Annotated in this window: 47 protein-coding genes (1 of these 47 only partly in view); 35 read left to right on the top strand and 12 right to left on the bottom strand. The window is 55.8% G+C overall.

Features of this window, described 5'->3' with window-relative positions; translation table 11 throughout:
- Nucleotides 1-559 precede the first annotated feature (559 nt).
- The 23 genes from rpmH (at nucleotide 560) to ACYU03_RS25980 (ending at nucleotide 22,602) form a co-directional block, all read left to right on the top strand.
- The gene (gene rpmH / locus ACYU03_RS26090; protein WP_003253163.1) at nucleotides 560-694 is read left to right on the top strand and encodes a 50S ribosomal protein L34; all 135 of its coding nucleotides are present in this window, start codon (nucleotides 560-562) and stop codon (nucleotides 692-694) included.
- 13 nt (nucleotides 695-707) lie between these two features.
- Nucleotides 708-1,112 carry a ribonuclease P protein component gene (rnpA, locus tag ACYU03_RS26085; protein ID WP_461887477.1) on the top strand — a complete coding sequence of 135 codons (405 nt, stop codon included), beginning with the start codon at nucleotides 708-710 and terminating at the stop codon, nucleotides 1,110-1,112.
- The gene (yidD, locus tag ACYU03_RS26080; RefSeq protein WP_082422780.1) at nucleotides 1,105-1,350 is read left to right on the top strand and encodes a membrane protein insertion efficiency factor YidD; all 246 of its coding nucleotides are present in this window, start codon (nucleotides 1,105-1,107) and stop codon (nucleotides 1,348-1,350) included. The genes rnpA and yidD overlap by 8 nt, the downstream gene beginning before the upstream one ends.
- A gap of 2 nt (nucleotides 1,351-1,352) precedes the next feature.
- Nucleotides 1,353-3,035: a membrane protein insertase YidC gene (gene yidC / locus ACYU03_RS26075; protein WP_461887476.1), complete on the top strand. Its 1,683-nt coding sequence runs from the start codon at nucleotides 1,353-1,355 to the stop codon at nucleotides 3,033-3,035.
- Between the two features lie 85 nt (nucleotides 3,036-3,120).
- Entirely contained in the window at nucleotides 3,121-4,491 is a 1,371-nt protein-coding gene (gene mnmE / locus ACYU03_RS26070) for a tRNA uridine-5-carboxymethylaminomethyl(34) synthesis GTPase MnmE (protein ID WP_461887475.1), read from the top strand.
- A gap of 575 nt (nucleotides 4,492-5,066) precedes the next feature.
- Nucleotides 5,067-6,959, top strand: coding sequence for a tRNA uridine-5-carboxymethylaminomethyl(34) synthesis enzyme MnmG (gene mnmG, locus ACYU03_RS26065; protein ID WP_461887474.1), 1,893 nt, complete (start codon nucleotides 5,067-5,069; stop codon nucleotides 6,957-6,959).
- Nucleotides 6,956-7,606: a 16S rRNA (guanine(527)-N(7))-methyltransferase RsmG gene (gene rsmG / locus ACYU03_RS26060; protein ID WP_461887473.1), complete on the top strand. Its 651-nt coding sequence runs from the start codon at nucleotides 6,956-6,958 to the stop codon at nucleotides 7,604-7,606. The genes mnmG and rsmG overlap by 4 nt, the downstream gene beginning before the upstream one ends.
- An 18-nt stretch (nucleotides 7,607-7,624) precedes the next feature.
- Nucleotides 7,625-8,416, top strand: coding sequence for a ParA family protein (locus tag ACYU03_RS26055; RefSeq protein ID WP_461887472.1), 792 nt, complete (start codon nucleotides 7,625-7,627; stop codon nucleotides 8,414-8,416).
- A gap of 9 nt (nucleotides 8,417-8,425) precedes the next feature.
- Complete coding sequence (locus tag ACYU03_RS26050; RefSeq protein WP_461887471.1) at nucleotides 8,426-9,298, top strand: ParB/RepB/Spo0J family partition protein; 873 nt, start codon at nucleotides 8,426-8,428, stop codon at nucleotides 9,296-9,298.
- A 149-nt stretch (nucleotides 9,299-9,447) separates the two neighbouring features.
- Nucleotides 9,448-9,855, top strand: a complete 408-nt coding sequence (locus tag ACYU03_RS26045; protein WP_461887470.1) for a F0F1 ATP synthase subunit I — start codon at nucleotides 9,448-9,450, stop codon at nucleotides 9,853-9,855.
- Nucleotides 9,856-9,871: 16 nt separating this feature from the next.
- On the top strand, nucleotides 9,872-10,741 hold the full coding sequence (gene atpB, locus ACYU03_RS26040; protein ID WP_461887469.1) for a F0F1 ATP synthase subunit A: 870 nt from the start codon (nucleotides 9,872-9,874) through the stop codon (nucleotides 10,739-10,741).
- Between the two features lie 142 nt (nucleotides 10,742-10,883).
- Entirely contained in the window at nucleotides 10,884-11,141 is a 258-nt protein-coding gene (gene atpE / locus ACYU03_RS26035) for a F0F1 ATP synthase subunit C (protein ID WP_003097235.1), read from the top strand.
- Between the two features lie 57 nt (nucleotides 11,142-11,198).
- Nucleotides 11,199-11,669: a F0F1 ATP synthase subunit B gene (locus ACYU03_RS26030; RefSeq protein WP_461887468.1), complete on the top strand. Its 471-nt coding sequence runs from the start codon at nucleotides 11,199-11,201 to the stop codon at nucleotides 11,667-11,669.
- Nucleotides 11,670-11,681: 12 nt separating this feature from the next.
- Nucleotides 11,682-12,218, top strand: a complete 537-nt coding sequence (locus ACYU03_RS26025; protein WP_461887467.1) for a F0F1 ATP synthase subunit delta — start codon at nucleotides 11,682-11,684, stop codon at nucleotides 12,216-12,218.
- 21 nt (nucleotides 12,219-12,239) lie between these two features.
- The gene (gene atpA, locus ACYU03_RS26020) at nucleotides 12,240-13,784 is read left to right on the top strand and encodes a F0F1 ATP synthase subunit alpha (protein ID WP_461887466.1); all 1,545 of its coding nucleotides are present in this window, start codon (nucleotides 12,240-12,242) and stop codon (nucleotides 13,782-13,784) included.
- Nucleotides 13,785-13,833: 49 nt separating this feature from the next.
- On the top strand, nucleotides 13,834-14,694 hold the full coding sequence (gene atpG / locus ACYU03_RS26015) for a F0F1 ATP synthase subunit gamma (protein ID WP_461887465.1): 861 nt from the start codon (nucleotides 13,834-13,836) through the stop codon (nucleotides 14,692-14,694).
- A 27-nt stretch (nucleotides 14,695-14,721) separates the two neighbouring features.
- Nucleotides 14,722-16,098 (top strand): F0F1 ATP synthase subunit beta, encoded by a 1,377-nt coding sequence (atpD, locus tag ACYU03_RS26010; protein ID WP_461887464.1) that lies wholly within the window; start codon nucleotides 14,722-14,724, stop codon nucleotides 16,096-16,098.
- Between the two features lie 44 nt (nucleotides 16,099-16,142).
- On the top strand, nucleotides 16,143-16,568 hold the full coding sequence (locus ACYU03_RS26005; RefSeq protein ID WP_461887463.1) for a F0F1 ATP synthase subunit epsilon: 426 nt from the start codon (nucleotides 16,143-16,145) through the stop codon (nucleotides 16,566-16,568).
- Between the two features lie 115 nt (nucleotides 16,569-16,683).
- Nucleotides 16,684-18,051, top strand: a complete 1,368-nt coding sequence (gene glmU, locus ACYU03_RS26000) for a bifunctional UDP-N-acetylglucosamine diphosphorylase/glucosamine-1-phosphate N-acetyltransferase GlmU (protein WP_461887462.1) — start codon at nucleotides 16,684-16,686, stop codon at nucleotides 18,049-18,051.
- 181 nt (nucleotides 18,052-18,232) lie between these two features.
- Nucleotides 18,233-19,000, top strand: a complete 768-nt coding sequence (locus ACYU03_RS25995) for a DeoR/GlpR family DNA-binding transcription regulator (protein ID WP_461887461.1) — start codon at nucleotides 18,233-18,235, stop codon at nucleotides 18,998-19,000.
- Nucleotides 19,001-19,012: 12 nt separating this feature from the next.
- The gene (glmS, locus tag ACYU03_RS25990) at nucleotides 19,013-20,848 is read left to right on the top strand and encodes a glutamine--fructose-6-phosphate transaminase (isomerizing) (RefSeq protein WP_461887460.1); all 1,836 of its coding nucleotides are present in this window, start codon (nucleotides 19,013-19,015) and stop codon (nucleotides 20,846-20,848) included.
- Between the two features lie 159 nt (nucleotides 20,849-21,007).
- Nucleotides 21,008-22,138 (top strand): TniQ family protein, encoded by a 1,131-nt coding sequence (locus tag ACYU03_RS25985; protein WP_461887459.1) that lies wholly within the window; start codon nucleotides 21,008-21,010, stop codon nucleotides 22,136-22,138.
- 71 nt (nucleotides 22,139-22,209) lie between these two features.
- Nucleotides 22,210-22,602: an antitoxin Xre-like helix-turn-helix domain-containing protein gene (locus ACYU03_RS25980; protein ID WP_461887458.1), complete on the top strand. Its 393-nt coding sequence runs from the start codon at nucleotides 22,210-22,212 to the stop codon at nucleotides 22,600-22,602.
- Here the strand turns inward: ACYU03_RS25980 and ACYU03_RS25975 are convergent.
- The gene (locus tag ACYU03_RS25975) at nucleotides 22,580-24,280 is read right to left on the bottom strand and encodes a TnsD family Tn7-like transposition protein (RefSeq protein WP_461887457.1); all 1,701 of its coding nucleotides are present in this window, start codon (nucleotides 24,278-24,280) and stop codon (nucleotides 22,580-22,582) included. The genes ACYU03_RS25980 and ACYU03_RS25975 overlap by 23 nt on opposite strands.
- Before the next feature lie 576 nt (nucleotides 24,281-24,856).
- Here ACYU03_RS25975 and ACYU03_RS25970 point away from each other — a divergent pair.
- From ACYU03_RS25970 to ACYU03_RS25960, 3 genes are all read left to right on the top strand, one after another.
- A complete protein-coding gene (locus tag ACYU03_RS25970; protein WP_461887456.1) occupies nucleotides 24,857-25,819 on the top strand; it encodes a PDDEXK family nuclease in 963 nt (320 codons plus the stop codon).
- On the top strand, nucleotides 25,816-27,816 hold the full coding sequence (locus ACYU03_RS25965; protein WP_461887455.1) for a transposase: 2,001 nt from the start codon (nucleotides 25,816-25,818) through the stop codon (nucleotides 27,814-27,816). The genes ACYU03_RS25970 and ACYU03_RS25965 overlap by 4 nt, the downstream gene beginning before the upstream one ends.
- Nucleotides 27,817-27,956: 140 nt before the next feature.
- Nucleotides 27,957-29,147 carry an AAA family ATPase gene (locus ACYU03_RS25960; RefSeq protein WP_461887454.1) on the top strand — a complete coding sequence of 397 codons (1,191 nt, stop codon included), beginning with the start codon at nucleotides 27,957-27,959 and terminating at the stop codon, nucleotides 29,145-29,147.
- A 237-nt stretch (nucleotides 29,148-29,384) separates the two neighbouring features.
- On the opposite strand, the gene ACYU03_RS25955 is transcribed toward ACYU03_RS25960, so the two are convergent.
- Together ACYU03_RS25955 and ACYU03_RS25950 are read right to left on the bottom strand one after the other, a co-directional pair.
- On the bottom strand, nucleotides 29,385-30,026 hold the full coding sequence (locus ACYU03_RS25955; RefSeq protein WP_461887453.1) for a hypothetical protein: 642 nt from the start codon (nucleotides 30,024-30,026) through the stop codon (nucleotides 29,385-29,387).
- 8 nt (nucleotides 30,027-30,034) lie between these two features.
- Nucleotides 30,035-31,048, bottom strand: a complete 1,014-nt coding sequence (locus tag ACYU03_RS25950) for a M78 family metallopeptidase domain-containing protein (RefSeq protein ID WP_461887452.1) — start codon at nucleotides 31,046-31,048, stop codon at nucleotides 30,035-30,037.
- Between the two features lie 463 nt (nucleotides 31,049-31,511).
- Between ACYU03_RS25950 and ACYU03_RS25945 the strand changes: the two genes are divergently transcribed.
- Entirely contained in the window at nucleotides 31,512-32,267 is a 756-nt protein-coding gene (locus tag ACYU03_RS25945) for a hypothetical protein (RefSeq protein ID WP_461887451.1), read from the top strand.
- Here ACYU03_RS25945 and ACYU03_RS25940 read toward each other — a convergent pair.
- The 3 genes from ACYU03_RS25940 to ACYU03_RS25930 are packed head-to-tail and all read right to left on the bottom strand — an operon-like array spanning nucleotide 32,253 to nucleotide 34,276.
- Nucleotides 32,253-32,852, bottom strand: coding sequence for an AAA family ATPase (locus tag ACYU03_RS25940; protein WP_461887450.1), 600 nt, complete (start codon nucleotides 32,850-32,852; stop codon nucleotides 32,253-32,255). The genes ACYU03_RS25945 and ACYU03_RS25940 overlap by 15 nt on opposite strands.
- Before the next feature lie 16 nt (nucleotides 32,853-32,868).
- On the bottom strand, nucleotides 32,869-33,444 hold the full coding sequence (locus ACYU03_RS25935; RefSeq protein ID WP_461887449.1) for a hypothetical protein: 576 nt from the start codon (nucleotides 33,442-33,444) through the stop codon (nucleotides 32,869-32,871).
- On the bottom strand, nucleotides 33,437-34,276 hold the full coding sequence (locus ACYU03_RS25930) for a bis-aminopropyl spermidine synthase family protein (RefSeq protein ID WP_461887447.1): 840 nt from the start codon (nucleotides 34,274-34,276) through the stop codon (nucleotides 33,437-33,439). The genes ACYU03_RS25935 and ACYU03_RS25930 overlap by 8 nt, the downstream gene beginning before the upstream one ends.
- A gap of 303 nt (nucleotides 34,277-34,579) precedes the next feature.
- Here ACYU03_RS25930 and ACYU03_RS25925 point away from each other — a divergent pair, with 303 nt between their 5' ends.
- Nucleotides 34,580-35,386 (top strand): hypothetical protein, encoded by an 807-nt coding sequence (locus tag ACYU03_RS25925; protein ID WP_461887445.1) that lies wholly within the window; start codon nucleotides 34,580-34,582, stop codon nucleotides 35,384-35,386.
- Between the two features lie 40 nt (nucleotides 35,387-35,426).
- On the opposite strand, the gene ACYU03_RS25920 is transcribed toward ACYU03_RS25925, so the two are convergent.
- The gene (locus ACYU03_RS25920) at nucleotides 35,427-36,626 is read right to left on the bottom strand and encodes an XRE family transcriptional regulator (RefSeq protein ID WP_461887444.1); all 1,200 of its coding nucleotides are present in this window, start codon (nucleotides 36,624-36,626) and stop codon (nucleotides 35,427-35,429) included.
- On the bottom strand, nucleotides 36,623-37,258 hold the full coding sequence (locus tag ACYU03_RS25915) for a hypothetical protein (protein ID WP_461887443.1): 636 nt from the start codon (nucleotides 37,256-37,258) through the stop codon (nucleotides 36,623-36,625). Before ACYU03_RS25915 ends, ACYU03_RS25920 begins: the two co-directional genes overlap by 4 nt.
- Before the next feature lie 877 nt (nucleotides 37,259-38,135).
- Here ACYU03_RS25915 and ACYU03_RS25910 point away from each other — a divergent pair.
- Complete coding sequence (locus ACYU03_RS25910; RefSeq protein ID WP_461887442.1) at nucleotides 38,136-38,789, top strand: RES family NAD+ phosphorylase; 654 nt, start codon at nucleotides 38,136-38,138, stop codon at nucleotides 38,787-38,789.
- A 123-nt stretch (nucleotides 38,790-38,912) separates the two neighbouring features.
- Here the strand turns inward: ACYU03_RS25910 and ACYU03_RS25905 are convergent, their stop codons facing one another.
- Together ACYU03_RS25905 and ACYU03_RS25900 are read right to left on the bottom strand one after the other, a co-directional pair.
- Entirely contained in the window at nucleotides 38,913-39,896 is a 984-nt protein-coding gene (locus ACYU03_RS25905; RefSeq protein WP_461887441.1) for an IS5 family transposase, read from the bottom strand.
- A 115-nt stretch (nucleotides 39,897-40,011) separates the two neighbouring features.
- Complete coding sequence (locus ACYU03_RS25900) at nucleotides 40,012-40,620, bottom strand: MerR family transcriptional regulator (RefSeq protein ID WP_461887440.1); 609 nt, start codon at nucleotides 40,618-40,620, stop codon at nucleotides 40,012-40,014.
- Nucleotides 40,621-40,838: 218 nt separating this feature from the next.
- Here ACYU03_RS25900 and ACYU03_RS25895 point away from each other — a divergent pair, with 218 nt between their 5' ends.
- The 6 genes from ACYU03_RS25895 (at nucleotide 40,839) to ACYU03_RS25870 (ending at nucleotide 44,267) form a co-directional block, all read left to right on the top strand.
- A complete protein-coding gene (locus ACYU03_RS25895) occupies nucleotides 40,839-41,642 on the top strand; it encodes a GNAT family N-acetyltransferase (protein WP_461887439.1) in 804 nt (267 codons plus the stop codon).
- A 212-nt stretch (nucleotides 41,643-41,854) separates the two neighbouring features.
- On the top strand, nucleotides 41,855-42,772 hold the full coding sequence (locus tag ACYU03_RS25890; protein ID WP_461887438.1) for a TniQ family protein: 918 nt from the start codon (nucleotides 41,855-41,857) through the stop codon (nucleotides 42,770-42,772).
- Nucleotides 42,773-42,982: 210 nt separating this feature from the next.
- Complete coding sequence (locus ACYU03_RS25885) at nucleotides 42,983-43,300, top strand: hypothetical protein (protein ID WP_461887437.1); 318 nt, start codon at nucleotides 42,983-42,985, stop codon at nucleotides 43,298-43,300.
- The gene (locus ACYU03_RS25880) at nucleotides 43,279-43,467 is read left to right on the top strand and encodes an antitoxin Xre/MbcA/ParS toxin-binding domain-containing protein (RefSeq protein WP_461891552.1); all 189 of its coding nucleotides are present in this window, start codon (nucleotides 43,279-43,281) and stop codon (nucleotides 43,465-43,467) included. Before ACYU03_RS25885 ends, ACYU03_RS25880 begins: the two co-directional genes overlap by 22 nt.
- A 143-nt stretch (nucleotides 43,468-43,610) precedes the next feature.
- Nucleotides 43,611-43,943, top strand: coding sequence for a DUF2790 domain-containing protein (locus ACYU03_RS25875; protein WP_461887436.1), 333 nt, complete (start codon nucleotides 43,611-43,613; stop codon nucleotides 43,941-43,943).
- A gap of 135 nt (nucleotides 43,944-44,078) precedes the next feature.
- A complete protein-coding gene (locus ACYU03_RS25870) occupies nucleotides 44,079-44,267 on the top strand; it encodes an AbrB/MazE/SpoVT family DNA-binding domain-containing protein (protein WP_461887435.1) in 189 nt (62 codons plus the stop codon).
- Between the two features lie 105 nt (nucleotides 44,268-44,372).
- Here the strand turns inward: ACYU03_RS25870 and ACYU03_RS25865 are convergent, their stop codons facing one another.
- Both ACYU03_RS25865 and ACYU03_RS25860 read right to left on the bottom strand, forming a co-directional pair.
- Complete coding sequence (locus ACYU03_RS25865) at nucleotides 44,373-44,828, bottom strand: DUF411 domain-containing protein (RefSeq protein ID WP_461887434.1); 456 nt, start codon at nucleotides 44,826-44,828, stop codon at nucleotides 44,373-44,375.
- Nucleotides 44,818-45,044: the 3' end of a c-type cytochrome gene (locus ACYU03_RS25860; protein ID WP_461887433.1), read on the bottom strand. 556 nt of this gene lie beyond the right edge of the window; the window shows 227 of its 783 coding nt (coding positions 557-783); its start codon lies beyond the right edge, outside the window; its stop codon occupies nucleotides 44,818-44,820. The genes ACYU03_RS25865 and ACYU03_RS25860 overlap by 11 nt, the downstream gene beginning before the upstream one ends.

Here is a 45,044-nt window from a genome sequence, read left to right as displayed (position 1 = left end):
GTGAGGCAAAAACAAGCCGCCATTGTACCGAGCAGGCGCTCAGTTATCCACATGCGGGTGTGACATGAACAATGTCAAATCAGCAAATTAGCGTCCGAAAAGCCATGGCTGGCATGTGAATAAGCTCTGTGGATAACCACCCCTGAGGTCTTTGCACAACCCGCCCTCGAAATCGGTGGATAACCTGCCTGTGGATAACGTGGCTTTTGCTCCACAGCTTTTCCGACGGTCCAGCACAGGTGGAGCACGCGTTACCGACAGAGTTATGATTCTCTGTACATGGCATACTTAAAGGCCTAAAGGCACTTATCCACAGAAAGTTATCCACTTAAGATCTATAGGTTCTTCAAAAAAGCTTTATATAACCTCTCTCTCTTTTTTTATGTTGAAGTACTGCGTGCCGCCTGGACAACCCGTTCCCCTCTGGTCCGATCCCGATGCCCTTCTATAAGGAAACGCTGGTTGGAAATTGACCTATGGGCTTGCTTTCTCTAGAATCGCCGATCTCTTAAAACGGGGGCCATTCCGGCCCGTTGTCGACGAACCCAGGTAACACGCCATGAAACGTACTTTCCAACCAAGCACCATCAAGCGCGCGCGCACTCACGGTTTCCGTGCCCGCATGGCCACCAAGAACGGCCGTGCTGTTCTGTCGCGTCGCCGTGCCAAAGGCCGTAAGCGTCTGGCCATTTGATTTTTCGGTATAGGTGGTGAGTCAGGACTTCAGTCGGGACAAGCGTCTGCTTACACCCCGGCACTTCAAAGCGGTCTTCGACTCCCCAACCGGCAAGGTTCCAGGGAAATGCCTGCTTATCCTTGCCCGCGAGAACGGTCTCGATCACCCACGCCTTGGGCTGGTGATCGGCAAGAAGAGCGTCAAGCTCGCCGTTCAACGCAATCGCCTGAAACGCCTGATGCGCGATTCCTTTCGCCTTAACCAGCAAATGCTTGTTGGCTGGGATATCGTGATCGTCGCGCGCAAGGGGTTGGGCGAGATAGAAAACCCAGAATTGCACCAACACTTTGGCAAGCTCTGGAAGCGCCTTGCACGCAGCCGGCCCTCTCCAGCGGTTAACGCCGATTCCGTAGGGGTAGACAGTCACGATGCGTAAACTGGCCCTCGTTCCGATCCAGTTTTACCGTTACGCCATTAGTCCACTGATGGCTAGTCACTGTCGTTTCTACCCCAGTTGCTCCTGTTACGCTTATGAAGCCATCGAAACGCATGGCCTTCTGCGTGGCGGGTGGCTAACCGTTCGTCGCCTGGGACGTTGTCATCCGTGGAACGACGGCGGTTTCGATCCGGTTCCGCCAGCTCCTTCCTCCCGAACTTCTTCGATAGCCGAGTAATCATGGATATTAAACGCACGATCCTGATCGTCGCCCTGGCAATCGTGTCCTACGTCATGGTCCTCAAGTGGAACCAGGACTATGGCCAGGCTGCCCTGCCGACTCAGAATACTGCTGCCAGCAATGTTGCCCCGGCACTGCCGGATACCCCGCAGGCCGGCAATACCGGTGCAAGTGCCGATGTGCCGAGCGCCAATGCTGAATCCAGCCCAGCCGAACTGGCCCCGGTTGTGGTCAGCAAGGACCTGATCCGGATCAAGACCGACGTCCTGGACCTGGCTATCGACCCTGTGGGCGGTGACATCGTCCAACTGAACCTGCCCCTGTACCCACGGCGCCAGGATCATCCGGATATTCCGTTCCAGCTGTTCGACAACGGTAACGAGCGTGTCTACCTGGCCCAGAGCGGTCTGACCGGCGTCAATGGCCCGGATGCCCGCTCCACCGGCCGCCCGCTGTACGCTGCAGAGCAGAAAAGTTATCAACTGGCTGATGGCCAGGAGCAGTTGGTCGTCGACCTGAAGTTCAGCGAGAACGGCGTCAACTACATCAAGCGCTTCAGTTTCAAGCGCGGTGAGTACGACCTGACTGTCAGCTACTTGATCGACAACCAGAGCGGTCAAGCTTGGACCGGCAACCTGTTTGCCCAGCTCAAGCGTGACGCTAGCTCCGATCCGTCTTCGAGCACTGCGACCGGCACTGCCACCTACCTGGGCGCCGCCCTGTGGACAAGTGCCGAGCCGTACAAGAAAGTGTCGATGAAGGACATCGACAAAGGCAGTCTGAAAGAAAATGTTTCCGGCGGCTGGGTAGCCTGGCTGCAGCACTACTTCGTGACCGCCTGGATCCCGAATAAGTCGGACAACAATCTCGTCCAGACCCGCAAGGACAGCCAGGGCAACTACATCATCGGCTACACCGGCCCGGCACTGAACGTCCCGGCTGGCGGCCAGGCCGAAACCAGCGCCATGCTGTATGCCGGCCCGAAGATCCAAGCCAAGCTCAAAGAGTTGTCCCCAGGCCTGGAGCTGACCGTCGACTACGGCATCCTCTGGTTCATTGCCCAGCCGATCTTCTGGCTGCTGCAACATATCCACAACCTGCTGGGTAACTGGGGCTGGTCGATCATTGTCCTGACCATGTTGATCAAGGGCCTGTTCTTCCCGCTCTCGGCCGCCAGCTACCGTTCGATGGCGCGCATGCGTGCAGTGGCTCCGAAACTGGCTTCGTTGAAAGAACAGTTCGGTGATGATCGCCAGAAGATGTCCCAGGCGATGATGGAGCTGTACAAGAAAGAGAAGATCAATCCGCTGGGCGGCTGCCTGCCGATCCTGGTGCAGATGCCGGTGTTCCTGGCCCTGTACTGGGTATTGCTGGAAAGCGTCGAGATGCGCCAGGCTCCGTGGATGTTCTGGATTACCGACCTGTCGATCAAGGATCCGTTCTTCATCCTTCCGATCATCATGGGCGCGACCATGTTCATCCAGCAGAGGCTGAACCCGACGCCACCGGATCCGATGCAGGCCAAGGTGATGAAAATGATGCCGATCATCTTCACCTTCTTCTTCCTGTGGTTCCCGGCGGGTCTCGTACTGTACTGGGTTGTGAACAACTGCTTGTCCATCGCTCAGCAGTGGTACATCACCCGCGGTATCGAAGCAGCTACCAAAAAAGCTGCCGCTTGATAGGCTGATCCTAGCCGGTGAATAAAAACGCCCCTCAGTGGGGCGTTTTTGCTATCTGTCGTTTTTGTCGTAGAGGCTTCCCAGCATGAATACTGTGCGTGAAACCATAGCCGCCATTGCCACCGCCCAGGGACGAGGAGGCGTCGGTATCGTGCGCTTGTCTGGCCCGCTGGCCAGCCAGGCCGGGCTGGCTATCACTGGGCGCGCGCTTACGCCCAGGCATGCCCATTACGGCCCTTTCAAGGCCGAGGACGGCCTGGTGCTGGATGAAGGCATCGCCTTGTTCTTCCCGGGCCCTAACTCGTTCACCGGTGAAGATGTGCTCGAACTGCAGGGCCACGGTGGTCCGGTGGTCATGGATATGCTCCTGCAGCGCTGCCTGCAACTGGGCTGCCGGCTGGCGCGTCCAGGTGAGTTCAGTGAACGTGCCTTCCTCAACGATAAGCTCGACCTGACGCAAGCCGAGGCGATTGCAGACCTGATCGAGGCCAGCTCGGCCCAGGCGGCGCGCAATGCATTGCGCTCGCTGCAGGGGGCGTTTTCCCGCCGTGTGGATAACCTCACCGAGGCGCTGATCGCTCTGCGGATCTACGTCGAGGCGGCCATCGACTTCCCTGAAGAAGAGATCGACTTCCTGGCGGACGGGCATGTTCTCAACATGCTAGATGCCGTGCGCAGCGGCTTGTCCACAGTACAACGCGAAGCCGGGCAGGGTGCTTTGCTGCGCGATGGCATGACCGTGGTGATCGCGGGCCGCCCGAATGCTGGCAAGTCCAGCCTGCTCAATGTACTTGCCGGCCGGGAAGCGGCCATTGTCACCGATATCGCCGGCACGACCCGGGATATCCTGCGCGAACATATCCACATCGATGGCATGCCCCTGCACGTAGTGGACACTGCAGGACTGCGTGACACCGACGACCATGTGGAAAAGATCGGCGTGGAGAGGGCACTCAAGGCCATTGGCGAAGCGGACCGCGTATTGCTGGTGGTCGACTCGACTGCTCCTGAAGCCAGCGATCCTTTTGCCTTGTGGCCAGAGTTCCTGGACCTGCGACCTGACCCGGCCAAGGTTACGCTGATTCGCAACAAGGCTGACCTCAGTGGTGAGACCGTTGCTCTGGAGCAGAGCGATGATGGCCATGTCACCATCACGTTGAGTGCAAAAGACGCTGACACGGGACTGGAGCTCCTTCGTGAGCACCTCAAGGCCTGTATGGGCTACGAGCAAACTGCTGAGAGCAGCTTCAGTGCGCGCCGGCGCCACCTAGAGGCCTTACGTCAGGCCAGTGCCCATCTGGAGCACGGACGCGCTCAGTTGACCTTGGCAGGGGCCGGCGAGCTGCTGGCCGAGGATCTGCGCCAGGCACAACAGGCGTTGGGGGAAATCACAGGGGCCTTCAGCTCTGACGACCTTCTCGGGCGGATCTTCTCCAGCTTCTGCATCGGTAAATAGCCCCTCCAGTCCGTTGGCGCTTGCTGAAGCGTCAGCGGCACGTCCTTCCCTGGCCGCGTCCGATCGGCCTTTGCCACATCCATCCACAGGCACACCTGCGGCCTGAATTCTTGGCGCGGCTCTAGCGCGAACGAAAATTCTCCACCTATCTCATTGGCTATCAGTGGGCTTTCGACTGGCTATTCACCGGCTAAGCCCTGTGGAAAAGTCGCCTTCAGCTCAGTTGATAACAGGGCCTCAAGGTTGGAGATAAAATCGCCTGTGGGTAACATGGCATTTAATCCACAGGTTTAAAGGCGTTATCCAGAACCCACAAGGGCAGTAGAACACAGGGTTTTGAATCTCTGTACATAGCGCAGTCAAAGGGCTGTGTGATGTTATCCACAGAATAGTGGGTGCATAAGAATAAACATAAAAATAAAGCTTTTATAAGATTTCTCTCTCTTGATTTCTATTACGGCCATTCATCCACAGCCTGGTCAAATTTTGCGCAAAAGGTTCCTTTAGGGGGGAGGAAGTCCCTATACTTGTCTGCTTACCTTTCTCTAATTCGCAAAACAGGCACGAGGTGCGTGGTGGATTTCCCTTCCCGTTTTGAAGTGATCGTCATCGGCGGCGGCCATGCCGGTACCGAGGCTGCGCTTGCGTCTGCACGCATGGGTGTGAAAACCCTGTTGCTGACCCATAACGTGGAAACCCTCGGTCACATGAGTTGCAACCCGGCCATTGGTGGTATCGGCAAGAGCCACTTGGTCAAGGAAATTGATGCGCTCGGCGGCGCGATGGCGCTGGCCACTGACAAGAGCGGCATCCAGTTCCGGGTTTTGAACAACCGCAAGGGCCCAGCCGTACGGGCTACCCGTGCCCAGGCGGACCGCGCCATCTACAAGGCAGTGGTACGAGAGATCCTGGAAAACCAGCCGAACCTGTGGATATTCCAGCAGTCCTGTGATGACCTGATTGTCGAGCAGGACCAGGTGCGCGGTGTGGTGACCCAGATGGGGCTGCGTTTCTTTGCCGACTCCGTGGTGTTGACCACCGGCACCTTCCTTGGCGGACTTATCCACATCGGTCTGCAGAATTACTCTGGCGGTCGCGCCGGTGATCCGCCCGCGATCGCCCTGGCGCACCGCCTTCGCGAATTGCCTCTGCGCGTCGGCCGACTGAAAACCGGTACCCCACCACGTATCGACGGCCGCTCTGTGGATTTCTCGGTCATGACCGAACAACCAGGCGATACGCCGATCCCGGTGATGTCGTTCATGGGCTCCGTCGAGATGCATCCGCGCCAAGTCAGTTGCTGGATTACCCACACCAATGCGCGCACTCACGAGATCATCGCCTCGAACCTCGACCGTTCGCCGATGTACTCCGGTGTGATCGAAGGCATCGGCCCGCGTTACTGCCCGTCGATCGAAGACAAGATCCATCGCTTTGCCGACAAGCAGAGCCACCAGGTGTTCATCGAACCGGAAGGCTTGAACACCCACGAGCTGTACCCCAACGGTATCTCCACCTCGCTGCCGTTCGACGTGCAATTGGAGATCGTCCGTTCGATCAGCGGTATGGAGAACGCCCATATCGTGCGTCCAGGCTATGCCATCGAATATGACTACTTCGATCCGCGTGACCTGAAGTACAGCCTGGAGACCAAGGTCATTGGCGGCTTGTTCTTCGCCGGCCAGATCAACGGCACCACCGGTTACGAGGAAGCCGGTGCCCAGGGGCTACTCGCCGGGACCAACGCGGCACTGCGTGCGCAAGGTCGTGATAGCTGGTGCCCGCGCCGTGACGAGGCCTATATCGGTGTTCTGGTCGACGACCTGATTACCTTGGGTACCCAAGAGCCGTACCGCATGTTCACATCGCGCGCCGAGTACCGGCTGATTCTGCGTGAAGACAATGCGGACCTGCGCCTGACCGAGAAAGGCCGCGAGCTTGGTTTGATCGATGACCAGCGTTGGGAAGCCTTCTGCGCCAAGCGCGAAGGCATCGAACGTGAAGAACAGCGGTTGAAATCCACCTGGGTCCGTCCAGATACCCCGCAAGGCCAGGCCATCAGCGAAAAATTCGGTACCCCGCTGAGCCATGAATACAACCTTCTCAGCCTGTTGACCCGCCCGGAAGTCGACTACGCCGGCTTGGTTGAGGTGACCGGTGGCGAAGTCGCGGACCCGCAAGTGGCTGAGCAGGTCGAGATCAAGACCAAATACGCCGGTTACATCGACCGGCAGCAGGAAGAAATCGCCCGGCTGCGCGCCAGTGAAGACACCCGCCTGCCCGCTGATATCGACTACAGCGTGATCGCTGGCCTGTCCAAGGAAATCCAGAGCAAGCTTGGCCAGACCCGTCCGGAAACCCTGGGTCAGGCTTCGCGTATCCCCGGCGTGACCCCGGCGGCGATTTCCCTGTTGTTGATTCACCTGAAAAAACGCGGCGCAGGCCGCGAGTTGGAGCAAAGCGCTTGAGTTCCTTGGTCACCCCGCAACATGCCGAAGAGTTGTCCACAGGCGCGCGCCAGCTCGGTGTCGAGCTGAGCGAGCGGCAACATGAACAACTGCTGGCCTACCTGGCCCTGTTGATCAAATGGAACAAGGCATACAACCTCACTGCTGTGCGCGATCCGGACGAGATGGTGTCGCGGCACCTGCTCGACAGCCTCAGCATCATGCCGTTTATCCACAGCGAGAGCCCGCGCTGGCTGGATGTCGGCAGCGGCGGTGGTATGCCCGGCATTCCATTGGCTATCCTGCATCCGAACAAGCAGGTCACGGTGCTGGACAGCAACGGCAAGAAAACTCGCTTCCTGACCCAGGTGAAACTGGAGCTCAAGCTGGACAACCTTGAGGTTATCCACAAGCGGGTCGAAGAGTTTCAGCCGGCCCAACCGTTCACCGGAATCATTTCCCGTGCCTTCAGCAGCATGGAGAACTTCACCAACTGGACGCGGCATCTGGGAGACACCCAGACGGAGTGGCTGGCAATGAAAGGTCTGCATCCAGCTGACGAACTGGTAGCATTGCCGCAAGACTTCACAGTGGAGAGCGAGCAGGCCTTGACCGTTCCGGGTTGCCAAGGCCAGCGCCATCTGCTGATACTGCGCCGCACGGCATGACTGGGAACACACGCAACAATGGCTAAGGTATTCGCAATCGCGAACCAGAAAGGTGGTGTGGGCAAGACCACCACCTGTATCAATCTCGCCGCATCGCTGGTTGCGACCAAGCGACGCGTGCTGCTGATCGATCTCGATCCACAGGGCAACGCCACTATGGGCAGTGGTGTGGATAAACACGTCCTGGAACATTCGGTCTATGACCTGTTGATCGGTGAATGCGACCTGACCCAGGCCATGCACTTCTCCGAGCACGGCGGCTACCAACTGCTGCCGGCCAACCGCGACCTGACTGCCGCGGAAGTGGTGCTGCTGGAAATGCAGATGAAAGAGAGCCGCCTACGCACCGCGCTGGCGCCGATCCGCGACAACTACGACTACATCCTTATCGATTGCCCACCTTCGCTGTCGATGCTGACCCTCAATGCCCTGGTCGCTGCCGATGGCGTAATTATCCCCATGCAGTGCGAGTACTACGCACTGGAAGGTTTGAGCGACCTTGTGGATAACATCAAGCGCATCGCTGCGCGGCTCAATCCGGAGCTGAAGATCGAAGGTCTGCTGCGGACCATGTACGACCCTCGCCTGAGCCTGAACAACGATGTATCCGCACAGCTCAAGGAACATTTCGGCAACCAGCTGTACGACACGGTGATTCCGCGCAATATCCGTCTGGCTGAGGCGCCAAGCTTCGGTATGCCTGCCTTGGCCTACGACAAGCAATCGCGTGGCGCATTGGCCTATCTTGCCCTGGCCGGGGAACTGGTGCGCCGTCAACGCCGTCAATCACGCACTGCACAAACAACTTAAGGAATCCGCATGGCCGTTAAGAAACGGGGTCTCGGACGTGGGTTGGATGCACTGCTCAGTGGTCCTACCGTCAGCACGCTCCAAGAGCAGGCTGTCAGGGCCGACCAGAAGGAACTGCAACACCTGCCGGTCGAGCTCATCGAGCGCGGCAAGTACCAGCCGCGCCGCGACATGGACCCGCAAGCCCTGGAAGAACTCGCCCACTCGATCCGCAGCCAGGGTGTGATGCAACCGATCGTGGTTCGTCCGATCGGCGAAAACCGCTACGAGATCATCGCTGGCGAGCGGCGCTGGCGCGCGACCCAGCAGGCCGGCCTGGACACCATCCCGGCAATGGTCCGTGAAGTGCCGGACGAGGCCGCCATCGCCATGGCGCTGATCGAAAACATCCAGCGCGAGGATCTCAATCCCCTGGAGGAGGCCCTGGCGCTTCAGCGCCTGCAGCAGGAGTTCGAATTGACCCAGCAGCAGGTGGCCGATGCCGTCGGCAAGTCGCGGGTTACCGTGGCCAACCTGCTGCGCCTGATCTCGCTGCCGGAGGAGATCAAGACCATGCTTGCCCATGGCGACCTGGAGATGGGCCACGCCCGCGCCTTGCTCGGGCTGGCGGAAGAACAGCAGGTCGAGGGGGCGCGTCATGTTGTCGCACGTGGTCTGACCGTGCGCCAGACTGAGGCATTGGTGCGCCAATGGCTCAATGGCAAACCTGATCCGGTCGAACCAGCCAAACCTGATCCGGATATCACCCGCCTTGAACAGCGTCTCGCAGAGCGCCTGGGCTCGTCGGTACAGATACGTCATGGCAACAAAGGCAAAGGACAATTGGTTATTCGCTACAACTCGCTCGATGAGTTGCAAGGCGTCCTTGCTCACATTCGCTGAAACAATTCCCGTTGTAGCGCGCAGTCGGAAATCACTACCCAATAGTTGAATAGGGGTTAAAGCACCCCTATACTCTGCGCGCATTTTGTCGGCACAAATTATGCCAAGTCGTTGCTGACTTGAGGGTCGACTTTCGAGGAGCAGTTGTGATGGAAACCCGCACGCCAAACCGCTTGCCTTTCCATCGCTGGGCGGTTTTTCCGGTACTGCTGGCTCAATGTATCGTGTTTCTGCTGGCAACTTTGGTGTTGTGGCAGTGGCAAGGCGCGGTCAGCGGATATTCAGGCCTCTGTGGAGGGTTGATTGCCTGGCTGCCCAATGTGTATTTCGCCTGGAAGGCTTTTCGCTATAGCGGGGCCAGGGCAGCGCAGGCCATCGTCAAGTCGTTTTACGCAGGCGAGGCAGGCAAATTGATTTTGACGGCAGTGCTGTTCGCACTGACCTTCGCAGGAGTGAAGCCACTGGCGCCGTTAGCAGTCTTCGGCGTCTTCCTGCTGACCCTACTGGTCAGCTGGTTCGCGCCCCTGCTGATGAATACAAGACTTTCGAGACCTTAGGGCGTTTGAGGCAACCATGGCAGCAGAAACCGCTTCGGGCTATATCCAGCACCACTTGCAGAACCTGACCTACGGTCAACTACCAGACGGCACATGGGGCTTTGCCCACTCTGCCGCAGAAGCCAAAGAAATGGGCTTCTGGGCGTTCCACGTGGACACCCTGGGTTGGTCCTTCGCATTGGGTCTGATCTTCATCTTCCTGTTCCGCATGGCGGCGAAGAAGGCGACCTCCGGTCAGCCTGGCGGCCTGCAGAACTTCGTAGAGGTGCTGGTCGAGTTCGTCAACGGTAGCGTCAAGGACTCCTTCCACGGCCGCAGCGCGGTCATTGCCCCGTTGGCCCTGACCATCTTCGTCTGGGTGTTCCTGATGAACGCCGTCGACCTGGTTCCGGTCGACTGGATTCCTCAGCTGGCCATCCTGATCTCTGGCGATCCGCACATTCCGTTCCGTGCCGTATCGACCACCGACCCGAACGCGACCCTGGCCATGGCCTTCTGCGTGTTCGCGTTGATCATCTTCTACAGCATCAAGGTCAAGGGGCTGGGCGGCTTCCTCGGTGAACTGACCCTGCACCCGTTCGGCAGCAAGAACATCTTCGTTCAGATCCTGCTGATCCCGGTGAACTTCCTGCTCGAATTCGTCACCCTGATCGCCAAACCGATCTCGTTGGCCCTGCGTCTGTTCGGCAACATGTACGCCGGCGAACTGGTGTTCATCCTGATCGCGGTGATGTTCGGTGCCGGCCTGCTCTGGCTCAGCGGCCTGGGCGTGGTGCTGCAGTGGGCGTGGGCTGTGTTCCACATCCTGATCATCACCCTGCAAGCATTCATCTTCATGATGCTCACCATCGTCTACCTGTCGATGGCTCACGAAGATAACCATTAAGACCGCCTGGCGTGTCTGATAGCCTTCCCGCCGGTCTTGGGGGAGGGCTGAAAAAGTCCGCAAGGGCAGTTGTACAAAACGATTTGTTTTACCGCTTCAAACTAAAAACCTAACCAATACGACGTAAAAGTCGGGAGGAAAGATGGAAACTGTAGTTGGTCTTACCGCTATCGCTGTTGCTCTGCTGATCGGTCTGGGTGCTCTGGGCACCGCCATTGGTTTCGGCCTGCTGGGCGGCAAGTTCCTGGAAGGTGCTGCTCGCCAGCCAGAAATGGTTCCAATGCTGCAAGTGAAGATGTTCATCGTTGCCGGTCTGCTCGACGCCGTAACCATGATCGGTGTTGGTATCGCTCTGTTCTTCACCTTCGCGAACCCCTTCGTTGGTCAGATCGCTGGCTAATCACTCGATCATTCGAGTTGATTGGTGTGATGGACAAAGAACGAGCGAGGTGTTGGCGTGAATATTAATGCAACCCTGATTGGCCAGTCCGTTGCGTTCTTAATCTTTGTGCTGTTCTGCATGAAGTTCGTGTGGCCTCCGGTCATCACGGCTTTGCAAGAACGCCAGAAAAAGATCGCGGATGGACTGGACGCTGCCAACCGAGCAGCTCGCGACCTGGAGCTGGCCCAAGATAAAGCGGGTCAGCAACTGCGTGAAGCGAAGGCCCAGGCAGCCGAAATCATTGAGCAAGCAAAGAAACGCGGTGCTCAGATCGTCGAGGAAGCCCGTGACCAGGCCCGCGTCGAAGCTGACCGTGTGAAGGCTCAGGCTCAGGCCGAGATCGAACAGGAACTGAACGGCGTCAAAGACGCGCTGCGCGCCCAAGTGGGTAGCCTGGCCGTCAACGGTGCTGAAAAGATCCTTGGCGCCACAATCGATCAAAACGCGCATGCGGAGCTGGTTAACAAACTGGCCGCTGAAATTTAAGCGAGGGCGATCATGGCAGAACTGACCACGTTGGCCCGACCTTACGCTAAGGCTGCCTTTGAGCATGCCCAGGCCCATCAGCAGCTGGCCAATTGGTCAGCCATGCTCGGCCTGGCTGCTGCGGTGTCGAAAGACGACACCATGCAGCGCCTGCTCAAGGCCCCGCGACTGACGAGCGCAGAAAAGGCCGCCGCTTTCATTGAAGTGTGCGGTGACAAGTTCGATGCACAGGCACAGAATTTCATTCATGTTGCCGCGGAAAATGGCCGTCTCCTGCTGTTGCCGGAGATTTCGGCTTTGTTCGACCTGTACAAGGCCGAGCAGGAAAAGTCCGTGGACGTGGAAGTCACCAGTGCTTTTGCGTTGAACCAAGAACAGCAAGACAAACTCGCCAAGGTTCTCAGTGCACGGCTCAGCCGGGAAGTGCGCCTGCATGCGTCGGAGGATGCCAGCCTGATCGGCGGCGTCGTGATCCGCGCCGGCGACCTGGTAATCGATGGCTCCGTTCGCGGCAAGATCGCGAAACTGGCCGAAGCATTGAAATCTTGAGTTTGAAGGGGCAGCAGAGCAATGCAGCAACTCAATCCTTCCGAAATTAGTGAAATCATCAAGGGCCGCATCGACAATCTCGATGTCGCCTCTCAAGCCCGCAACGAAGGTACCGTCGTCAGCGTTTCTGACGGTATCGTGCGGATCCACGGTCTGGCCGACGTCATGTACGGCGAAATGATCGAGTTTCCGGGTGGCGTGTACGGTATGGCCCTCAACCTGGAGCAAGACTCCGTTGGTGCGGTAGTACTGGGCGCATACGACACCCTCGCCGAAGGCATGAGCGCCAAGTGCACTGGCCGCATCCTCGAAGTTCCGGTTGGTAAGGAACTGCTGGGTCGCGTTGTCGACGCACTGGGTAACCCAATCGACGGCAAAGGCCCACTGGGCAACACCGAGACCGACGCGGTCGAGAAAGTTGCTCCGGGAGTGATCTGGCGTAAGTCGGTAGACCAGCCTGTACAGACTGGCTACAAGTCCGTCGACGCCATGATCCCGGTCGGCCGTGGCCAGCGTGAGCTGATCATTGGTGACCGTCAGATCGGTAAGACCGCCATGGCGGTTGACGCCATCATCAACCAGAAAGACAGCGGTATTTTCTGTGTTTATGTAGCCGTCGGCCAAAAGCGTTCCACCGTTGCCAACATCGTTCGCAAGCTGGAAGAAAACGGCGCCCTGGCCAACACCATCGTGGTGGTTGCCAGTGCTTCGGAATCCGCCGCTCTGCAATTCCTGGCGCCATACGCCGGTTGCACCATGGGCGAGTTCTTCCGTGACCGCGGTGAAGACGCGCTGATCGTATACGATGACCTGTCCAAGCAGGCCGTTGCTTATCGTCAGATCTCCCTGCTGCTGCGCCGTCCACCAGGACGTGAAGCGTACCCAGGCGACGTGTTCTATCTCCACTCCCGTCTGCTGGAGCGTGCATCGCGCGTTTCCGAAGAGTACGTCGAGAAGTTCACCAACGGCGCTGTAACTGGCAAAACCGGTTCCCTGACCGCGCTGCCGATCATCGAAACCCAGGCTGGCGACGTTTCCGCGTTCGTTCCGACCAACGTGATTTCCATCACCGACGGTCAGATCTTCCTGGAATCGGCCATGTTCAACTCGGGCATCCGCCCAGCAGTGAACGCCGGTGTTTCGGTATCCCGCGTAGGTGGTGCCGCTCAGACCAAGATCATCAAGAAGCTCTCTGGTGGTATCCGTACCGCCCTGGCTCAGTACCGTGAACTGGCTGCATTCGCCCAGTTCGCTTCTGACCTGGACGAAGCCACCCGCAAGCAGCTCGAGCACGGTCAACGTGTTACCGAGCTGATGAAGCAGAAGCAATACGCTCCAATGTCCATCGCGGACATGGCGCTGTCGCTGTATGCCGCTGAGCGTGGGTTCCTGACCGACGTTGAAATCGCCAAGGTCGGTAGCTTCGAACAAGCGCTGATCGCCTACTTCAATCGTGATCACGCCGAACTGATGGCCAAGATCAACGTGAAGGGTGACTTCAACGACGAAATCGACGCTGGCATCAAAGCCGGTATCGAGAAGTTCAAGGCCACCCAAACCTGGTAAGCCGCGGTGGGGGTTTCTGGCCCCCGCTTGCTAACCTGATAGGTGATACATGGCAGGCGCAAAAGAGATTCGCAGTAAGATTGCGAGCATCAAAAGCACGCAAAAAATTACCAGCGCCATGGAAAAAGTGGCGGTCAGCAAGATGCGCAAGGCTCAAATGCGCATGGCTGCTAGCCGTCCTTATGCGGAGCGTATCCGCCAGGTGATCGGTCATCTGGCCAACGCCAACCCGGAATACCGCCACCCGTTCATGATCGAGCGTGATGTAAAGCGCGTCGGTTATGTCGTAGTGAGCAGTGACCGTGGTCTGTGCGGTGGCTTGAACACCAACCTGTTCAAGGCCCTGGTCAAGGACATGAATGCCAACCGCGAGCAGGGTATCGAAATCGACCTGTGCGTAGTCGGCAGCAAGGGTGCGGCGTTTTTCCGCAGCTTCGGCGGTAACGTCGTTGCAGCGATCAGCCACCTGGGCGAAGAGCCGTCGATCAATGATCTGATCGGCAGCGTCAAGGTCATGCTGGACGCTTACCTGGACGGTCGTATCGACCGCCTGTCCGTGGTGTCGAACAAGTTCATCAATACCATGACGCAACAACCGACGGTCGAGCAGTTGGTACCGTTGGTGGCAACCCCGGATCAAGAACTCAAGCACCACTGGGACTACCTCTACGAACCTGACGCCAAGGAGCTGCTGGACGGCTTGATGGTGCGTTACGTGGAGTCGCAGGTCTACCAGGCGGTGGTCGAGAACAACGCGGCCGAACAGGCTGCCCGGATGATCGCCATGAAGAATGCCACAGACAACGCCGGTGACCTGATCAGCGACCTCCAGCTGATCTACAACAAGGCGCGTCAGGCTGCGATCACCCAGGAGATCTCGGAAATCGTCGGCGGCGCTGCCGCGGTTTAACGGTTCAAATATTCAGAGGATCCAGCTATGAGTAGCGGACGTATCGTTCAGATCATCGGCGCCGTCATCGACGTGGAATTCCCACGCGACGCCGTGCCGAGTGTTTATAACGCGCTGAAAGTTCAAGGCGCGGAAACCACCCTGGAAGTTCAGCAGCAGCTGGGCGACGGCGTGGTTCGTACTATTGCGATGGGCTCGACCGAAGGCTTGAAGCGCGGTCTGGACGTTTCCGACACGGGCGCAGCCATTTCCGTACCAGTCGGTAAAGCGACCCTGGGCCGTATCATGGACGTCCTCGGTAACCCGATCGACGAAGCCGGCCCAATCGGTGAAGAAGAGCGCTGGGGTATCCACCGCGACGCTCCTTCCTTCGCTGACCAGGCAGGCGGCAACGACCTGCTGGAAACCGGCATCAAGGTTATCGACCTGGTTTGCCCGTTCGCCAAGGGTGGTAAGGTTGGTCTGTTCGGTGGTGCCGGTGTCGGTAAGACCGTAAACATGATGGAACTGATCCGTAACATCGCCATCGAGCACAGCGGTTATTCCGTGTTCGCCGGTGTGGGTGAGCGTACTCGTGAGGGTAACGACTTCTACCACGAGATGAAGGATTCCAACGTTCTGGACAAGGTTGCCCTGGTCTACGGTCAGATGAACGAGCCACCAGGAAACCGTCTGCGCGTAGCGCTGACCGGTCTGACCATGGCTGAGAAGTTCCGTGACGAAGGTAACGACGTTCTGCTGTTCGTCGACAACATCTACCGTTACACCCTGGCCGGTACCGAAGTATCCGCACTGCTGGGCCGTATGCCTTCGGCAGTAGGTTACCAGCCGACCCTGGCTGAAGAGATGGGCGTTCTGCAAGAGCGCATCACCTCCACCAAGGAAGGTTCGATCACCTCGATCCAGGCCGTATACGTACCTGCGGACGACTTGACCGACCCGTCGCCAGCGACCACCTTCGCCCACTTGGACGCCACTGTCGTACTGTCCCGTGACATCGCCTCCCTGGGTATCTACCCAGCGGTCGACCCACTGGACTCGACTTCCCGTCAGCTGGACCCGAACGTGATCGGCGTCGAGCACTACGAGACCGCTCGTGGCGTTCAGTACGTGCTGCAGCGTTACAAAGAGCTGAAGGACATCATTGCGATCCTCGGTATGGACGAACTGTCCGAAACCGACAAGCAACTGGTTGCCCGTGCTCGTAAGATCCAGCGCTTCCTGTCCCAGCCGTTCTTCGTGGCCGAAGTCTTCACTGGCTCGCCAGGCAAGTACGTTTCGCTGAAAGACACTATCGCTGGCTTCAGCGGCATCCTCAAGGGTGATTACGACCACCTGCCAGAGCAGGCGTTCTACATGGTCGGCAGCATCGACGAAGCGATCGAGAAAGCCAAGAAACTGTAATCCAGGCGCCCCGCAAGGGGCGCTAACCAGGTTGAGGCAAGCAGATGGCTATGACAGTCCATTGCGATATCGTCAGTGCGGAAGGGGAAATTTTCTCCGGTCTGGTCGAGATGGTAGTTGCGCACGGTAACCTGGGTGATCTTGGCATCGCCCCAGGCCACGCGCCGCTGATCACCAATCTCAAGCCGGGTCCGATCACGCTGACCAAGCAGGGTGGCGACCGTGAGGTGTTCTACATCTCCGGTGGTTTCCTCGAAGTGCAGCCGAACATGGTCAAGGTGCTTGCCGATACCGTGCAACGTGCTGCAGACCTGGACGAGGCTTCCGCTCAGGATGCCGTCAAGGCCGCCGAGAAGGCCCTGCATGAAAAAGGCGCGGATTTCGACTACAGTGCCGCGTCCGCACGCCTGGCCGAGGCCGCAGCCCAGCTGCGCACCGTCCAGCAGATCCGCAAGAAGTACGGCGGCTGATACCGTTCGCTTCAGGCAGATTGAGAAAAGGGGTAGCCATCGGCTACCCTTTTTCTTTTTTCGTCATTCATCTTCCGGTCATTTTCGCTGACCGCCCAGGATTGGTAGCCAGTCAATGTCACTCGATATCGTTATTCTCGCCGCAGGCCAAGGGACTCGCATGCGTTCCGCGCTGCCCAAGGTCCTGCACCCCGTTGCTGGCAACTCCATGCTTGGCCACGTTATTCATACTGCGCGTCAGTTGCAGCCCCAGGGTATCCACGTGGTCATAGGCCACGGCGCTGAGCTGGTGCGCGAGCGTCTGGCCGCTGATGATCTGAATTTCGTGCTCCAGGATAAACAACTCGGCACCGGCCATGCCGTAGCCCAGGCGCTGCCAGCCTTGAGTGCCGATACCGTACTGATCCTCTACGGTGATGTGCCACTGATCGAAGTAGAGACCTTGCAACGGTTGCTGGCCAAGGTCAGCGCCGAGCAACTGGGGCTGCTCACCGTCAACCTTGATGATCCAACCGGCTACGGACGCATAGTTCGCGATGAAAAGGGCCAGGTGGCGGCGATCGTCGAGCACAAAGACGCTAGCGAAGCACAGAAAGCCATCAAGGAAGGCAATACCGGTATTCTCGCGGTGCCAGCAGCGCGTCTTGCCGACTGGCTTGGCCGCCTGTCCAACGACAATGCGCAGGGCGAGTACTACCTGACCGACGTGATTGCGATGGCGGTGGGCGACGGTCTGGTGGTTGCCACCGAACAGCCGCAGGACCCGATGGAAGTGCAGGGTGCCAACGACCGTCGCCAACTGGCTGAGCTCGAGCGCCACTACCAGCTGCGTGAGGGGCGTCGCTTGATGGCCCAAGGCGTGACCCTGCGAGATCCGGCGCGTTTCGATGTGCGTGGCGAGGTGAGGGTTGGTCGCGATGTACTGATCGATATCAACGTCATTCTCGAGGGCACGGTGATCATCGAGGACGATGTACAGATTGGACCGAATTGCGTCATCAAGAACAGCACCTTGCGCAAGGGGGTGGTGGTCAAGGCCAATAGCCACCTGGAAGGCGCGGTGCTGGGTGAAGGCAGCGATGCGGGCCCATTCGCCCGCCTGCGTCCTGGCAGCGTACTGGAAGCCCGCGCCCATGTGGGTAACTTTGTCGAACTGAAGAACGCCCACCTCGGCGAGGGTGCCAAGGCCGGACATCTGACATACCTGGGCGATGCTGAAGTCGGTGCCCGCACCAATATTGGCGCTGGCACCATTACCTGCAACTATGACGGTGCCAACAAGTTCAAGACCGTACTGGGCGAGGATGTCTTCATCGGCTCCAACAACTCGTTGGTCGCGCCTGTGGAAATCCAGGCGGGCGCGACCACTGCGGCGGGTTCGACCATTACCCAGGCTGTCGAGGTCAAGCAGCTGGCTGTTGCGCGTGCCCGCCAACGCAACATCGACGGTTGGAAGCGGCCAGAGAAGCTGAAGAAGCAATAAGCTATCCACAGCCGAACCTAAAAAGCCGACTTATGTGAATAAGTCGGCTTTTTCTTTGCGCCGCTGCCAAGCCCTGTGGATCAAGTTATCCACATTCGAGATTTGTCTGTTCAGCTTGACGAGATGCGTACTTTAGGTTTTGATTGCAATCATTATCTTTCGAATCGAAACTTAAAGCGCCATGTCGAAACGTAACACTCCACAACGCCGCCATAACATCCTGGCTCTGCTCAATGAACAGGGCGAGGTGAGTGTCGACGCATTGGCCAAGCGTTTCGAAACCTCGGAAGTGACCATCCGCAAGGATCTCGCTGCGCTGGAAGCCAATGGCTTGTTGCTGCGCCGCTATGGTGGGGCGGTGACCATGCCGCAGGAGCTGATCAGCGACCCGGCTCAACCAGTGTCCCTCTACAAACAGGCGATCGCGCGGGCGGCGGTAGGCCGCATCCGCGAGCATGCCCGGATTATCATCGACAGTGGCAGCACCACTGCGGCAATGATTCCCGAGCTGGGGCATCAGCCAGGCCTGGTGGTCATGACCAATTCGCTGAATGTCGCCCGCGCCCTGAGCGAACTGGAGCACGAACCGGTGCTGCTGATGACGGGAGGCACCTGGGACCCGCATTCGGAGTCGTTCCAGGGTCAGGTCGCCGAGCAGGTACTACGCTCTTACGATTTCGACCAACTCTTCATCGGTGCCGACGGCATCGACCTGGAGCGCGGTACGACGACCTTCAACGAACTGCTCGGCCTGAGCCGGGTCATGGCGGAAGCGGCCCGTGAGGTGATCGTGATGGTCGAGTCCGACAAGGTCGGGCGAAAGATCCCGAACGTCGAGCTGCCTTGGAGCAGCGTGAACACCCTGATTACAGATGAACGCTTGCCTGCCGAGGTACGCGAACACATTCAAGCCCGCGGCATCAACTTGATCTGCGCCGCTATCAGCTAGGAGCAACTCTCTATGTGTGGAATCGTCGGTGCCGTTGCTGAGCGCAATATCACAACTATCCTCATCGAAGGCCTCAAGCGCCTGGAATACCGCGGTTACGACAGCGCCGGCCTGGCGGTCTATACCCAGCAGGGCCAATTGGAACGCCGCCGCCGCATTGGCAAAGTCAGCGAGCTGGAAGCAGCGGTCGCGGCCGAACCCCTCGCTGGCCAGCTGGGCATCGCTCACACCCGTTGGGCAACCCATGGCGCGCCGACTGAGGGCAATGCCCACCCGCACTTCTCGGGCCACGACGTCGCGGTGGTGCACAACGGCATCATCGAGAACCACGAAGCCCTGCGTGAAGAGCTCAAGGACCTGGGTTACGTGTTCGAGTCGGAGACCGACACCGAGGTCATCGTCCACCTGATCCACCATACCCTGAAAACCGTGCCGAACCTGGCCGATGCCCTGAAGGCGACGGTCAAGCAACTGCATGGCGCCTACGGCCTAGCGGTGATCAGCGCGAAACAACCGGACCGCCTGGTGGCGGCGCGCAGCGGCAGCCCATTGGTGATCGGTCTTGGCCATGGCGAGAATTTCCTGGCCTCCGACCAACTGGCGCTGCGCCAGGTCACCGACCGCTTCATGTACCTGGAAGAGGGCGATATCGCTGAGATCCGCCGTGACCAAGTGACCATCTGGGACCAGGCTGGCCAGCAGGTACAGCGTGAGGCGGTGCAGTACCACGAAGGCGCAGAAGCTGCCGACAAGGGCACTTACCGCCACTTCATGCTCAAGGAAATCCACGAGCAGCCCACCGTGGTGCAGCGCACTCTGGAAGGCCGCCTGGGCAAGGATCATGTCATGGTTCAGGCCTTCGGCCCGCAGGCTGCCGAGCTGTTCGCCAAGGTCCGTAATGTGCAGATTGTTGCCTGTGGTACCAGCTACCATGCAGGCATGGTAGCCCGGTACTGGCTGGAAGGCTTGGCAGGCATCCCTTGCCAGGTGGAAGTGGCCAGCGAATTCCGTTACCGCAAAGTGGTGGTGCAACCCGATACCCTGTTCGTCTCTATCTCCCAGTCCGGCGAGACCGCCGATACCCTGGCCGCCTTGCGCAATGCCAAGGAGCTGGGCTTCCTGGGCAGCCTGGCGATCTGCAACGTGGGCATCAGCTCGCTGGTACGCGAATCCGACCTGACCTTGCTGACCTTGGCCGGCCCGGAAATCGGTGTAGCCTCGACCAAGGCCTTCACCACCCAGCTGGTTTCGTTGATGCTGCTGACCCTGGCCTTGGGCCAAGTACGTGGCACCCTCGAGGCCGGTGTCGAAGCCGAGTTGGTCGAGGAACTGCGCCGCTTGCCGGCTCGTTTGGGCGAGGCGTTGGCGATGGACTCGATTGTCGAGAAGACGGCCGAGCTGTTCGCCGACAAGCACCACACCTTGTTCCTGGGCCGTGGGGCACAGTTCCCGGTGGCCATGGAGGGGGCGCTCAAGCTCAAGGAAATATCCTACATCCACGCCGAAGCCTACCCGGCGGGCGAGCTCAAGCATGGCCCGCTGGCGCTGGTCGACAGCGACATGCCGGTGGTCACCGTGGCGCCGAACAATGAACTGTTGGAGAAGCTCAAGTCCAACCTACAGGAAGTCCGCGCCCGCGGCGGTGAGCTGGTGGTGTTCGCTGACAAGCAAGCGGGCATGAGCAACGGTGAAGGCACCCATGTGATCAATATGCCGCACATTGTCGATGCCCTGGCGCCGATCCTCTACACCATCCCGCTGCAACTGCTGTCGTACTACGTGGCCGTACTCAAGGGCACCGACGTCGACCAGCCGCGTAACCTGGCGAAATCGGTGACTGTGGAATAAGTCGTAGATTTTGGGAATTAAACTGGTTTCTGAGAATTAAAACTGTCGCACCGCAATAAAAACTGTCGCTGACGGAGGGAGCCTTAACCGGCTCCCTTCTTCGTTGCGCACCTCCTTTCAGCTGTTGCGCTCACCGCAACCCTGTGTCGACGCTCATCCATGCCTCTCCAAATCCAACCCGATGAATCGCTCGCCTCGTACGTCAGACGTAACCTGCACCTCAACTGGCGTGCGGGCAACATGGGGATCTTCGACAAGCTCGCGACGCGACATGTGCTCAAAACGATTGAGGTAAAGGGCCTTGCAGAGGCACTTGGATGGCCTGGATGCTACGGCTTCAACCGGCTGCTTCAAGGCCATACGATGATGGCTGCGACGCATGTCTTCAAAGGTCACTGGGACCACTCGTACTCAGGCCAGCAGTATGTCTCCGAGGGCGAGCGGTTCAGCGAGTGGGAAGCGGCATTCTGTCCAGAGTGCGTCCGGGAAGATCTTGAGTCACTGGGTTTTTCCTACTGGCGCCGCTACGGTGCTCCATACGTAAACGTCTGCCACAAGCACAATGTGGTCTTGCAAAGTCGTTGTCCGTATTGCACCCGGCCATTCACGCGCATGGGACATGACCTGGATGTAATGTGGAAGAAATGCGGTGACCGGCATCTAGCATCAGCGTCTTCAGAGGTGAATGAAGATCCAGCAGCATTGCGCCGTGCCGTGCTCTATCACCACCTCTGCACCTCGCCTCAACACATTCCAGATGACGGTGCAGTTCGCATAGCTCTCAGGAGAGCCGGTGCTCTTCTTGAGGACCTGCAGGGAGAGTCAGCAGTTCAAGTGCAGTCAGCCTATGAGGAACTGACTGCACTGACGCACGTTCTCGAGTCGGCACGGTTGAAAACTAGTGCCCCCGTTGTTGCCGGCATCAATGCTCAGATAAGTGCCGCGCTCGTGAGGGTTTATGAACGCTGTGATGGATTTGCCCACGACATGAGTTCGATCATAGGCGCTGCACGACCAATTGAGTCGCTGTGGAGCAGCTACCGCGCGGGAGGCGTTGAGTCGGCGAACTTCGTCGAGGAGAGGTATGAACACGGGGTGGGCATCTGGTCTTGCCCACAGTCCAGCCCACTATCCGCAGAAGACCAGAGCCATGACGGCATCTACAGGCGCCGGCAGAAGATCTACCCGTGCTGCAACCTCGAGCATACCAAGAGCAAGGGCTACCAGTTGAACCCTGTAACGGTAATGGCTCTTCCTGGAGTTCCCCTGGTGAGGACTCGTAGGCTGTAGCGTGTGCCCCATCGCTTACACGCCGAGTGCGGCAGATGTAGACTGAGCTGAGTAGGGTATCGGAGAGAACGATGAGCGACCAGCTACTTACTCAAGAGCAAGCGTCGGTGGGCCTGAAGGCTGCGCTCCGAATCATCAGCGCCTGGCAGGCCTCGCCTGATCAGGCCTGCAAAATACTTCGGATTTCTCCGTCGACGTTGCGCAGGGCTGCAGCTGATCCAGGTGCAGTGCGGAGGCTAGACCAAGACCAGCAGCAACGAATTGGGCTAGTGCTTGGCATGCACGCGTCACTTCGCGAGGTGTTCACCAACCAGGCGAATGTCACAAGCTTCCCCCGTTTGCAGAACGGCAATGCCTTTTTTGAAGGGCGTTCGCCGCTAGAAGTCATGGCCCAAGGCGACATGATTTCTCTGTACGAGACGTTCAAGCGGATCGATCAGCTCAAGTATCATGCTCACGGGTAAGCGGTGCCTCAGCAGTGACGCCTGAGGATGGAGAACCAGAGAATCTCTGCTCTGGCAGCTCTTCACATACATCACCGACCTTTTTACATTGCTTGCCGGTGAGTTGGCGCACAAGAAGTTTAGTGAGTGGGTAATGTTTGTCATGTTGTAAGGCCTGCGCTAAGCCAGGAAACCGTAGGTTCAAATCTACCTTGCTGATCCAAACCTCAGTGCCGGTATTGAATGAAGCCTTGATAGCTTCGGACATTTGACGGTCACGCTCTAACCAATCCACCTTAGAGTTATTCCCATACCGCTCTTTTGGAATCGTATCAATCAGACCCTGAAGCCACTGAAGGTCATTACGATATAGCCAGGCATAAATATGAGGGATCTTTGAGCGAATTCGTTTTACCCCCGCGTCGGGTAAGCGCTCTGTTGTAGAAAGCCAAGTCATTCTATATTTAATGAGCAAAGAGAGTTTCCTTTGGTTTTCCCAACTCTCACGAATAGCAGGTTCGCTGCTAATTAACTTATTGACTGTAGAAATGCTGATGTTGAAGTCAGAGCAAATCGATTTTTTGTCCGCGCCATCCGCGAGTCTTTCTAGTATCGATAACCGGATGGGGTCTTTCAGAATTTTCGGTCTGCGGAATTTTAGAGTGCCTCGAGTAGGTGGCTTTTTTTGAAGGACGCCGTTTTTTATTCTGGACTCAATCGGTAGCGAGGGGACTGAGTCTGAGCACTCCGCTTTCGCTTGCTGATCATACATAGAGACGAACAGGTCCAATGACCCGAAGAGCCATGAAATCAGGATCAAGTGCTTGAGGGGATGGCAGTAGCCTCGTGGTGAACGGGTAAGCTGTCCAAGCAGAGCCGCTGCACCGGCGCCTGTCGTCGGCAGCGATGTCAGAGGAGGATGACGCTGTAGGAGTGTCGTGTAGCGTGCGAATGACTCGCCACAGCCTGCTTGGTCCTGCTCGTGATCTGCTCGCCGGGATAGGGCATACCGATAAGTCCGGCTGACAGTATCGGGATTGAAACTCTTTCCAAATCCGTAATTTGCAAGCTGCAATATCCCTTGTCCCAAGCCTTCGAGGGATTGTATTTCATGGTCTGTAAGCTCGAGGCTACTCTCGGGAGCCAAGACGTCTTCATCCGGCAGTAACCACTGAAATCGGCCGGACCACTGACGGTTTTTAGTGCTTTCTCGGAGAGGTAAATGATGTATAGGGCAAAGTACAATTCCAGGATACTGATGAGTCAGATGCCAGTAGGCAACTCCGCAAGCCGAGCGATCTGAAATCATGCAGGCACTGCAGGCCTTAAGTGGATGCTCAGCACCGAAGCGGCCAGTGAGTAGCCCCAATCGGTATTTCAGCGATCCTAATCTTGGGCTTCTGAGAGCCTCGATTACCTCTTCCACGTGCGCTCGGGACTGGAAGGGAAAGAAGAGCGGCAAGATTGTGTGATCAAGAATGATTGAAGTTGCATCCCCCCATGTTGCCTTGATCTCCCCTTGTAATGCATCAAGATTGAATGGGAAATCATGAGCAACGCCAGCCTTATCACCATCGAACAACCACGCTGTTGTAGAAGCTGATTTGATATTTCCTTGAAAGATATGCTGGCGGCTGCAGATACTAAAAAACGTCTCATCTGAAAGCCAACGCAGTACACAGCCGTATTCATTAAGCATGACTTCAACTCGGAAGCTAGATAGAAATCATACTAGATGAGTGCTTTGCGTTAGAAGGCAAATAAGTGAATAGAAAGTATGTTTTAAATTCTTAAATGTAATTAGCACCACTCATGTGGCGCGAATCGCTATTAGTCGAGAGGAAGGAGCGAAATTTTTCTATTGTCATCAGACAATTAGAAGCAGTAGCATAGGAAGGTTAATCGAGTCGGAATCAGAAGTCCGGCCGGAATATCCTAGAGAAAGTTCTATTAAACAGAACTTAGAGAGGTTGGTCTATGAGATCTGACTAGTTGTAGCTCTGTAGTGCGAGCTATTGAAGCCAGATGGACAAAAGCCCAAGTGCGACCTTGGGCCCCTGTGGATAAAGCAAATTTCACCGTTTGCCAGCCCATTGTCCATCCCTTGCATGCGGGACGTCAAGTCCTGCAGGGCTTCGTTCATCCACAAGATGCTGAGCTTTATCCACAGCTCGAATCTTGTCGCCTGCCCGCTAGGCAAGGGCTTGCCGTACAGCTGAGTACTTATCCCCAGCTGCAAGACGGCAGTTTTAGCCGAGACGAATGGAATGCTTAAATGAACATGCAGCAAAAATACGAGCTCATCATGTATCGGCAAGGACGATTTCACTGGGGGGGCCCCTACACCCCGTCCACGCTGGCGGTCCCCAGGGAAGCGCCGAAGAACTCTCGTATTACTCAACTCAACAGCCGGAAGCTCGGCCGAGCTGTTCACGCGCTCTCGAGCCCCGAACGAGTCTTCACCCAACTCGCTCTGTACCACCCCGGCTTGATCGATATCCACGAGCAGAAAATGCTATGGCCGTATGATTTCGCTCATCCGCTCAAGGGACACCCACTAGCCAAAGGCACCTTTCCCCCACCCCTCCGCGGAACCACGACGATCGCAAAAGAGATGGGCTTCAAGCATGCTGAGGTGACGGTACACATGCATGACGGCGTTTCGCGCAGGATGCCATTTCCCTACCAAGGTGATTTGCTGCTCTACCTGCTCCGAGCGGATGGAACGCCTTATGCGGTGAACTGGAGCATCAAAGACCGCGATGCCGCCTTTGCAGAGCGTCGCTTGTCTGAAGCTAAAACACCTGTCCAGCAGAGGCTCGATCAGGAATACGCTCTTCAGCGTGCTGAGCTCGAGAGCACCTACTATTCCAGTGCCGGTATCAGAACGCTGCAGCTCTCGCTGGACACCATCACCAAGGTCGTGCAGGCAAACCTGGATCTGATCTTCCCTATGCACGGCTTGCTGCTAAAACATCCGCCGGCCTTGCTTGGGGATTTCAGCGCAGATGTGGCGGAAACTGTGCGGCTCGGCAATCCCGTTGCATACGTAGCCTTGGAGTACGGCGCCCGCTGGGGAGCTCCTGACCAATTTATCGCGCGTATTTATCAGGACATCTGGGAGCGGCGCCTGATCGTCAATTTCCTCAAGCCCTTCCTCATCGATCATCCCCTCGACACGGATGGCGGCGACCTGCTGGACGTATATAGCTCACTCTTTCAGGAGCATGCCTCGTGATCACTGGAGCACGACTGATCGCACCTGGTGGATACCTCAGTCTTTCGAAGGGAGTCACCTATTACCTTCTGAAAAATGATGCTGACAATAATCGAGCAAGGATGATCCACTTTTTTGATAACGGGAAAGAACTCTCAGCCTCCCTGATCACGCTTACCAGTATCGATTTTGAAGAGGGCCTCGAGGCAGGGCTGATTGAAGAATTGGGAGAGGTAGAGATGTACCCTCCTTGGCTAGGCCCCATTGAGGGTTTGGCCATATATGATCTCGAACGTCGACGTTCTTCTATCAAAGAGTCCTATGAGGTAAAGGTGAACCGGCGGTTTTTTGCGATTGCCGAGTTAGTGCAACGTCATCATGAAATTTTGGCCAGCGAAAACCCCGATGCCATTATCAATGCGCACGCCAAGCAAAAAAAGCCTCAACAAAATGCATCACGGCTACGCCTCTGGTTTTATACGTACATCATTTTTGGCAGAAACAAGTGGGCATTGATGCCTCCACTTCACAGAATTGGTACTTGGGATAGGCTTGCTCAAAATCGAAAGCGTAAAGTTGGCCGAGCCGGTAAGCACCAGGGCTACGCATCCAATGCGGATATGGTGAAAAAAATTATTGCTGGGTATATAGCCTATAGATCGCCTTACAAAACCAAGGCGAGAATATATAGTGAAATTCTTACAAAGGACTTCGGTTGCGTTGCGGTTAAGAGTGGTGATACTAAGAAGTTTATTCACCCCAAGGGACTTCCATTTCCATCCGAGTCTCAGATTCGATACCGTATTGAAAAGCACTTTACTGAGAATTCTAGGTCAGTTGGGGTGCGTGGGAAACACTCTACACGGGCAAAGTCGGGCGATATCGGAAGTTTTTCTGAGCGTGTACAGAACGTCAATCAGGTTGTTGAGTTCGACGGTTACTATGTTTCTGAGAAATTAACCGGCGTTACAGAAGGTAGTGCTGTGGACGGATTTTGTGTCGTTCGAGCTGTTTGTGTTTTATCCGGTGCAATTGTCGGCATCGGGTTTGCTGAAGGTAAGGAAACCTTGGCCGCTTACCGCATGTGCCTGTTCTCGATGGCCTTGAGGAAGGATAAATTTTGCGAGTTGTTCGGTTGCCCAATTACTAAAGATGAGTGGCCCTGTGAGGGTGTCACAGGTAGTATTATTTTTGATCGAGGTCCTGGCTCGACATTCGATGTTGAAGCGGGAATTAATTGGTTGGGAACCTTTGAGACAACTCCAGTCTTTTCGGGCCAATCGAAGGCCTCAATTGAGTCTTCTCACCCCCGTGATAAGCAGATTTTGGCACAGCCGGGCTATTTTCAAAGTGCGTTGAATTTCGTTCAGATGTCTAAGAGAGAAATCATCCAGGTCTTGAAAGATAACAGCACATCTAACGCGAGTGGGCGCATGGACGAAAGGATGTACGTTGCGGGCGTGACGCCATCGCCGCTGGGGATCTGGAATTATTGGAGCCGTCGAGGACGTGACTCGTCGGTTGGAATGCAATTTGATACTGCGGTCAGAACCTTTTTGGATAAACATCCGGCCTCCATTCGTCAAGACGCCGTCTATTTTTACGGGCGCAAATATAAATCGCCAGAGCTAGTCGCCACCGGTGTTTTCGACAGAGTGGCTAAAACCAGTGTGATACCTGCCCAGGTATATGTTCTTACCATGTGCGTACGGCACATCTGGATTGAGGTTGATGGTCGCTTGTATGAACTTGACATGGTCAAGTCTATCCGCACTCTAGAGGGTGACTCCGACATCTCTCTATGGGAATTACAAGCTGTTAATAAACTACAGCGTGATAGTGTAAATGCATTTTTAGCGCAGGGTGTAGCTGCACAGTCGTACTATAACGATAGGGTTTGGGAAGTAACCGGTGAGGACGGGGGAGCAGGAGTACGCAGAACCGGGCGGGCTCCAAAAAATGCTGCAGTCAAGCGTGATACTGCTGACTACAAAAAATTTATGGGTAAATCGAAATGAACGGGCTACTTCACGAGCGCTTCAGTTCTTCATTGGACCCCATTGCTATCCGGGACAGGATAACCGTGAGGCCGGCACCGGTCTTGTCATTGACTGAGTATCAACCTCAAATAGGTGCCACGATTCTGGAAAAGGCGCTCATGGAAATTTTCCTACCTAACCAATTTTCAATCCAGTTCATCCAAGAGATGGTCGGTAGAGCAAAGTTGCACTTTGATGAAATATTTGCTAGCGAGGTTGAGTATGTGTCTAGAATTTACACTCCGCCTGAAGCTGATGTTTATCCTATATGCCTAACTGGACTAGCAGGAGTTGGAAAAAGTCGCACGATTGCTGCGCTTCGAAAAGTAATGCCTGAACCTATGGAGTTTTATTCGTCCCATTTCGATGGGTATATAAAATTGGCGTCTCACTGGTATGCCAGCGCGAAAGAAAAAGTCAGTGGAAAAAGCCTGCTGATGGACTATCTATTTGGTAAATCCGAACCTCCGAGCGGAAGTCGACAAAAGTTCCTAACAGAGGCTAGAAGGCGAGCCGCCAGAGATGGTGTCGCACTCGCAATTCTCGACGAAACTCAGTTTTTTAATACGGGCGTAGGTACTGCGAAAATTACAGAAATTCTTGTAACGATGGCTTCGATTGGGCCGCCGTCGTTATATGCAGGTAATTACAGTTTAGTGCATAAATTACTGGGGCGTAATAGTGAAGACAAACAGCGATTGCTCTCTCAACCTCGCATCATGTTGCCAGATCCGCCTGGTAGTGAGCAATGGGCTGACTATGTTCAAGAGTGCGTAAGGGTTAGCAATGGCTGTATCCGGCCGGGGGCTGGTGACTTTGCAGGGGATCTGTATCGCTACACCTTCGGAATTAAAAGACTTGCAGTACAGTTATTGTGCCTGGCATATATAGAGTGCCGTAACGATGGTCGAAACTGGATTGAACAGCCGGATCTCGCGCACGCTTATCGTTCGGCCGCATATACAAGCAATGCTAAAGATGTGGAAGATTTGCACACCGATTCATTGGGAAGCGGACAGTCTTCTATTCGACTTGACCTGAAATGCCCATTTGACCTGCCAGCTGCATATAAGAGCAACGTGGTAAAATTCACCAAAGATGAGCGACACCAGCGCATGGTCGCGAGGGTTTTCGACTCGGCGTTGACCAAGGCCGAACGGTTAGCGCAGCAGCAAATTGAAGTGCCGGCCGCTCGCACTCCAAGAAAGTCTACCCGAAAACCGGTGGTTGAAAAACTTAGTGAGCAAGAAACGAGTAAGGCATTTTTTGAGTACATCGATTTCACAGGTAGGCCTAAGAAGCCGGGTTGATAGGGCCGGATCCTCCTTGGGATTGCAATAGATGCAACACCAGAGCTGCTTCAGCTGCGGCTGTCGAGCCTTTGTTTTTGAGGTTTTTTGCTAGTTAGGTATGCCCGATCACCTCGACCTACAGTTGCATCGTCCCTGCTGTGCTGCGGCCGGCAGGGCCCATCCAAGGATCATGAAGCGCCGCGTTTACTGATCAATCAGTACACCTTGAGAACCTGAAAGCTGTCTGGTGGCTACTCAGTCAAAAGGTGGGCCGTTATTAATCATATCTCCCAGCAATTTGCGAATGTGCCCGACATATGAATTCAGTCCTGCCTGCACGGTTTCCTCGGTTGCAGCGGTCGATACGCCAAAGACCATTGATAGGGCCTTATCAACAGCAGGATTGGAGCGGATCGCGTGTTGTGTGCCTGAGTGGTCAAGCTCAACGAAACCCTGGATCAGCCCTTCAAGCGTAATGATCTTGCACCTCAAACTTGGCGCTATCGCTTCGAGATGGTGCTCGCTTAGTCCAATTAGCGCGCGCTTGTCGCCAGTCAACACGACGCACTCAGCATCCGCAGCGGCGGCGGCAAAGAGCAGTGCTTCGCCGGCATCGATCCCAGGCACGGCGTTCAGTTGTTCCAAGACACCCAGATCAACCTCAGAAGCTGAAATCTTATGCGCCAAGCCCAGCAGCGTTGAGATCTGGGCGGCAGCTTCCTCGCTTTTACACAGCTTGAGCGGGTTCTGCTTAGGCAGCAGCTTGTAACGAGCGGAGTCCAGAACCAACACCTGGATCGTCTCACTTCGAGTAAAAAGCTTTGGAAGATGCTCCAGCATTCCATACTGGGCCAGCTTCAGGATCACGTCGTTATCGATGAACAATTTCAGCGCCATGCGAAATCCTATTCGGCTGGAGCCACACGGTAGAGGAGATCGATGGTGTCGTCAGGGAGAACATCCGGCCTAATACAACGCCAGAGCAGATCGTTGACGACGATGCCGGCTGGTTTTTCACCCGCCTGTAGAAGTTTGATTGCCGCCATTCCTAGCGCCCAGGCATCATTGTGCTTGGCAAAATTCAGTACCACATGACCGGGATCCACACGGTTTGCCTTGCCATATTGCATGGCCGCATCTGCAAGCCCCAATGCGGACATGTTGCCTGTGCCATTGCCGTAGGTTGCATTTGCTCGACCGTTTAGCAGGGCGATCGCATACTGATCTGCCGCTTGTTCATCTACATCGGGATCGTCCAGTGCATACGACTGCTCCCCCAAAGTCTCGTCGATTAAAATCTCATCTGGGTCGATATGGCCTAAAGCGCAGTGCCCGATCTCATGAGCGATGATGAAGGATTGCCAGGCCCACGACTTGCTTTTTTTGGACAAGATAATGACAGGTCGCCCTTCGAACATGGTGACCATGCCATCCATCTTGGGTAGCCCTTCGCACACCTCGTCCAGATAGATAACAGGTACGCCATGACGCCAACATGCTTGCAGCAGGTTCCGCAGGCCTAACCAATTCCCACCTTCTGTTCCAAGAATCTCATTCCGGAATTGCAACGGGTCTTGTGGAAAGGGGATGTATTCGTAGGGGGTTGCGTAGGCAATGGACTCCGCAGCAAACATCGCCAGGGAGGTCGCCGCGCTAAGGTTCTTCGATTTGTTGGGAATTGAGCGTTTGTACTTGGTATCACGGCGCCGCAGTTCTTCCAGCCCAGGACTGTCGGAGAACAAGGGAGCGACGCGTAGCCCCAGTCGCTTGGCCAGGATTGATGCGACTTCAAGAGTCGCTCCCTCATCCTGCAGCATCTCGCTGGTCACCCAGTCGGGTAGCAGAGAACTCTGGAATTCACGGGGATAGCCGGCTGACTCCAGCGCCCCGAAGATTCGATCAATTTGAGTGGCCGGCATTGCGACCTCCTTGAGCAGAAAGCGGGACGGATTGACCGACAGAGTTCGCTGCAAGCCCCTTCAGGCTCCGGACCACCTTAATCAACGCCCGGGCATGAGCATCCGAGCCATCCCATACGGATATTATTGCATCCTTCAGTTCAGTCTCCAATGAACCATGCCCTAAGGGTGCGGCCAATTCATTAACCCCGTAGAAGGTGCACAGCTTATTGAATTGCTCGCTGTACCTTAGCCTGGGTTTGTGGCCACTGCGGAGCCTCCATACAGTTGGCTGAGAAACCCCGCTCTGCCTCGATATTTCAGCATCGCTACGGGAATCCGCCTTGATGGATTCTATGATTTGGTTATAGGCGTGCTGGATTTTGGTGCTATTCATGATATTCACTATAGGCTATTCACCTACACAAATGAATAGATTTCTGGTACGCTTATCCTTGTTATGTGACCCTTGGACCCATACCTCATGATCCCTTCCACTTTCTGCTGGACCAAAATGGGCGTCGAATCAGGCGAAGGCCTGGACCTTATCGTGCGTCGCAAGGAGTGGGAGCGTCAGCTCGGGGACGGCCTTTTCTTCTGGGGCATTGGCCAGTCGCTTGGCGACAATGCTCGTGATGCTGCGGCATCCATTGATGGTGAAATGCAGGTTCTGTTCTCGCCGATGTTTAGCAAGCCGAAGGACATTGACGTTCGCCCTGAAGACATCTTTGTCTGGAACAGTTGGGTCGATGGGCGAGGTAACGTCGTGCCTCTCCCTAAACACGTCTTGATCACCAGCCGAGCAGATCTTCCCTCAGGACGGCGGAAATCGAGCCACTACGCCCTGGTTTGCAGGTCGGAGCAGCGGCTGGGCGGTGGAACAGAGATAGAGGTGACTGCAGCCCACCTTCGGAATTTCTCCAGTGATAAGCCGCTAGGTGCTTCGCAGGTGACTGCTGTCGTAAAAAATGCGAACTTCGCGCTCAGCGGAAATGCTGCCAGAAAATATGCAGTGAGCTTCACCGCCACCATGGAGGCCCCATATGCTGTACAGCTCAGTGACCCCTCGCTTTTAACCCCTAAGGATTTGGAGCGTATCAGCGACGTCTCGGCCCGCGGTGATTTGAAGGAGTGGAGTTCCCTCGTGTCGCGCCTTCGCGGCCAGTCCCAGCCCGCCCTTACTGTGCCAGTCACCCTCGATCTGTTCGGCTTTGAGTCTGACTTGTCAGTGGCCGTCTGAATGCAGCAGCTTGGAAACCATGAGGAAATTCTGCAGTACCTCCGCACCTGATTTCCCTGCGTCCAGAAAGTACAGCTCTGCTCCCGTCTCGAACGCATACAGCGAGGCAATTTCGCATTGAAGGGTGACATGCCGGTCCAGCTCACTTGCCTTCGGCAACGGTCGACCCGCAGGATTTGCCTTGATTCGGTCGGAAAGTGCCTGCCCATCCGCATAGAGGCACACAATTACGTCTGGCGCGAGGTCATGCAACTGCGCTTTTGCAAATGGAGTCACCCTGAAACCGAATGTTTCGATCGTAACCGGGTGAGAGTCGACGACGAGATTGCCGCCTTCTTTTTTGAGCGCTGCCGCAACCGCAATCAACTCCCTGTCGACTCGGTCGACATCTTGGCGCGTTATCAGGGCTGCCGACTTCTCTCGCATATCGTCTTGTGTGACTTGGCCTACACGCTCGGAGACGACGCGAGTCAGCTCTCTGCTGTAGGTAAATACGCGGACTTGGCTGGGCAAGCTGGCCAACCCCTCCGTGAGCGTCGATTTTCCGGTAGCTGGTGCTCCGGTCAAATAGATAAGCCGTCCCATCCCTGGGTCTCCTCAATCAGTCCCTGAGGAACACCGCATAAGGGGGTTTGACGCGGGCAACCAAACCAATCTGCTTAATGATCTGCTGCTCAGGAGGTGGTGGAATGTGGGGCTCGTTATAGATCAGGCAGCCTTTATCGTTCTGCCCTTTCAAATAATCGCCTGCAATTCGCCCACGCGATTGGCCTACACCGACATGGAAGTCGTTCAGGTTGACCTCAAACTCCTCCGTTTTCAGTTCATCCAGAACAAGCGCGAATCGTGAGCCACGTACCTCGATACCTCTTGGAACCGCCTGCCAGTCGACGCCGTCTTCAGAGTATTGGGACGCAGCTACTGGAGGGGCTGAGTGCTTGGAGTTCATCTCGTTCATGATGATCAGGAGGTGTTTTCCTTCTTCCTGCATAGCCCTGCCGAAGGGCTGGACCATCGTGCGAGGATGGCAGGAGCTTCCTCCGTACCCCCAGAAAATTGAGCCGGCTTCTTCAAACTCTCGACGCTTCCTTTCCACGATATCTTCGAGGGTTTCGGAAGCGTGAAGCCCTACCTTCATGAAGATCACGCCTTGGCCATTCGCAAGCGGGTTAGGCATCCGGAACCTCCTGATAATGTTCGAGAGAATAGCGCTGCTCTGCCTCACGATTCACATTGAGGCTGGGGGTTTCCCGCACGTGCTTGTATATCAGCGGATTGTCCTTTCCGTAGAAGTTTCGGAGGCGTTCGGCTGACAGCTCCTCCGAGGTCTTTTCCATCAGACCTGGGACTACCCTACGGAACAAGCATGAGCAGGAGCGAAGGTCCGGTGCATCATCGAGGTGGTAGAGATGAAGCTGTGGAAGCATTTCGGCTACGACGTAACCCAGCTCAATGGCCCTGAGTTGAGTATCTCTGAGCACCTCTTGTGTCCAGGGAAGATCCGGGTCATCGGCAATGACAACGATGCCAAGACCTCGCTCGTTGGTCGCCTGGCTGCCTCGTTCCAGAAATGCAGTCACGCTTTGGCCACCGTTGCTCGCTCCCCAGGGCGGGTTGATATGGAAGCCGTCGTACGCTCCAAAATGCTCCGCAGGTAAGGGGTCAGCCACGTTGTAAAGATGGGCAGTGATTTCGATCTTGGGCGCTAGCTTTTCACCGAATCGCCGTACCGAGTTGACGATGCGCTCATCGAAATCCAGGAGCGTGATTGATGTTGGCCCATAACTGATCACCTCCTGGGCTTTGAGATGAGCAGCCGAAAGGGCTATCCCATCGCCGTCACCAACGAAGACCACCTTTTTCCCGTCGAAGACCCTTGCGACGTACTCGGCCTGGATGACCATGTCCGCGACCTTCATGTAGATCTGGTCGAATTCGCGCAATGGGGCGGGTCGATTCATCACCACGTCAGATATGCTGTTGATCGCATTTCTTAGATCGAACTTCACTACCAACCTCCATGTTAGCGGGCTGATCCTTAGCGGTAAGGGATTGCTTAATGGCTAAGGGCTATCCCCAAGCATAGTCCGAGTAGTCAGGCGAGTGGAAGATGTCAGTGGCATACCTGCTGGTCGTGGGTTTTTGGGTGGACCGCACCAGGCGGTTTGCCCGTCATGTCCCCAAAAACGAGTTTGGTATGATCCGTCGTCATACTCGCCGTTTACCCACCTGCAAAGGTAGGCCGCCGATCTGTTTTGTTGTGTGGTCCATCTATACCTAGTCTTAGATCATCCAAAAACGGTTGAACGCTCATGATTGACGATGAATACAGCTTTGAGCACGACTATCGCCCTACCTACCTTGCCCCGGATCTCATCCCCCAGCATGCCTTGAGTGGGGCATTGAGATCATTGACACTGTTCGACACTGACAGAAACCTTGTCAGTCAGGCTTTGAACCTGACTATCGTTGACGAATTTATAATGGGCTTGGAGTACGAGTACCTTCGTGCCAAATTTAATGAAACGTCGACACCCTATGACTCGGTCTTCCTCGCCGCACAGTCGCAAATGTGGATCTTCAGTGCGTACGAAGTCATGCGGACGTGGATTCAGAAGGCGAAGGGCTATGTCAAAACCGCCAAAAATTCCGGGCTTCAGCTCAAGCTCACTGACCTGAAACGTGACCGTGGGTACACGAACTTCACGGCGTTGCAGAAAGCCAATGAGATTCAGGCCCTGTTAGACGATCCGTTGATGCTGGAGAAGCTCCAGGATGACTTGGCCCGTACTCATTTCCTGTTCATCCAGGTCGAGACCATTCGGGTTGCTCTTGCTAAACATGAGGTCAGAAAGCGGGAAGGAGCAATGATGGCTGGAGGATTGGTCGGGTACATGAATCAGGAATGCGGTTCACTTTCCTACGATATGAACGCCGGAATGGTCAGTACCGTGGAGATCAGTCGAAGAGATATTGCTGATGGAATTCGATCGATCCCTGACCTCACTGTCCCGACAGCAGACGAGGTGAAAAGCTACGAACTGTTAATGCGAGGAATTTCGGATGAAGAGGCGTTGGAGCTTTTCAAAGATATCGAAGAGCATCCTTCAAGTGACTGAGCGGGCCGGGAGGCCCGCTACGAATGAAACCAGGCGCGGTTCACCCGCGTCGATTAAAGGGAAGTACGACTGCCTCACCAGCTTTGATCGAAGGATCACCTGAAACCATGCTTTTCAGCTTCGCCAGATGGAACACTGACGCTTTGCCAGAAAGGTAGTGCTCGGGTAATCCTGCTAGCTTTTCAACATCGTTTGCGGCTAAACCGATGTACCCGCTGACGGATTCGAGTGGCATCACGCCAGAGGATGAAAGGAGCTCAACTGTGCGTTTGAGCAAACGAGGTTGCTCAGGCACACGGGCGTCGTCACCTGGTTCCGACTTGGCTCCCCACCTGGCAGAGCGCCGTTTGAACAGTAAGAGCTTTTCGTCGGCGTCGATGATCTTGAGCGCTTCAAGACGCATGATCATGGCCGCGACCGAAACGCCCCAGCGTTGCTTAAGCAGCAGTAAGCTATCGAGCGTGACCGGTGTTTTCACGTCGGCCGCAAAAGTTTCTGCCGGCAGTAGGAACGCGCCAGCAAACCGGTGAGCTTGTGATTCCATCAGCTTATAGCGCTCAGGGTCAGTCGAACGATCAATGCCTTTATGAAGAATCAGATGACCAAGCTCATGCGCGAGGTCGAAACGGCTTCGAAAGCCGTTCGCCTTATCGGCTGAAAGCAGGATCAGTGGGCGCTGAAGTGCGTGACTCCATGCCGATAGCCCTTCAATCGGCGCAATTCCCGTTTCTTCCCGAACCAGGATGACGCCGGCGCCTTCAACTGCAAGTGCAAGGTCTGGAATTGCCCGGCGACCTAGGCCCCAGAGCTCCCGACATTCATCGGCTGCTTCCTCGATATCGGCACTGGCGATTTGTTGTGGATCAGTGTACGACCTTACCGGCAGGTTGATGTCCGGGAAGTCTACGAACTCATTCATCGCCAAGACGATATCCTGTGTCCATTCAAGACGAGCTTCAAGCATCGCTCGTGCAGCTACGTGCGCCGAGGCATTGCTTCGAAATAAAGGAAGCGACCCTTTCTGGGGAAGGGGCCGGGTAAACCATTCAGGACTTACATTGATTACTTTCGAAAGGCTAGCGAGAGCCTCAGCTTCGGGAGCTTGCTGTCCTGACTTCCATTTACTGATCGTGGCCGGCGATACGCCGACCATGGCAGCGAGTTGTACCTGCGAAAGGGCGCGGGCAGCCAACGCCTGGATCAGACGCCCTGGCTGAAAATCTGTGATGCCCCGGCTCATGTTTCTTCCTGCTCTCCGCGCTCGATGAGGATTGTTTTGAGTTTCACAGTCGCATTGTCGACCTGTTTCTGAGCCGTGTCATACCTTTCGAGAAACTGTGCCAATGGTTCACGGAAAATCCAGCCGTCCATTTTGGGTGTAGGCACCGCAATGTAGATCTGCAATGGTTTCTCCGGCTGGTGGCTCAGCGAGCCACTGAACCTTGCGACGAAGAAGAAGGTGCCGCGCTCGATTTTTTGTGTGCCAAAAAGAGAGAGTTGAGCCAGCTCGCTCATCGCTTGGTTGGCCTCGGCAAGCTCCCGTCGAATGGTGCTACGGCTGGCATGATTCCAGTTGGTGGTGTTCATATTCAGGCGTGTGAACTTGAACATGCCAGCCTTGCCTACGATCACGCCGTTGCCTTGCGCAGGCAGGAACTCAGCACCTGCCGCTTCCAACAGGTCACTGAATCGCTCGTTCATCTCGATATGCCGCATGTACCCCAACGCTACCTTGCGTTGCTTCCTGACGTTCTTCGTCATCGTGTGTGCTTGCAATGCACCTGCAGCAAAGGCGTCTTCCACGCCCATCACAAGGTCACGGGGGACTTCAGCAATCAACAAAGCAGCAATAGCATCTGGGTTCAGGGTCATTTCATTGCGCTCGGGTTTCGATAGGCGAGATTATATGCTCGAAAAATTTCGTGTGGAAAGCCTATTGGCCGATTTTGATGTGTAAAACCTGAAGAATTACGTTTCCGAGAAATCGGTCGCGGGCGGAGGTTCTCCGGATCTCAGCTGCCATCCACTGCGTCCTGCAGGAGATCAAGCAGCGGACTATCCGCGCCAACCTGCAGAACTAGCGTTCGAATCTTCCTCGACCTGAACGACGAGGGCGGGCGCTGGCCTTCACCCAGCTCTAGCCCTCCTCTGCTTCCTGGCCATGAAGCGCTTCAACTGGCTCTACGATCTCTTCGTCACCTCGGAGGCAAGGAAATAGGATATGCCCTCCAACTGAGGAAGCAGCTTGGCGCCCTGCTGGCCGCCGAAGGTGCCGACCGCATCTGCCTGCACACCGCCAAGCATTGGCGGTCACTCCTCATACATGACTTTGGGATCAGAACAGGGGCAGCGTGTCGCTGATGATCAGCTTGTTGCGGGTATTTTCTGATGGTCGGCGGTAAGAATCGCCAGACACAGGCACTGCCCGGCCGATGTCATTCTTCAGCCGTACTGCAAACAAGCCCTTGTAGATCGCACTCAACGATACATATGGAAAACAGGTTGCACAGCGCGGGGCCTTCTCGAATAGCGCCCCATGCAACCTGCTAACACCACCAAAAAAGAAAAAGCGGATTCGTGTGTTAAGCCTTCCGGGCTAATGGCCCTTTGCCTTATATTCCGTCTCGGCCCACTTGGGCTAAACACGTCTCGCGCAGGTATTCCAGCGCGGGCAAACCCAATCAGCAAGGGAAGTAACCCATGCGTACTCACATCCCCCGACTCATTTTCTATTTGGAGAAACTCAACGGTGATCAACGATGTTAACGAAAAAGATGTAGAACTGGCCCTGGAGCGCGCCCCGCGCACGCGCCTGAGCTTCGCTGTAAACACAGCACTTTACCGGGTCCAATCGTCGCGGTATGACGATAACCCCATCAACTATCGGCCTGACTCGGACGGGCGCTTTCAGCATCCGGAGCAGCTGGTCGACGTCGCCTATTTTGGACTCAGTCCGGAGGCAGCGATCGCCGAATCGTTCCAGCCCTACTATGAAGCGCCAGAGCGGAAGGTGGTGAAATTCTCGAAGCTGAGCAAAACGTCCTTGCATACCTTGCGGACGGATCGGGTACTTCATCTGGTGGATGCGGCGGAACTGGTGACATTGCTGGGGATCATGCCTTACGAGCTTATGCTGCCGAGAGGCGATAAGTTGCAGGGTTACCAGCTCCCACGGTGGCTGACGAAGGTAGTCTCGGCATTGGGGTACGATGGCATCATGTACAACTCTGCCATGTATTGCCCAGCTGGCAACTCCAACGGTCGAAACGTAGTCCTCTTCGGGGGACGTGACAAGCAACTCTCCCCAGCCAGCTATAACACGCTGCTGGACTATGAGCTGCAGACTGGGGAAACCGTTCTCGAATTCCTCGAAAGCCGGGGCGTTATTGTAGAGGCGGGGTAAGCCTTAGGGAAACTCCGAACAAGTTACTCAGCGACCAGCACTGAACGGCATCTTGACCCAGGCCGACTCGATTTCGGCCGCCGATCATTGCGATAGCCAGGGCTCAGCCCTGGTTATCGCACCTTACAGGCGCACCTCTCCCGCAGGGCTCAATAACTGCCGGCGCGCCATCCACAGATTCGACAGCGCAAACAACGTGGTCAATTGCGCCGTGTTCTTGGCCAACCCACGGAAGCGGGTCTTCACATAGCCGAATTGGCGCTTGATCACCCGAAATGGGTGTTCGACCTTGGCACGTACCTGGGCTTTGGCCTTTTCGATCTTGCGTCTGGCCTTGTACAGCGCGCTGCGTTTGCTCAAGCGTTTGTAGGTGCTGCGTCGGGCTGCGATCTGCCAGATCACCTGCCGCCCTTCATGCTCTGGTCGTTTCTCGACACCTGTATAACCCGCATCCGCACAGACGACATTCTCCTCACCATGCAGCAGTTGCGCGACTTCCGTCACGTCTGCGACGTTCGCGGCAGTGCCGTGAACGTGATGCACCAGCCCCGACTCAACATCGGCGCCGATATGCGCCTTCATGCCGAAGAAGTACTGGTTGCCTTTCTTGGTTTGATGCATCTCTGGATCGCGCTTGCCTTCCTTGTTCTTGGTCGAACTGGGCGCATGGATGATCGTGGCATCGACAATCGTGCCCTGGCGCAGTGACAGGCCTTTGTCTTGCAGATAGTTGTTGATGGTTTCCAGAATCCCTGCTGCGAGCTGATGCTTCTCCAGGAGGTGTCGGAAATTCATGATCGTCGTGTCTTCGGGAATCGGCGCGCTTAGCGTCAGCCGAGCAAACTGGCGCATAGAGGTGATCTCGTACAACGCTTCTTCCATCGCCGGATCGCTCAGCGAAAACCAGTTCTGCAACAAGTGAATGCGCAGCATCGTTTCCAATGCATAAGGCTTACGACCGCCACCGGCCTTTGGATAGTGCGGCTCGATCAACGCGACCAACCCGCTCCACGGCACGACCTGCTCCATTTCGGCCAGGAAACGCTCTCGGCGGGTCTGCTTGCGCTTACCGGCGTACTCGAAATCGGAGAAGCTCATCTGACTCATGGGCAAGGCTTGCTTGGGGTGGCTAAACGAAGGGCCATTTCAGCACAGGTCGTGCAGCCTGTGCTGACTTGATCGGAGAATCCTTAGCCGGACCTCTCGCAAGAGGGGTCCAGTTTTACAGGCCCGTTTCGATATCGGCATCCCAATCACGCTTGAGGATCGTATCTGCCGCAGGGTCATCAAGCAGGGTGAAGCGTTTGACGACGTTGCTCGGCTCGCCAGCGCTTGAGCAATCCACATCGTCGACCAAGTGCTGAACCAGCATGTTCATGGCCTCCACCTCTAGCGGATCAACTTCCAGCTCTGAAATCAAGCGCGGTACCGCAGGTAGCACCCTATTATTTCTAAACTGGAACGCTGGGTAATGCTTTCGCCCATTGTTGGTGTAGACAACGATTCGTCCAGCCTTCGCCCACTGACTTAGTGTTTCCCGGCTGATACCCAGCAGTTCGGTGGCCTGGCCGCTTTTGAGCAGGTCACACCTACTTTGGACTCGTTCAAACGCATTGACTCTCATCCGAGCCATAACCAGCTGATTTCGAGTTTCGACGTTTAAAGGTTCTTCCCTGCCCGCTCTGGCCAGCTCGATAAGCCCATCCGGATGAGCAAGATCAAGGGCCTTTTCCAACGCTGGGGCTGGGATTCTATTCAGGAACACCCGGTAGCGACGGACAAGCTCCTCCACAAGAGTCTCTCGGGAGTTTTCGGTGGTGATAGGGGACATGGAACCTCCTTACGGGTTCAGACGACGAGCTGCCTTCGGGTATCAATATGCACCCAGCTTAAAAAAACGTCAAGTCGTCAGGATGTCAGTTCGTCAGATTTCTCATCATCAGAATTGCTTTGAAAAGTCAGCGCAAGGCGGAGCGCATAGGTGAAAATTTTGTGATGACAGGCCACTATCCGTTCAAATCTGCTCTCGTCTCCAGCCCTAGGAACGTTATGACCAACCCGACCAATCTACCGATAGAGAAACGACCATCTAAGCGCAGAGGGGTGCGCAAGGGCCGAAAGATCGACTTGCCATTCATCAGGGAATGGCTTGCTCTCGAAGTGCGAGGGGACCAGGGATTTATCCATAATTGGCGCATGATTGAGGAAGCCTGCTCCGAAGGGCAGATGTTGGTCTGGGTTGATCAAGAAGGTCCGGTCGGCTTCCTTATCCGTGGCATATCGCCTAGCTCCATTCTGCAGGTCAAGTCAGATCGGAAGCGGCATGGGATAGGTCGCGCATTAGTCGAGCGGGCGATCACGGAGGAAGAGGCCCATGATAATGCCGTCCTGGTTGTCCAATGCGAACCTACTACCTCGATTGAATTCTGGAAAAGCATGGGCTTTGAAACACAGCGGAATAGCCCGCATGACCGTATTGTGTACATGCAACGGCTCTCGACCAAGCGGCTTTCTCACGTCACTGGGGATGAGATGGTCCTGATCACCATCCGGGTATTCGCTGAGTGCGTCCTCTACTCCGAGAGCGCATCACAGGTAGCCATCCCAGACCGCGTCTATCATGTACATGGCCGATATGATGAGAAAACGCACGACATAGCCTTGGTCCACCGCGTCTCCATCAGCTATGAGTCAGCTCTAAGAGATCCGGTCGTCGAAGTTAAGATGGGCGGTTTTGAGATCCTACCCAGGATGAAGGCCAAGCGAGAAGCGGCCAGAGCGGTGGGGTTCGTCGAGACTGATTATGGCTGGTACATCGACGTGATCAAAAGAAGCGCAGAGTTAGAGGCTTAGAACACCCATCGGGGGGAGACTCCCAAAAGGGGCGATTTTATAAGCTGCACAGCGCTCAACGCCGCGTCGTTGCTGGCTGCGACAGTTTTAATTCTCTAGAATCAGGTGTGATTTTAGAGAATTAAAGCTGTCGCAGGAGTCGAGGAGGCCTATCCTCCCGGCTCCTGCGGGGCGTCCGGCCCTTCGCCTGGTACCGACCAATCCTCACTTCAATGAGCCGTCTATTGCTGTTGCGAATCCAACCCGACGAGTCGCACCGGTCATTTGTGGAGCGGAATCTGTTTATTCAACGGCACACCCGGTCGACAGAAATCTTTGGTGCACCGGAATTCCGATCCCGTCGCTGGCGTAACCGACAAGTAATTTCGATAGCTAATTTTCTTGGCTGGGATGGTTGTTACGGATTCAACAAATTATTGCACTTCCATACTGATTACTCTGTTCATGGTGTATTAAGAAATAAAGACAGCGCTTCGTATTCGGCAAATGAGTTTGAGTTCGGTTCCTACAGCTTTGATGACTTTTCGAGAACGCGATTATATTGCCCGACGTGTGTGAAAGAAGACCAATTTAAGCGAGGGTTCTCATATTGGAGACGCTACCATCCTCTAGTAGATGTATGCGCTAAGCATAACGTCAAGCTGCTTTCGAATTGCCAAATCTGCGAAAAATCTTTCTCAGCTTGTGGGCACTCTTTAGACGTGATTTGGGGCAGGTGCGCGGGCCGTAGCCTAGGCGACGCGGAGCCCACGGCGAACCATCACCCTGAAGCCTTACACTTCGCTCAGTTTTTTGAAAGCCTCAACGCACTCCCACATCATCTGTCGGCCGAAACGGCTTTTCATGCTTTGAAAGATAAACTCGCAGAGCTAGTCGAAGGTGATAGTGTGGAAGTAATGTCTAAGGAGAGACGCGCAACATTGAGATTACACCGTGATGACTTGCGCGAACCTCGCGCATTCAGGTATTTAACCGATCAATACCAAGCACACCACCTGTTGTATCTGATAGCATCAGCATTTGAAAGTTTGTTATCAGGGATACCCGAGATGTCACCTATTCTCGAACGGCGTATCTCAAACCCCGAATGGCGATTACTAAAACTGTTTCGGAAATGCGCGAGAGTGTAGCGCATAACCCAAATATCGTTACGCTTTTGTGCGTTAGTGATTCACCACCATCGGTGCCTGAATAACTGTCATGTCGCCTACACCCATATGCTGGCTGTATGGCATCATCGGCGCGCTGAATGAACCGGTGCAGCTCCTGGACCTAGCACCGCCAGTGGCTGCGATGCTCGGAGCTGCTGCCCCCACCTTGATTGCCAGTGAGAAGTATGAATGAACGATATCCGATGGTTCGCAGCATCCAACCCTGACGGCAAGCGCTTCCCTGAGTGGCGCCGTTCATTCGGCATCGACGAGGCGGGAATCGTTTTCGTCCCTGCCGCAATGGCCGGTAATGAGACAGAGATGAACGTGATGCTGTGCGCGAGTAGCGATGGCCAGGTCACCGCAGTTCACCTGGACCATCACTACATACCCAGCAGTTGGCTGAAACGAGAGTTCCCGAAACATGCCGAGCTGATTGAGATGATCGAAGTGTTTGCACGGGATACGATCGAGGAGACCTTCCAATCGGGTATGCGAAAGGACTAGAGCTTGCATCGAAGGTATTTGGCTCTCAGATGCTCGCGGAGCAGTGGCTTTGTCGGCCGTGCGGCCATTTGATGGGATTTGTACCCATCGAGTTGCTCGACACGTCGCTCGGGTTCAGCGTGGTAGCGGACTATCTTGAGCGTCTACGCTTCGGTGTCTACCAGTAGTTTGCCTGGGGGGAATTGGTATGCGGTGAAGACGCAACGCTACCTCCCTCTGCAAGCCGGACTTACAACTTTGTAATCCCCGTATCACTCAATTGACAGCGACAAAACCCTAATCTTCAGTCACGTCTAGTGGAGTGATTGAAATGAAAGTCATCAAAAGTATCACGGCCATCCTGGCCATAGTGGCCTCCTCAGCCGCGCTCGCCGAAGGAGGATCCGACCGGGTACACGGGAAGATGATTCAGGCCAATGAGCAAGCTATGCGAGCTTATGCAGCCGCCAATGGTAAGAAGCCACCGGAGGTGATCCATTATCGCTACGGGATGCGGCTCGACGTGGCGAGGGTAATCAGCATGACTTCGACCAAGGCGAGCTGTGACGTGATGCCGGCACAGATGAACTACGAGGATTCCAACGGAGACGTGAAAATCCTTGAATACCGGACCGCTGGAATCGGTTGCCGGGGCCAGAACTGAGCACGGATCGAGCGGGCAGGACTCACGCTGATAAAGCCGGGTTGAAGCGTCAATTCCGACGATTGATCGCCTGGTTACCGACTTTCATGACTGGTGGAGTACGATGAGGATTGGTAGCTCAGGCAGGACAGCCTAATGACTCAATCAGCGCGCACCACGGTTAAGTGCCTTGATCCCGGCGACGGCTCCGGCGATGTGATTGTGGAATTACCCGACGACATTCTGCGCGAGCTCGGGGTCACGACGGGCGACAGACTCTCCATCGAGCTCATCAACGGCGATATCGTACTCAAGCCAGCCCGCGAGCGCCGTGAATCTGATTAGCTGCCCTTTGCAAGCGCTCTGTCTCGTCATGTTGAGCTGATGAAGCCTTTCCAGCGGGGGTACAAAGGACGGCGTCAGCCTACCGCCGTCCTCATGGTCGGTGCGTTATTTGGCCGGATAGTTGGCTACTACTTGGTCCTCGCCGCTTTTGGTTAAACCAATGACCTGGTAGGCATGGCTTACGCCATCAACCTCCATGCCTGGGGATCCAGCTGGCATTCCTGGTACGGCGATCCCGACCAGATCGTTCCGCCCCTTGAGGTCTCGAATCTGCTCAGCTGGCACGTGACCTTCAACAAACTTTCCGTCAATCAAGGCTGTGTGGCAGGACGCTAACCGTGGCGCTACGCCCAGCTTCTGTTTCACTGCGCTCATGTCCGTCTCAACATGGTCGGTCACCTTGAAACCATTGGCTTCCAGGTGCGCGATCCACTTCTGGCAGCAACCGCAGTGCGCGTCTCGGTGAACGTCGATGGACAATGGCTCGGCAGCGTAGGCCGCCGAGGTCACCAGAAGCCCAGCGATAGCGGCTAGCCGAACGAATATCCGGTTAGTTGGCATGAGTGTGCTCCTTACCATCTTTGTGAACATGCGTCTTTGGCGACGATTTCGGGTGGGCATCCGAATGGGCCTCGGCCGCATTGTGGTCACCGTGATGATCTGCCGCTTGAGTGGAGCCTGCGGGTGCAGCTCCATGGTCGTGAGCTGCCTGGGCATGATCGTCGTCTGCCGCTTCGTCGTGATCACCATGCTCGGCATGACCGCTCCCGCCGTGCT

The sequence above is a fragment of the Pseudomonas sp. X10 genome (genome assembly GCF_054889225.1).
This window is presented reverse-complemented; position numbering and strand designations above follow the sequence as displayed.

Coding starts and splice junctions, on each gene's coding strand:
- rpmH (WP_003253163.1), top strand. CDS start 560: ATGAAACGTACTTTCCAACCAAGCACCATCAAGCGCGCGCGCACTCAC.
- yidD (WP_082422780.1), top strand. CDS start 1,105: ATGCGTAAACTGGCCCTCGTTCCGATCCAGTTTTACCGTTACGCCATT.
- yidC (WP_461887476.1), top strand. CDS start 1,353: ATGGATATTAAACGCACGATCCTGATCGTCGCCCTGGCAATCGTGTCC.
- mnmE (WP_461887475.1), top strand. CDS start 3,121: ATGAATACTGTGCGTGAAACCATAGCCGCCATTGCCACCGCCCAGGGA.
- ACYU03_RS26055 (WP_461887472.1), top strand. CDS start 7,625: ATGGCTAAGGTATTCGCAATCGCGAACCAGAAAGGTGGTGTGGGCAAG.
- ACYU03_RS26050 (WP_461887471.1), top strand. CDS start 8,426: ATGGCCGTTAAGAAACGGGGTCTCGGACGTGGGTTGGATGCACTGCTC.
- ACYU03_RS26045 (WP_461887470.1), top strand. CDS start 9,448: ATGGAAACCCGCACGCCAAACCGCTTGCCTTTCCATCGCTGGGCGGTT.
- atpB (WP_461887469.1), top strand. CDS start 9,872: ATGGCAGCAGAAACCGCTTCGGGCTATATCCAGCACCACTTGCAGAAC.
- atpE (WP_003097235.1), top strand. CDS start 10,884: ATGGAAACTGTAGTTGGTCTTACCGCTATCGCTGTTGCTCTGCTGATC.
- ACYU03_RS26025 (WP_461887467.1), top strand. CDS start 11,682: ATGGCAGAACTGACCACGTTGGCCCGACCTTACGCTAAGGCTGCCTTT.
- atpA (WP_461887466.1), top strand. CDS start 12,240: ATGCAGCAACTCAATCCTTCCGAAATTAGTGAAATCATCAAGGGCCGC.
- atpG (WP_461887465.1), top strand. CDS start 13,834: ATGGCAGGCGCAAAAGAGATTCGCAGTAAGATTGCGAGCATCAAAAGC.
- atpD (WP_461887464.1), top strand. CDS start 14,722: ATGAGTAGCGGACGTATCGTTCAGATCATCGGCGCCGTCATCGACGTG.
- ACYU03_RS26005 (WP_461887463.1), top strand. CDS start 16,143: ATGGCTATGACAGTCCATTGCGATATCGTCAGTGCGGAAGGGGAAATT.
- glmU (WP_461887462.1), top strand. CDS start 16,684: ATGTCACTCGATATCGTTATTCTCGCCGCAGGCCAAGGGACTCGCATG.
- ACYU03_RS25995 (WP_461887461.1), top strand. CDS start 18,233: ATGTCGAAACGTAACACTCCACAACGCCGCCATAACATCCTGGCTCTG.
- glmS (WP_461887460.1), top strand. CDS start 19,013: ATGTGTGGAATCGTCGGTGCCGTTGCTGAGCGCAATATCACAACTATC.
- ACYU03_RS25985 (WP_461887459.1), top strand. CDS start 21,008: ATGCCTCTCCAAATCCAACCCGATGAATCGCTCGCCTCGTACGTCAGA.
- ACYU03_RS25980 (WP_461887458.1), top strand. CDS start 22,210: ATGAGCGACCAGCTACTTACTCAAGAGCAAGCGTCGGTGGGCCTGAAG.
- ACYU03_RS25975 (WP_461887457.1), bottom strand. CDS start 24,280: ATGCTTAATGAATACGGCTGTGTACTGCGTTGGCTTTCAGATGAGACG.
- ACYU03_RS25970 (WP_461887456.1), top strand. CDS start 24,857: ATGAACATGCAGCAAAAATACGAGCTCATCATGTATCGGCAAGGACGA.
- ACYU03_RS25960 (WP_461887454.1), top strand. CDS start 27,957: ATGGAAATTTTCCTACCTAACCAATTTTCAATCCAGTTCATCCAAGAG.
- ACYU03_RS25955 (WP_461887453.1), bottom strand. CDS start 30,026: ATGGCGCTGAAATTGTTCATCGATAACGACGTGATCCTGAAGCTGGCC.
- ACYU03_RS25950 (WP_461887452.1), bottom strand. CDS start 31,048: ATGCCGGCCACTCAAATTGATCGAATCTTCGGGGCGCTGGAGTCAGCC.
- ACYU03_RS25945 (WP_461887451.1), top strand. CDS start 31,512: ATGATCCCTTCCACTTTCTGCTGGACCAAAATGGGCGTCGAATCAGGC.
- ACYU03_RS25940 (WP_461887450.1), bottom strand. CDS start 32,852: ATGGGACGGCTTATCTATTTGACCGGAGCACCAGCTACCGGAAAATCG.
- ACYU03_RS25935 (WP_461887449.1), bottom strand. CDS start 33,444: ATGCCTAACCCGCTTGCGAATGGCCAAGGCGTGATCTTCATGAAGGTA.
- ACYU03_RS25925 (WP_461887445.1), top strand. CDS start 34,580: ATGATTGACGATGAATACAGCTTTGAGCACGACTATCGCCCTACCTAC.
- ACYU03_RS25920 (WP_461887444.1), bottom strand. CDS start 36,626: ATGAGCCGGGGCATCACAGATTTTCAGCCAGGGCGTCTGATCCAGGCG.
- ACYU03_RS25915 (WP_461887443.1), bottom strand. CDS start 37,258: ATGACCCTGAACCCAGATGCTATTGCTGCTTTGTTGATTGCTGAAGTC.
- ACYU03_RS25905 (WP_461887441.1), bottom strand. CDS start 39,896: ATGAGTCAGATGAGCTTCTCCGATTTCGAGTACGCCGGTAAGCGCAAG.
- ACYU03_RS25900 (WP_461887440.1), bottom strand. CDS start 40,620: ATGTCCCCTATCACCACCGAAAACTCCCGAGAGACTCTTGTGGAGGAG.
- ACYU03_RS25895 (WP_461887439.1), top strand. CDS start 40,839: ATGACCAACCCGACCAATCTACCGATAGAGAAACGACCATCTAAGCGC.
- ACYU03_RS25890 (WP_461887438.1), top strand. CDS start 41,855: ATGAGCCGTCTATTGCTGTTGCGAATCCAACCCGACGAGTCGCACCGG.
- ACYU03_RS25885 (WP_461887437.1), top strand. CDS start 42,983: ATGAACGATATCCGATGGTTCGCAGCATCCAACCCTGACGGCAAGCGC.
- ACYU03_RS25875 (WP_461887436.1), top strand. CDS start 43,611: ATGAAAGTCATCAAAAGTATCACGGCCATCCTGGCCATAGTGGCCTCC.
- ACYU03_RS25870 (WP_461887435.1), top strand. CDS start 44,079: ATGACTCAATCAGCGCGCACCACGGTTAAGTGCCTTGATCCCGGCGAC.
- ACYU03_RS25865 (WP_461887434.1), bottom strand. CDS start 44,828: ATGCCAACTAACCGGATATTCGTTCGGCTAGCCGCTATCGCTGGGCTT.